Raw genomic sequence first — 57,671 nt, 5'->3', positions numbered from 1 at the left:
AATCTGCCAGCGCAGACGGCGATAGGTCGGATCTATCTGCGCGTCCGGCAACCGCGGCCTATGCGCCGCGGGCTTAAACATGCTTAACATAACTCTCTCCGATGACGGTTATTTATCGTTAGTCTGGTCCTAAAGCCGTTTCCCCAGTGAAATCGGTTAAGGCACTCGCTCATGGGTAAAAAAAAACAAGATATGCGCGTCTAGCGGCAAATTATGCCGCCAGAAGTCATTTTGTTTTCATTTTCGAGCGCAGGATAGGCAATTACGAACAATCAGACTGTGAGAGAGCCCTCATATTGTTACACTTTTATGAAATTGAGCGACAAATTAACCAATGGAGTAAAAAAATAAGGTTATTTGTATGACTTAAACATTTTGCCATGGTGATATTGATCACATTGATGAGCTTTTGTGGTCTTATTATTTTCGTTTTATGCGCGTATTTGCTCCTTATCAAACATTTCTCACCCGTAATATGGCCTACTAGCATCATTACTACTCATTTGGCTTGGGAGCCACTCATGTTACAGAGCCCCGCATCACAGGAAACTGACGTCGTCATTATTGGCGGTGGCGCCACAGGCGCCGGCATCGCCCGTGACTGCGCGCGCCGCGGCCTGCGTTGCATTCTGCTGGAGCGCCACGACATCGCCACTGGCGCGACCGGCCGTAACCATGGTTTGCTGCACAGCGGCGCCCGCTATGCGGTGACCGACGGAGAGTCCGCGCGCGAATGTATTGAAGAGAACCGTATTCTCAAGCGCATCGCCCGCCATTGCGTCGAGCGTACCGACGGGCTGTTTATCACCCTGCCGGAAGACGATCTGGCCTATCAGCCGCGCTTTATTGAGGCCTGCCGCGCCGCGGGTATCGAGGCTGAAGCCATCGATCCGGCCGAGGCGTTGCGCCTGGAGCCTGCCGCCAACCCGAATCTGCTAGGCGCGGTGCGCGTGCCGGACGGCACCGTCGATCCTTTCCGCCTGACGGCGGCCAATATGCTGGATGCGCGTGAACATGGCGGCCAGGCGCTGACCTATCACGAGGTGTGCGGCCTGCTGCGCCAGGGCGATCGGGTAACCGGTGTGCGCGTTCTCGACCATAAGTCGGGCCAGCGCTACGACATACACGCCCAGATCGTGGTGAACGCCGCCGGGATCTGGGGGCAGCACATCGCCGAGTACGCCGATCTGCGCATCAAGATGTTTCCGGCCAAGGGGGCGCTGTTGATCCTCGGCCACCGCATCAACAACATGGTGATCAACCGTTGCCGTAAGCCGGCGGATGCCGACATCTTGGTGCCAGGTGATACGATCTCGCTGATCGGCACCACCTCGACCCATATCGACTACGATCAGATCGACAATATGATCGTCACCCCGCAAGAGGTTGATGTCCTGATCCGTGAAGGCGAAAAGTTGGCGCCGAAGCTGGCGGCAACCCGCATTCTACGTGCCTATGCCGGGGTGCGGCCGTTGGTGGCCAGCGACGATGATCCCAGCGGCCGTAACGTCAGCCGCGGCATCGTACTGCTCGATCACGCCGCGCGCGATGGGATGGAGGGGTTCATCACCATCACCGGCGGTAAGCTGATGACCTACCGGCTGATGGCCGAGTGGGCCACGGATAAAGTGTGTGAGAAGCTGGGCGTCAGTACGCCCTGTACCACGGCCAGCGAGCCATTGCCCGGCTCCGAGCACTCTGCCGAGGAGACGCTACGCAAAGTGATCTCCTTGCCCGCCCCAATCCGCGGTTCGGCGGTGTATCGCCACGGTGATCGCGCCGATCGCCTGCTGAACGGCGATCGCCTCAACAGTAGCCTGGTGTGCGAGTGCGAGGCGGTGACCGCCGGTGAGGTGCGCTATGCGGTGGATTCGCTGACGGTGAATAACCTGGTGGATCTGCGCCGTCGTACCCGCGTGGGAATGGGCACCTGTCAGGGTGAGCTGTGCGCTTGCCGCGCCGCCGGTCTGCTGAATCGCTTTAAGGTCACTACACCGCAACAATCCATCGCGCAGCTCTCCCACTTCCTGAACGAGCGTTGGAAGGGGATCCGCCCGATCGCTTGGGGCGATGCCTTGCGCGAAAGCGAATTTACCAGTTGGGTGTATCAAGGATTATGCGGTATGGACGCCGAGCCGCCGCAGCGTGGGGAGAATGACGATGAAATTTGATACGGTGATGATCGGCGGCGGTCTGGCCGGTTTGGTGTGCGGCATCCGTCTGGCGGAGGCCGGACAGCGTTGTGCCATCGTCAGCGCCGGCCAGAGTGCGCTGCACTTCTCCTCAGGCTCCTTCGATCTGTTGTCGCGCCTGCCGGATGGCACGGCGGTCAGCGAGCCGTGCGCGGCGATCGACGAGCTGCAACGCCAGGCGCCCCAGCATCCTTATAGCCTGTTGGGGCGTGAGCAATTTTCCCGTTATGCGCGGGAGGCGGAGCGTCTGCTGGAGCGAAGCGGGCTGGCGCTGGTCGGCGATCATCGGCGCAACCATCTGCGCGTAACCCCGCTGGGGACCCGTCGTCTGACTTGGCTCAGCCCCAACGAGGTACCGGTCAGCGATATGGACGCCGCGCTGCCCTGGCAGCGCATCTTGGTGGCGGGCATCGAGGGTTTCCTCGACTTTCAGCCACAATTGGTGGCGGGCTCGTTGCAAGAGCAAGGGGTGCAGTGTGAGGTAGTGGAGCTGACGCTACCGGCGTTGGATCGCTTGCGCGCTAACCCGAGTGAATTCCGGGCGGTTAACATCGCCCGAGTGCTCGACGTGGCGGAGAATCGCCGCCTGCTGGCCGAGGAGCTAAATCGTCATGCGGCGCAGGTCGACGCCATTTTCCTGCCGGCCTGCATCGGGGTCGATTGTGACGATGCCTTGGCGCAGTTGCGCGCGGCGGTCTCACGCCCGTTGATGTTGTTGCCGACCCTGCCGCCTTCGGTGTTGGGGATCCATATTCATCAGCAGCTGCGCCGCCGTTTCCAGGCGTTGGGTGGGCTGATCATGCCGGGCGACACGGTGGTGCGTGCCGCGTGTGAGGCTGGGCGCGTGACGCGTCTGTATAGCCGTAACCATGGTGATATTCCCTTGCGTGCGCGCAATGTGGTGTTGGCCAGCGGCAGCTTCTTCAGCAACGGGCTACGCGCCGACTTTACCGGCGTGCGCGAGCCGGTGTTTGGCCTGGAGGTGAGCGCGGCGGCCGAGCGGGGCGCGTGGTGCCAAGCGTCGATGTTCGCCCCGCAACCCTATCTCCAGTTTGGCGTGCGTGCCGATGCTCGCCAGCGTGCCAGCATCGATGGCACCCCCCTGGATAACCTGTATGCCGCCGGCGCTGTGCTGGGCGGTTACGATCCGATCTATCAGGGCTGCGGCGCCGGGGTTTCCCTGCTCACCGCCCTGCACGCCGCGCAACAGATCTTGGCGGAGGAGGCACCATGAGTCTGCCTGCTGACAACAGCTTTGAACAATGCATCAAATGCACCGTGTGCACCACCTACTGCCCGGTGGCCAAGGTGAACCCGGCCTACCCCGGCCCGAAACAGGCCGGCCCGGATGGCGAACGGCTGCGGCTGAAAGATCCGCAGTTGTACGATGAGGCGCTGAAATATTGCACCAACTGTAAGCGTTGCGAGGTGGCTTGCCCGTCCGACGTGAAGATCGGCGATATCATCCTGCGCGCCAAGACCCAGTACGGTAATCACAAGCCGACGCTGCGCGACGCCATCCTCAGCCATACCGATCTGATGGGGACGCTGTCGACGCCGTTCGCGCCGTTAATCAATGCCACCACCGGTCTGAAACCGGTGCGTCAACTGCTGGATAAGGCATTGAAGATCGACCACCGCCGCGAGCTACCGAAGTATTCGCACGGCACTTTCCGCAGTTGGATGCGCAAGCAGGCTGGCGAGCAGGCGCGTTTCGCGGAGCAGGTAGCGTTTTTCCACGGTTGCTACGTCAACTACAACCATCCGCAGTTGGGTAAGGATTTGGTGCGGGTGTTTAACGCCATGGACATCGGGGTACAACTGCTGTCGCGCGAGAAGTGCTGCGGGGTGCCGCTGGTGGCTAACGGTTTCATCGAGCAGGCCAAGAAGCAGGCGCGGGTAAACGCCGATTCCCTGAACGAGGCGGTGCTGGGTAAAGGGATCCCGGTGGTGGCGACCTCGTCGAGCTGTACCTTTATGTTGCGTGACGAGTATCCGCACGTGTTGGATATCGATACCACGCCGGTGCGTGATCGGGTAGAGCTGGCGACCCGCTATCTCTATCGCCTGCTCGATGCCGGCCGCACGCTGCCGTTGAAGCCGTTGAAGCTGAAGATTGCCTACCATACGCCGTGTCATATGGAGCGCATGGGGTGGGCGCCCTATACATTGGCGTTGTTGCAGATGATCCCCGGCGTCGAGCTGATCATCCTCGACTCCCAGTGTTGCGGCATCGCCGGTACTTATGGTTTCAAGAAGGAGAACTACGAGACCGCCCAAGGCATCGGTGCCGGACTGTTCCGCCAGATCGAAGCCAGCGGGGTGGATCTGGTGGTCACCGACTGTGAAACCTGCAAATGGCAGATCGAGATGTCGACCAGCAAGCGCTGCGAACACCCGATCACCCTGCTGGCGCAAGCCCTGGCGTAAGGCGTACTACGTGATTTTCCCCTAACTTGTCATGATAATTTTTGAGTGAGTGTCCCTGTTTGGTCTCGGCGGTTGCCGAGACCTTTTTTCTTTCTGCCCCGCGGCGATAAATGTGGCGGGCGGCGCAGTTAGCGCGCCCACTTCCGGCTAGAATAAAACAGGGTTTTATAAACAAAGGAATGAAAAATCATGTTGACGGGGAATGTGCACTACCTGGCCCAGATGCCCTATCTGCCGGTGGCGATCCGCCAGGCGATCGAGTATGTGATGGCCAACTTCAGCGCGGCGACGCCAGCAGGACGCTACGAGATCGACGCTCAGCGCCAGTTTGTGTTGATCGCCCACGACGAAACCGCCGCCGCCGAGACACGCCGCGCCGAATACCACGCCCGCTATCTGGATGTGCAGATCGTGTTGGAGGGGCAAGAGGGGATGGGCTTTAGCAACCTGACGCCGGGGGTCCCCGGCGAGGATCGGTTGGCGGATAAGGACATCGCCTTCCTGCCGCTGGGCGCCGGTGGCTTACAGGAGAAGTTTCTGACCTTGCAACCGGGTGACTTTGTGGTGTTTTATCCGGGCGAGGTACATAAGCCGTTGTGTGCGCTGGGGGCCCCCGCGCCGGTGTGCAAGGCGGTGATCAAGCTGGATGCGTGCGCGCTCGGCCTGCTGGCCGACTAAGGGCGAGAGGGCGGTACGGCCATGCAGGCCGCGGCCGCCCCGAGAGCGGCGTCAGGCACCGGCCAGGGTCGCCACCATCACCGCTTTGATGGTATGCAGACGGTTTTCCGCCTGATCGAAGACGATGCTGTGCGGCGATTCGAACACCTCATCGGTCACTTCAATGCCACCGTGCAGCCCATACTGTTCGGCCATCTGTTTCCCCACGCCGGTCATCTCGTCATGGAAGGCGGGTAGGCAGTGCAAGAATTTCACCTGGGGATTGCCGCTCAGCTGTAGCGTTTGCCTGTTGACCTGATAGGGCAGCAATTGGGCGATACGCTCTTGCCAGGCTGACTTCGCTTCCCCCATCGAGACCCAGACATCGGTATACAGGAAGTCCACGCCCTGCACGCCTTCGGCGACCTCCTCCGTCAGGATCAGCTTGGCACCAGTCTGCTCTGCCAGCGCTTGGCACTGAGCCACCAGCGCCGCCTCCGGCCAGAAGGCGCGCGGGGCCACCAGACGCAGCTCCATGCCCATCAGTGCCGCGCCCTCCAGCAACGAATTACCCATGTTGTTACGCGCATCGCCGAGGTAGGCCAGCTTGATGGCCGATAGCGGCTTGGCGCAGTGTTCGCGCATGGTAAGCAAGTCCGCCAGGATCTGCGTAGGGTGGAATTCATCCGTCAGCCCGTTCCACACCGGTACCCCGGCGTACTGCGCCAGCGTCTCCACCACCGTCTGACCGAAGCCACGGTACTGGATGGCGTCATACATTCGTCCCAGCACGCGCGCACTGTCCTTGATCGACTCCTTGTGGCCTATCTGGCTACCGCTCGGGCCGAGATAGGTGACGTGGGCCCCCTGATCGTAGGCGGCGACCTCAAAGGCGCAGCGGGTGCGGGTGGAGTCCTTCTCGAAGATCAGGGCGATATTTTTCCCGGTCAGGCGCGCGACCTCCTCCCCCTGTCGCTTGGCCTGTTTTAGCTCGGCGGCAAGATTGATTAGGTATGCAATCTGTTGCGGGGTGAAATCCAGTAAGCGTAGGAAGTGCTGTTGATTAAGCTGATCCATATGACCCATCTCCGTTGTGGGATACGATGCTGTGATGAATTTATATTCACATTATGTGTATTAAAATTCAAATTCAACCCTTGAGTCGGAAATATTGTTTTTTCTTGAGTGGTGAGCCGTCGCTGCCTGTGGGAGAATGCGCGCAAGGCTTAGCGAGTGAGGAATCAGTGAAATGGCAAACCGAGAGCTGCTAGAAGAACAGCGTGAAGAAACCCGCATGATTATCGAGGAGTTGTTGGATGACGGCAGCGATCCGGATGCGCTGTACACCATCGAACACCACCTGTCGGCGGAGCGCTTTGAGGCGTTAGAGCAGGCCGCCGTCGAGGCGTTCAAGCTGGGTTACGAGGTGACCGACGCCGAGGAGTTGGAGGTCGAAGAGGGCCTCTTGCTGATGTGTTGTGACGTGATCAGTGAGGTGGGCTTAAATGCCGACACCATCGACGCCCAGGTCGAGCAATTGGTCGCATTGGCGGAGAAGCACGGCGTCAGCTACGACGGCTGGGGGACCTACTTTGAGGATCCAGACGGCGAAGAGGGTGACGACGAGGGCGAGTATGACGAGGACGAGGTCGATCAAGACGACGACGGCCGTCGCCATTAAGATCGACGCCGCACGAAATCGTCCTGACGGGAGCCAATGGGCTCCCGTTTTTTTTGCCGCGGGTTCGCCGGGATTAGAGGGGACGCAACATGCGCACCTCGCAGTCGACGTGGCGCGTGGCACCCAGCGCCTGGTCGATGCGCTCAAAGCCGAGACGGCGGTATAACGCGATGGCGGCGTGCAGGGTGGCGGTGGTCTCCAGATAGCAATGGGTAAACCCCTGCTCACGGGCGAAGTCCAACGCCTGTAACGCCAGCCGCCGCGCGACGCCCCGGCCGCGCAGTGCCGGCAGAAAATACATCTTTTGTAGCTCACACAGGTGCGCCTCCGCGCCCTCCAGTGGGGCGATGCCGCCGCCGCCCGCCACCTCACCGTTGAGTTCGACTACCCAATAGGCGCTGCGCGCGGCCGCGTAGCTTTGCGCCAGGCGATCCAGATTAGGATCGGAGACGGTGAAGCCCTTGTCGGCGCTGAGGCCGCATTCGGCGGAGACGTGCCGGATCACCGCGGCGATCGCGGCGTTATCGACCTGGGTCAAGGGACGGATGAGAATATCGGCGCTGTGTGGCTCGGTCATGGGACGGTCCATGTGCAAGTAGGCGGATTAGGGAATGGTTTAAATAGCACCCTAACCCGCCTGAATGCAAGTACCCGCCGCACCACCGAGGGTGATTAGAACTCCACATCCTCCAGGCTGAAGGTCTCGGTCTGATCGTTATAGGAGAAGATCTCGGCGTAGCGTCCCCAGTTGATCACGGTATCCAGCGTCTCACGCGCGGCTTGGTCGGAGAGGGCATCCTCCAGTTCCTGCTCGAAGCGTACTCGTGGGGCCCGGTGGCCTGGACGCTCGTCGAGCACGCTCTTGATCAGCATCGCCAGGGGGACATGACGCAGCAGGTGTTCGGCGAACAGCGCCTTGCGCGGCTGGGTATCCATGGCGGCGAACTGCTCGCCGGCCGGGGTGAGAGTGATGTCGCCCTGTTGTACGTTGGCGAAGTCCAGGTGTTGCAACACCTCGGCGACGGGAAACAGCCGGTCGACCTCCATGTGGAGCGCCAGTGCCAGATCCGGCATGTCGGCCCGCCCATGGTAAGGCGCGGCGGAGAGGCTTTCCAGCAACCCGGCGATCAGGTTGGTGGAGACGTGCGGCAACCAGGAGCCGAGACGCAGCTCGTGGCGCAGGGTGTTGTCGCTATTACGCGTCGTCATCTGGGCGTAGACCTGGTCCACCAGATGGCGGAAGGCCGGATCGAGGCGGTTACGCGGGTGGCGGAAAGGGACGGCGATCTCGGCGATGATCTTACCGGGATGGGAGGAGAGCAGCAGGATGCGATCGCACATGAACACCGCCTCCTCGATGTTGTGGGTGACGATCAGCATCGACTTGATGGGCAGTTTACCCTCGCTCCACAGATCGAGCAGATCGGTACGCAGGGTTTCGGCGGTCAGCACATCGAGCGCCGAAAACGGCTCATCCATCAACAGCAGGGTAGGATCGACCACCAAGGCGCGGGCAAAGCCGACGCGTTGGCGCATGCCGCCAGAGAGTTCACGCGGGTAGGCGTTCTCGAAGCCATCCAAGCCGATCAGATCGATGGCCGCCAGTGCGCGGGTACGGCGCTCGGCGGCGGGCATCCCCTGAGCCTCCAACCCGGCCTCCACATTCTGTAGGACCGTCAGCCAGGGAAACAGGGCGAAGGTCTGGAATACCATCGCCACCCCGTCGGCCGGGCCTTGGAGCGGGGCGCCGAGGTACTCGACTTCGCCGGCGCTGGGGGCGATCAGGCCGGAGATGATGCGTAGTAGCGTGGACTTACCGGAGCCGGAGCGGCCGAGTAGGGCGACGATCTCGCCCGAGTGCAGGGTCAGGCTCACCCCCTGGAGGATGGTTTGCCGGCCATGCGCCTGCTCGTAGCCGTGATCGACGGCGCGCACGGCCAAGATCGGCGGCGGGACGGCGGGCGGGAGCGAAAGGCGAGCGTCGGTCATGATGATCCTCCTCGAATGGGGTTAGTGGGCGCGGAAACGTGTTTCGGCATAGGCGTACAGCGGGCGCCACACCAGGCGGTTAAACAGGGTGACGAACAGCGCCATCATGGCGATCCCCAGGATGATGTGGGGGAAGTTGCCGCTGGCGGTGTTCTCGGCGATGTAGGCGCCCAGGCCATGGGCGATCAGCCGGGTGTCGCCCCACTGCACATATTCGGCCACGATGCTGGCGTTCCAGGCACCCCCGGCGGCGGTGATCGCCCCGGTGACGTAGTAGGGGAAGACGGCAGGCAGCATGATTTGGCGCCACCATTGCCAGCCGCGGATGTGGAAGTTGGCGGCGGCTTCGCGGTAATCGTTGGGGAAGCTCATGGTACCGGCCACCACGTTAAATAGGATGTACCACTGGGTACCTAGCACGATCAGCGGCGACAGCCAGATATCGGGATCGAGCTGGAAGTGGACGATGGCGATGACGAACACCGGGAACAGCAGGTTGGCGGGGAAGGCGGCCAGGAACTGGGCCAATGGTTGGATCTTCCCGGCCAGGGCCGGACGCAGGCCGATCAGTACCCCGAGCGGCACCCAGATGAGCGAGGAGAGCAGGATCAGCAGACTGACGCGCAGTAGGGTGATCAAGCCCAACAGGAACACATGGCCCACCTCATGCAGCGAGACCCCGCTCTGCACATAGCGCCCGACCCGTACGCTAAGATAGAGGGTCAGCAGCAGGATCGCCATGCTCCACAGGCGGTCGAGGTTGCGCCCGATGCGGCTAGGCCGGCGTGATGCCTGCGCCGGGCGACGGCGCGGGCAACGTAGCGGCAGGCGCGCCAGCCAGCCCAGCGAGCGGCCCAAGGGGGCGAACAGACGGTGGAACAGGCGGGTACGGCGCAGCAGGTTAAACAACCAGGAGGTCGGCGGATTAGCCGTTCGGGTGGTCTCCATGCGGAACTTATCTGCCCAGGCGACCAGCGGGCGAAACAGCAGCTGATCATAGGCCAAGATCACCGCTACCATGGTCAGCAGTACCCAACCGACGGCGTGCAGGTCACGCTGTAGGATCGCCTCAGCCAGATAGGCGCCGATCCCCGGTAGGACGAAGTGGGTATGGCCGACGGTAATCGCCTCCGAGGCGACGATAAAGAACCAGCCGCCGGACATCGACATCATCATGTTCCAGATCAATCCCGGCATGGCAAAGGGCACATCCAGCTTCCAGAAGCGTTGCCAGCCGGTAACGTGCAAGCCACGCGCCACCTCGTCGAGATCGCGCGGCACGGTGCGCAGGGACTGGTAGAAGCTGAAGGTCATGTTCCACGCCTGGCTGGTGAAGATGGCGAAGATGGCCGCCAACTCGACCCCCAGCACCCGCCCCGGAAACAGGGCGACGAAGAAGGTAACGGTGAAGGAGATGTAGCCGAGTACCGGCACCGATTGCAGGATATCCAGCATCGGTACCAACACCTTGGCGGCGCGCCGGCTCTTGGCCGCCAGGGTGCCGTAAATCAGGGTGAACAGCAGCGAGGCCAGCATGGCCACCAGCATGCGCAGGGTGGTACGCAAGGCATAGTCCGGCAGGGCGGCGGGAGCCAGGGAGATGCTCTGTTTCTCCAGACTGGCCAGGGGTTGCAGCGCCTGATGGAAGCCGATGGCCATCATGGCGATCAGGCTGATGATCAGCGGAAAGGCGACGACATCCCAGCGGTTGGGATGCAGGCTCAGGGGTTCGCGGGATTCGGATCGGCGGCTATCCATCGGGCTCCTCGCACTCGGCGACGCCGTGTGCGGCGTGGCCACGCGGGGGAGAGGCCGAGCGTTAGCTGTCTCTTCTCCGCAGAAAATAGATCATGACAGTGTGCAGAGTATAGCCGCTGCGACGCGGCTGGCCGAGCGTTGGCGCAGAAAGGTTAGGCGTTAAGCGTACAGGAAACACAACGGGGGCCGTCAGGCCCCCGTTGTGTTTAGCACGTGTGATGGTTTACAGCGCGGCGATCACCGCCTGCTGTTCGATCAGCTTGGCTTTCGCCTCGGCATAGCTGGTCAGCTTCTCGCGCTCCTTGGCGACCACCGCCTCCGGGGCGCGCGCCACGAAGCCTTCGTTGGACAGTTTGGCTTCGATGCGGGCGATCTCGCCGTCGATCTTGGCCACTTCCTTGCCCAGACGATCCAGCTCGGCAGCCTTATCGACCAGGCCGGCCATCGGGATCAACAGCTCGGCACCGTCCACCAGCTTGGTGACGGAGACCGGGCCCTTGTCGCCGGCAGAGAGTAGGGTGATGCTCTGTAGGCGGGCCAGCGACTGAATGAAGCTGCTGTTTTGCGCCACGCGACGCTGTGCGTTGCTATCGGCGTCACGCAGCAGCAGCTCCAGCGGCTTGCTCGGGGCGATGTTCATCTCGGCGCGGATGTTACGCACCGCGATGATGGTCTGCTTGATCCACTCCAGATCGGCCAACGCCTGGGCATCGTCCTGCGCCGCGTCGTACTGCGGATAGGGTTGCAGCATGATGGTGTCGGCGTCGATGCCGGCCAGCAACTTGACGCGTTGCCAGATGGTCTCGGTGATGAATGGAATGATCGGGTGCGCCAGGCGTAGCAGCCCTTCCAGCACGGTCACCAGGGTATGGCGGGTACCGCGCAGTTCGGCCTCGCTACCGCCGTTGATCACCGGCTTCGCCAGCTCCAAATACCAGTCACAGAATTGGTTCCAGGTGAACTCGTACAGGATATTGGCGGCGATGTCGAAGCGATAGCTATCCAGCGCCTCACGCATGGCTTTCACCGTGCGGTTAAACTCCGCCAGGATCCAGCGATCGGCCAGCGAGTAGAGCTTCTCGCCATCGTTAAAGCCGCAGTCGTGACCTTCGGTGTTCATCAGCACGAAACGGCTGGCATTCCATAGCTTGTTACAGAAGTTACGGTAGCCTTCCAGGCGCTTCATGTCCCAGTTGATGTCGCGGCCGGTGGAGGCCAGCGCCGACAGGGTAAAGCGCAGGGCGTCGGTGCCGTGCGGCTCGATGCCGTCGGGGAATTGCTTTTCGGTACGCTTGGCGATCTTCTCTGCCAATTGCGGCTGCATCATGTTGCCGGTGCGCTTCTCCAGCAGCGCCGGCAGGCTGATGCCGTCGATCATATCCAGCGGATCGATGACGTTGCCCTTGGACTTGGACATCTTCTGCCCTTCGTCGTCGCGGATCAGACCGGTGATATACACGGTCTTGAACGGCACCTGCGGCTTGCCGTCTTCATCTTTGATAAAGTGCATGGTCATCATGATCATGCGCGCGATCCAGAAGAAGATGATGTCGAAGCCGCTGGTCAGCACGTTGGTCGGGTGGAAGGTCTTCAGCGCCTCGGTGTTCTCCGGCCAGCCCAGGGTAGAGAAGGTCCATAGGGCAGAGGAGAACCAGGTGTCCAGCACATCGTCGTCCTGGGTCAGTGTCACCTCGTCGGCCAGGTTGTGCTCGCGGCGCACCTCTTCTTCGCTGCGACCGACATAGACACGTCCTTCGGCGTCGTACCAGGCCGGGATACGGTGACCCCACCACAGCTGACGGGAGATACACCAATCCTGGATGTCGCGCATCCAAGAGAAGTACATGTTCTCATACTGCTTCGGCACGAACTGAATGTCGCCGTTCTCGACCGCTTCGATGGCTGGCTTGGCCAACGGGGCGGCACGCACGTACCACTGGTCGGTCAGCATCGGTTCGATGACCACGCCGCCGCGGTCGCCGTAAGGCACCGTCAGATCATGCGCCTTGATTTCGACCAGCAGACCGGCCTCGTCACAGGCCTTGACGATGGCCTTACGGGCGGCGAAACGCTCCATACCGCGGAATTGAGCCGGCAGTTCGCTGCTGTAGACATCGCATTCGACGCCGTTGGTGTCCAGCACCTGCGCCTGATCACGAATGTTGGCATCGAAGGTGAGGATGTTGATCATCGGCAGCTGGTGGCGTCGACCCACCTCGTAGTCGTTGAAGTCGTGTGCCGGGGTGATCTTCACGCAGCCGGTGCCTTTCTCCATGTCGGCGTGTTCGTCGCCGACGATCGGGATGCGGCGGTTGACCAGCGGGACGATGACGAACTTACCGATCAGATCTTTGTAGCGCGGATCTTCCGGGTTGACCGCCACACCGGTATCCCCCAGCAGGGTCTCCGGACGGGTGGTGGCGACCACCAGGTGATCCTGGCCGTCAGCGGTCTTGGCGCCGTCGGCCAGCGGGTAGCGCAGGTGCCACATAGAGCCCTTGGTTTCACGGTTTTCCACTTCCAGATCGGAGATGGCGGTACGCAGTTTCGGGTCCCAGTTGACCAGGCGCTTGCCGCGGTAGATCAGATCTTCCTGATACAGACGGACGAAGACTTCCTTCACCGCGTTGGACAGGCCATCGTCCATGGTGAAGCGTTCGCGCTCCCAGTCGACGGAGTTGCCCAGGCGGCGCATCTGGCGGGTGATGGTGCCGCCAGATTCGGCCTTCCACTGCCAAATCTTGTCGATGAAGGCGTCGCGGCCATAGTCGTGGCGGGTCTTGCCCTCTTCGGCCGCAATCTTACGCTCAACCACCATCTGGGTGGCGATACCGGCATGGTCGGTGCCGACCTGCCACAGGGTGTTTTTACCCTGCATGCGCTGGTAGCGGATCATGGTGTCCATGATGGTCTGCTGGAACGCGTGGCCCATATGCAGGCTACCGGTCACGTTCGGCGGCGGGATCATGATGCAGAAGCTTTCTTTGCTGGTGTCGCCGTTCGGCTTAAAGTAGCCCTGCTGTTCCCAGTGCGCGTACAGCGGCTGTTCGATGTCTTGCGGGTTGTATGTTTTTTCCATTCTTCGTCTGTTTCGTCTGATCGGTCAGTGAGTTGGCGGCGTTGCCGTGGTCAAGTGAAAGCCGACGCTGCGATAGGCTTTATAGCGTTCGCGCGCCAACTGCTTTAATGCGTCTTCGTAAGGCACGAAGTCTATCACTTCATGGAAAGCGGTGGCAAAATCCGCGAAGGTCGGCAACAGGCTGATCAACAGCTCGCGCGGCGCGCTGCTGCGCTTGCCCGGCCAGGCGAGCTCCACCGGTGCGCCGAAGCGCGGCCCTTCGCCGGCCAGATTATGCGGCACGAACTGTTGCGGATCGCGCGCCCACAGCGCCTCGTCTAGGCGTTCGGCCTGTTCTTGACTGGCGCAGGCCAACAGCACGCGCTTACCGGCGCGCCAGTGTTGGCACGCCAGATCGCAGGCCAGCGTTTCCACATCGTCCGGCGCATCCGCCGCTTGCGGTTGCTCCAGCAAATAAAAGGTTGCCTGTTTCATCGGGAGTCGGATCTATCCTGCTAGGTGATTGCCGCGCCGTCGGGATAGGCGACACGGCATGGCCGCCCGAGTGTGGGACGGCCCGTCCTTACTATTCTACAGCAAGGGCGGGAATATTCATGCTCCCCCTCCGGTGCGGGAGAGGGAGCGGCGGGATCACTCTTCGCCGTTCAGCCCCGCGCGGTTGAGCAGGAACTGGGAGAGCAGTGCCACCGGACGGCCCGTCGCGCCCTTGGCCTTGCCGGAGCGCCAGGCGGTGCCGGCGATGTCCAGGTGCGCCCAGTTATATTTGCGGGTAAAACGCGCCAGGAAGCAGGCGGCGGTGATCGCCCCGCCCGGACGGCCGCCGATGTTGGCCATGTCGGCGAAGTTGGAGTCCAACTGTTCCTGATACTCATCCCCCAGCGGCAGACGCCAGGCGCGATCGCCCGCCTGTTCGCCGGCGCTCAGTAGCTCGGAGGCCAATGGGTTGTGGTTGGCCATCAGGCCGGTCAGGTGGTGGCCCAGGGCGATGACGCAGGCCCCGGTCAGGGTGGCGACGTCCACCACCAGTTCCGGTTCGAAACGCTCGACATAGCTCAGCACGTCGCACAGCACCAGACGACCTTCGGCGTCGGTGTTGAGCACCTCGACGGTCTGGCCGGACATGGTGGTGAGGATGTCACCCGGACGGTAGGCGCGCCCGCCCGGCATGTTTTCACAGCCGGCCAGCACCCCGACGATGTTGAGCGGCAGTTGCAGCTCGGCGGCCATGCGCATCACGCCATACACCGACGCCGCGCCGCACATGTCGTACTTCATCTCGTCCATGCCTTCCCCCGGCTTGAGCGAAATGCCGCCGGCGTCGAAGGTCAGCCCTTTACCTACCAGCACGATCGGGCGAGCGTCCGGGTTCGGGTTGCCCTTGTATTCGATCACCGACATCAGCGATTCGTTCTGCGAGCCTTGGCCGACGGCCAGGTAGGCATTCATGCCCAGCTCTTTCATCTGCTGCTCGCCGATCACCCGTGTGGCGACGGAGCCCGCGTAGCTGTCGGCCAACTGACGTGCCTGCGATGCCAGGTAACCCGCATTACAGATGTTAGGCGGCATGTTGCCGAGATCCTTGGCGGCCTTCACCCCGGCGGCGATGGCCAGCCCGTGTTGAATGGCGCGCTCGCCGCTGGTCAGTTCGCGCCGGGTCGGCACGTTGAACACCATCTTGCGCAGCGGACGGCGCGGCTCGACCTTGTTGCTCTTCAATTGATCGAAGGTATACAGGGTCTCTTTGGCGGTCTCGACGGCTTGACGCACCTTCCAGTAGGTGTTGCGCCCCTTGACGTGCAGCTCGGTGAGGAAGCACACCGCCTCCATCGAGCCGGTGTCGTTGAGGGTATTGATGGTCTTTTGGATCACCTGCTTATACTGGCGCTCATCCAGTTCACGCTCTTTGCCACAGCCGATCAGCAGGATGCGCTCAGAGAGCACGTTGGGTACATGATGCAGCAACAGCGTCTGCCCCACCTTACCCTCCAGCTCGCCGCGGCGCAGCAGGGCGCTAATGTAACCATCACTGATCTTGTCGAGCTGTTCGGCAATCGGGGACAGGCGGCGAGGTTCGAATACGCCGACGACGATGCAGGCGCTACGCTGCTTTTCCGGGCTACCGCTCTTTACACTGAACTCCATGCACTCTCCTGAATCTTAAAGACAGCGGCCAGAGGGGCGGATAAACTATACTCAAATACGTTACGGCCCCTTGCCGTTGAACTGACTAGAAACAATTATTGCCACCCGTTTTCGGCTGCCTAACGGTAAAATCGTGCCGGCAAAGTTATGACCCGGCCCTCGTTGCGGCTTTTGCTGTTTTTTCGCACGGGCGGCAGTTAAATTTGTCGTTTTCGTGACTAACGATTACGGTACAATCGGTTTGCAGTACAATCAGTTTACCTGACAAGCGGTTGGCGTTTTGGGATCTGGTCACGGTCCCGGCGAGCTGTTTTACGCCACCCAGGCAGCCCAGGCTGTAATCGTGCTACCCATTGTTGCCGCGGCCATGATCATCATAAAAATGGCGCGTTAGCGTAGAAATTATCTATTTTCCTGCAAAAATACAAGTTTTCACAGGCGTAATAAGCGTGATCATCATTAGATATCTAGTACGGGAAACCTTTAAGAGCCAGGTCGCCATCCTGTTTATTCTGCTCTTGATCTTTTTTTGCCAAAAGATGGTGCGGATTTTAGGGGCGGTGGTGAACGGCGATATCCCGACCAACCTGGTGTTCTCCCTGCTTGGCTTGGGGATACCGGAGATGGCCCAGCTCATCTTGCCGCTTAGCCTCTTTTTAGGGCTGCTGATGACCCTTGGCCGGTTGTATACGGAAAGCGAGATCACGGTGATGCACGCCTGTGGGTTGAGTAAGGCGGTGCTGATCAAGGCGGCGATGGTGCTGGCCTTCTTCACCGGGGTGCTGGCGCTGGCCAACGCCTTCTGGCTCAGCCCGTGGTCCTCACTGCATTCCGATGAGGTGATGGCGGAGGCCAAGGCCAACCCCGGCCTGGCGTCGCTGGCCGAAGGGCAATTCCAACCCTCACAAGACGGCAACTATGTGCTGTTCGTCGGTAACGTGAAGGATAAGAAGTTCCACGATGTCTTCCTGGCACAGCTGCGGCCGAGCGGCTCGCAACGCCCCTCGGTGGTAGTGGCGGACAGCGGCCATCTGGTGGAGATGAAAGACGGTGGGCAGAAGGTGGTGCTGGATAGCGGAACGCGCTACGAGGGCACCGCCATGCTGCGCGACTTCCGCATCACCGACTTCGTCGACTACTCCGCCATCATCGGCCACAAGTCGACGATGCTGGATCCGACCAATGCCGATCAGGCGAGTATGTCCGCGTTGTGGCATTCCGATGAACCGAGCTTCCGCGCCGAGTTCCACTGGCGCTTGACGCTGGTGTTCTCGGTGGTGGTGATGGCGTTGATGGTGGTACCGCTCAGCGTGGTCAACCCGCGTCAGGGGCGGGTATTGTCGATGTTGCCGGCGATGCTGCTCTACCTGATCTTCTTCCTGTTGCAGAGCTCGCTGCGCTCCAACGGCGGCAAGGGTAAGCTGGACCCGATGATCTGGATGTGGGCGGTGAACGGCTGCTATCTGTTGTTGGCGCTGGCGCTGAACCTGTGGGATACCGTGCCGATGCGCCGCATTCGTGCGCGCCTGAGCGGAAAAGGAGTGGCCTGATGTTTGGCGTTCTCGATCGTTATATTGGCCGCACCATCTTCAACACCATCATGATGACCCTGTTCATGCTGGTGTCGCTGTCCGGCATCATCAAGTTTGTCGATCAGTTGCGTAAGGTGGGCCAGGGGGATTACTCCGTGGCGGGCGCCGGGCTGTTCACCCTGTTGAGCATTCCTAAAGATATCGAAATCTTCTTCCCGATGGCGGCGCTGCTCGGCGCGCTGCTCGGCCTGGGGATGCTGGCGCAGCGCAGCGAATTGGTGGTGATGCAGGCCGCCGGCTTTACCCGCATGCAGGTGGCATCGGCGGTGATGAAGACCGCCATTCCGCTGGTGCTGCTGACCATGGCCATCGGCGAGTGGGTGGCGCCGCAGGGCGACCAGGCGGCGCGCAATTACCGCGCCCAGCAGATGTACGGCGGCTCGCTGCTGTCGACCCAGGGCGGCCTGTGGGCTAAAGATGGTAACCAGTTTATCTATATCTCGCAGGTGGTGAACGACCGCACCCTGGCCGGGGTGAGTATTTACACACTCAACGACCAGCGTAAGCTGACCTCGCTGCGTTACGCGGCGGCGGCCACCTTCGACGGTAAGCAGTGGAAGCTGACTCAGGTGGAGGAGTCCAACCTGACAAACCCTGAGCAGATCACCGGCTCGCGTACCCTGAGCGGGGTGTGGAAAACCAACCTGACGCCGGATAAGTTGGGGGTGGTGGCGGTCAGCCCCGACTCGCTCTCCATCAGCGGCCTGTATCACTACGTGAAGTACCTGCAACAGAGCGGCCAGGAGTCCAACCGCTACCAGCTCAACCTGTGGAGCAAGATCTTCGCCCCGCTCTCCGTGGCGGTGATGATGCTGATGGCGCTGTCGTTTATCTTCGGCCCGCTGCGCAGTGTGCCGATGGGGGTACGGGTGTTGACCGGCATTTGCTTCGGCTTCGTCTTCTACGTGCTGGATCAGATCTTCGGCCCGATGAGCCTGGTGTACAACGTGCCGCCGGTGATCGGCGCGGTACTGCCCAGCGCGCTGTTCCTGGCGATCAGTATCTACCTGCTGCTGCGCCGCAGCTAACGGCGTGGGGATAGGGGAAAGGATATGCGGGGCGCCTGAGGGCGCCCCGCTGGTATCTGATGAGTAAAACCTCCGGGCGAGGCATGAGTGCGTAAGGGGGCGGCATCCAAAGCGGCCCGCCGGTGTGATGTCAGTGATGACTCACTTTGCCCGCCTCACCCTTGGCCTCGGCCTTAACGCTTTTGCGCCGCCAAGGCGCTGACCAGATCGTTCACCCCATCGCTCATATTCTTGAAGCGCGTCAGGTCGCTACGGGTGACCACCACGAATACCCCGATGTTCTTCTCCGGGATCAGCGCCATATAGGTGATGAAGCCCCCGGCGCCGCCGGTCTTCTGAATGATCCCCGGATGGCCATCCTGCGGCGCCATATATACCCAGCCCAGTCCCAAGGCGGCGGCCTTACCCGGCACATCCATCCCCTTCACCTGATTCAGCTTGGCGCGTGGGTAGTACATCTTCAACAGACGCGCGGCGTAAGGACTGCGCGGCTGCTGGCCGCCGGCCAGAAACTGCTGCATCCAGCGGCGCATGTCGTCCGGGGTGGAGTAGACCCCGCCGCTGCCGATGGCCGCCAGCGAGGAGAGACACGGACTGGCGCTGCGCGCCGGGATCATCAGGCGCGCACACTGCGCCGCCGTCGGGGTGTAGGTGGTATTACTCATGCCCAGCGGACGGGTGATCAGGCGCTGAAACAGCGCCGGATAACTCTGGCGGGTGGCGTGAGCCAGGGCATCGGCCAGCAGATCGTAACCGAGGTTCGAGTAGGCGGCGGCACTACCCGGCGCGACACTCAGCCGGGCGCGTTGCAGCCATTGCCAACGCTGGCTGTAGGTCGGCCAGGTGAACACCGCCCGATTGGCGGCGCCGCCCGGCTGCTCACGCGGCAGGCCGCTGGTGTGCGAGGCCAGATGCATCAGGCGGATCGGCCGTCCCGAGGCGTTAGTGGGCACTCGCTTTCCTGGTGGTGCATAGCGCGACAAGGGATCGGTCAGCTTGACCTTGCCTTCGGCGTCCAGTTTGACCAGGACCTCGCTGGTCATCAGCTTGGTCAGCGAGGCGATGCGGATCAGCGAGTCGGGACGAGGCCGCTGATTGTTGCCGGGACGGGTCTCGCCGTAGCTACGGAACAGCTGCGCTTTCCCGTCGATGGCGACCAGCGCCATGCCGGTGGCACCACTGTTATAGAAGATATGCTCGGCATAACGATCGACGGTGGCGCGGATCTGGGCATCCGGCGTGGCGGCATGGGCGGATACCCCGCTCAGCACACAGCCGATGGCCAGCGCGGCCAGGGAAAAAAAAGGGCGAAAATGAGTATCCATGTCATTCAGAACGCAAGGGAACAAGGGGGGTAAGTATAGTAATGCTTGCCAGCACTGCACAGCAGCGCTTTTGCCGGGAAATTTTGTAAAAAAGCACCGCAGAGTGCTGCGGAGGGTAAAAATGAATGTGACGCGGCGCACATGCGAGGGTAACCTTGCTACGCTTTACATTAGGGACGCGCACGGGCGTGATGGTGGGAAATTTGATACTGTAGTGCAGTTATTTTTTCCTCTTTGTCTTCCGTGAACATATAATGCGCAGCGGTCTGTGATGACTGAAACCGAAACCGAACAACCGCCTGCGCGGCGTTAAGCACCCAACAGGAAAGAGAAACATGAAAATGAGTATCCGTGCGCTTTTCACGGTACTTCTGGCCGCGGCTGCCTGCATGCAGTCTGCGTTTGCCGTGGTATACCCCCTGCCGGCGAACAATAGCCGAGTGGTTGGTGAGAATCTGCACATCCAAGTCCCGGAAGATAGTAAGTACCCACTTGAGCATTTCGCTGCGAAATACCAGATGGGGCTGAGCAACATGCTGGAGGCTAACCCCGGCGTCGACCCCTATCTGCCGCGCGCAGGCCGTAGCCTGACGATTCCGCAGCAGCTGATCCTGCCGAACACGCCCCACGAGGGGATCGTGATCAACAGCGCCGAGATGCGCCTGTATTACTACCCGAAAGGCAGTAAGACGGTGGTGGTGTTGCCGATCGGCATCGGCCAGCTGGGCCGCGACACCCCGATGAACTGGGTGACCTCGGTACAGCGTAAGAAGGCGGGCCCGACCTGGACCCCGACCAAGAAGATGCATGAAGAGTACGCCGCCAACGGCCAGTACCTGCCTGCGGTCTTCCCGGCCGGCCCGGATAACCCAATGGGGCTGTACGCCCTGTATGTTGGCCGCCTGTATGCGGTACACGGCACCAACGCCAACTTCGGCATCGGTCTGCGTGTCAGCCACGGTTGTGTGCGCCTGCGCGACCCGGACATCAAGTGGCTGTTCGAGAACGTCCCGGTCGGTACCCGGGTGCAGTTCATCAACGAGCCGGTGAAGGCCACCGTCGAGCCGGACGGCTCGCGCTATATCGAGGTGCATAACCCGCTCTCTACCACCGAAGCCGAGTGGCAGTCACGCGCGCCGGTGCCGATCAAACTCAACGCCGCGGTGAGCAAGGTGATCGCCGATCCGAGCGTCAACACCCATGCGGTGGACGAGGCGCTGAAGGCCCGCTCCGGCATGCCGGTGAAGATCAACTAAGCCGACGCGTTAACGGTGATACCAGGCGGGCCGGATGGCCCGCTTTTTTTTCGCCCGAATGGAGCGCGCCAAGTGGGCGGAGCGGGGCGCCGCGCCTCTTGGGCTAACCCTCTGAAAAACTTACCTGCCTGCGAGCGCCGTTTTTTTCAGCACTTGAAAAGATCGCGAGTGGATAACTGTTGCAAGGCGACGCCCACTAGGTATAATGCACCTGTTTTCCGCATCCCCTTCTGTGCCGAAGTGGCGAAATCGGTAGACGCAGTTGATTCAAAATCAACCGTAGAAATACGTGCCGGTTCGAGTCCGGCCTTCGGCACCAAGTGATGCGATTAAGCCACCGAAAGGTGGTTTTTTTGTATCTGAAATCTGTGCTATGCACGTCACTGTCTCTCTCGCTTTTTCAGCCAACCGAAGTCGACCTGCTTCAAGCAATATCAACTTACTGATGCGGGTACAATTGCGGGGGATATCGCGGTTTGATCATGTTTATACTCATAAATATCGCCCCATCGACGTATTACCGGCACCAGAATTACTGTTAGTATCCTGAAAAACGCTGTCCGCGTGACCGTCGTGATGATCACCTGAAGCTGGAAATACAGCGCGTGTACGACGGAAACTACCGTGTCTATGGCATACGTAAAGTCTGGAGTCAATTGCAGCGCAAATGCTTCACTGTAGCCAGATGCACGGTGGCGCGGTTAATGAAGGTAATGGGCCTCGCGGGTGTGCTACGAGGTAAAAGGATGCGTACCACTGTCAGTCGTAAGGTAGAGGCCGCACATGACCGGGTAAACCGCTAATCCGTGGCAGAGCGGCCGGATCAGCGGTGGGTGGCTGATTTCACCTTTATTAGCACCTGGCAGGGGGTCCCTATGTGGCGTTCATCATCGACGTGTTCGCATGTGTTATCGTGGGCTGGCGGGTGTCATCATTGACGGAAACCACATTCGTACCGAATGCGCGGGAGCTGGCTCTGTGGGTCCGGCGGCCGTTAGGAACCATTCATCATAGCGTCAAAGGCTCGCAGTATGTGTCGCTGGCGTACCACAGCGGCTACAGGAGGAGGAGCTTCTGGTTTCAACGGGTAGTACGGCTGACGCTTATGATAATGCCATGGCCGAAAGTATCAACGGTCTGTACAAAGCGGAGGTGATACACCGACAGAGTTGGAAAAACTGGCAGGAAGTGGAGCTGGCCACACTGGCGTGGGTGGACTGGTACAGTAATCGTCGGTTGCTTGAGCTGCTGGGTCACATCCTGCCCACTGAAGCAGAAAACGTGTATTACGCTTCCATCGGGAACGATAGCTATGGCAGCCTGAGTTCCCAGACTTAACGCTCTCCCATAAAACCGGTACGGTTCAGATGGTTGTCATGGCAAGGAGTGATTGATACTCCGATATATGCCTTCACTTACTTGATATGTTTTTTTGTGATTGAAGTAGCCAAATTCCCTGAATGCAGTAAAATGCTGTGCGTTATAATTTAACGACGAAGGGGGAGGGAGAAGTCATGAAAGATCAAGATGTTAGAACTGCTGTGCATCATAAGCTTTTGAAAGAATCGCATTTAGATCCTGATTGTCTTGTAATCGATGAATTTTCCATCTCCCTTGGTGCCAGTAGAGCAGACATAGCTGTAGTTAACGGAGTTCTTCACGGCTACGAACTAAAAAGTGAGCATGATTCCCTGGAAAGGTTGCCGTTACAAATCAAGCATTATTCTGCCGTTATGGATAAGGTTACGCTCGTTGTCGCAGATAAGCATCTCGACGGAGCGCTTCAACTAATTCCTAACTGGTGGGGGGTTAAGACCGTATCGGTAGGGCCAAAAGGGGCAATTCGTATCAAACACATGCGTGGTGAAAAGCTCAATAGAAATTATGACTCTTTGATGCTTGCTCAGTTGCTATGGAAAAACGAATGCATTGATATTCTAGAACGTTGGGGCTGCTCTAAAGGTTACAAAAGCAAACCCCGATTTGAATTATGGAATGTCGTTGCCAATCATATCCCGGTTAAAGATCTACGACTTGAAGTCAGAACTGCATTAAAAAAACGGATCGATTGGAAACTTAGGGCCTAGCCGGTAGAGTTTGTGATAACAGAGTTAACTGTCTAACTACTAGAGTGAGATGGTGTGTATGGGCTACCTTGCGCCATTCTTTAGAGCCACCTGATTTATTAGTGCCGTTAGCCCTATTATAAATGTACTGATCCCCCCAACTAAAGTTTGGACCATATGCCTGATATAGAGCTGAATTGGCGAGAGTAGTACATAGAGTTTTCGTTTGCCCCCATCCATTCCCCTTAACGGCAGTGCCCTTTACAAAAATCCATGAATTGTCATTCGAATATCTCACCGCAACATACTGAGACATGAATCGTGGGTCCACGCTCGTAATGGTGGCACTTGCAGTTGGATAATCACTGAAACATGGTGTCCTGCCATTGCCTAAATTCTGTACTACATATAACCAAAGAGCATACTCATGTCGTGGAATAGGATGAATTACATGCTGTGGAATTCCCGTTTGCGAGCTTGGATAAGAGGTTGAAGATAAAATCACCGTTCTCCAGGGGTCTTGTCCTGAAAGCGAGTTGATCGTGGCTAATGCCTGTTGTTTTAAGTTATCGTTGGCGTTTTGGATATCGCCATAATCAATGATGATATCAATCAAACTTGGTTGAAGATTTAACAGATTCAACAGTTGTGGAAACGCGTGCCACGTCGTTGGACTAAGTGAAATGGCTACGCCATTAGATACGTTTCTCTGAACAGCATGTATGTAGTTTGCCGAGGATGTTGGGGAAACGACAGGGACAATCTCCTTTCCATGAGATCTGGCATCATTAATGCACATATCTAAGGGATGAGAACGACTCGAACCATGTTTATCTAAATACTTTAAATCTAACAATACTGGACGATTCGGTGTCCAGGACGTTGCAAGATTAGTACCGAAGTCAGATAAATAGCCGCTCAACGATTTTTTATAACAGTCATTTTCGTAGTCCCAGTCAATATCAAGAATGGTAATGATGGGAGTAATTCCTGAGATTGTTGTCTGATTTAGCTGCATCAGAGACTCATACTCAGCAGGTTTCCATCGTATCTGTGGATAGTAATGGTGATAACTCATTAAAATTCCTTAATTTTCATATCAAATTATGAGACACGTGCAAGGATTTTATACCTCTGAATTTAAAAGAAATAATTGAGCTAAATCTAAAAATCCCACATTAAAGAAATGAAGTGTCATTTCAGTTTTGCATGGTAATGTACCGCAGGTTCGATAGCGTCACCCATGTAAACCAGCAACTGGAGCAGTGGATGGCTGAATTTGCTGATAAACGGGAGCTTCGTCAGTTCAGACAAACACCAGAGCAGCGCCTCGCGCTGGAACAGGAGCATCTGCAGCCGTTGCCAGATACGGACTTCGATACCAACTACTTCGACATCCGCCACGTGCCCTGGGACAGCTATATCGAAGTTGGCGGCAATCGTTGCAGCGTTTGACCTGCCCCCAGGATTAGATACAACCTTCAGTTAGTAATGTCGGTTGGTTTTTCTTCATATTTCCTGTTTTGCCAGTCCGTTGCGAATTCAGCTGGTGTCTGGTAATCCAGCGATGAATGGGGACGGCACTCGTTATAATCCTGCCGCCAGTCATTAATCGTTTTCCGGGCATGAAGAATATCGCTGAACCAGTGTTCATTCAGATACTCATCGCGAAAGCGTCCGTTAAAACTCTCAATAAATCCGTTCTGCGTTGGCTTACCTGGCTGGATAAGCCGTAGTTCCACACCATGCTCAAAGGCCCATTGATCGAACTCGCGGCAGGTAAATTTGTAAGTATCCCTGCAAAACGTACCATTCACTTTTAGAGATCTTCCGACGTACTGATTATGTCCTCTGAGGAGATCACCATGCGTAAAGCCCGATTCACAGTCCACACAACCATTGAACGTGCTATTAGGCTCATAGAGATTAGCCAATAAAATGCGCTAACGTGGAGTTAACGCTCTTTACCTTTTCCCAAAGGCAGTGGATGCCTGCAATACGATCAATTTCCGCCTTTAAGGTAAGGGTTTCTGGTGCAAGAACCAATGGGCTCTTGTTAACTACGCGATCCTTATCGCGTTTGACATACAGATACTGTCCATTCCCGAGCGGATGTTCGGAGGCATAGCTTGGCTCGAATTTCCCAGCCTCAAGCCGGTAACCCAATTCATTTAACGCTTGGTATATCTCGAGAGAATTCAGCATGTCCTACACCACTCCTTGATGAAAAAGCGTTAAGCGCCTTTCAACATATCAAACACCACCCGGGCAAAGCCTTTCGCCAGTTCAGGATTAGAGAGGTACTGCATCATCATCTCCTGCTGGGCCTCATTGCTGTCCATCACGGCATCATCAATGGCTTGCGGGAAATCGCCTAACATCGCCTGTTCGCGTGTGTTGTTAGCGATCTGGGTCATCACCGCCTGGTTTTCTGACAGCTTATCGCGCACCGTAAAAGCATAATTGATCATGTCCTTATCGGTGAGATTATCGGTGACAAAAAGCTCATTCAGACGAGCCAGGATATTCGACAGAAACTCCGCTTTCTTGTCCTTCGGCTTCGCCGTACCGACGTCATTACCCGGCTTGATTTTATATTCCTCTGCATCCTCTTTCAGCTTCAGATGCTGTTCGCGGAGTTTCGACAGGCGATAATGACTCATCTCGATGCTGCTTAAATCAATCTCGTCTTCTTCGATACGCTGTTCATGCAGCAACGGACGCAGATGGCGGGCAAACAGGCTCAGCTTTTCCAGGTTCTTGTCATCGTAATCGACGATTTGCGACATAAACTCGTAAAAGCGGACAAAGCTGCCGAGATCTTTCTTGAAGATATCCAGCTTACTTTTTTCTTTCTCGCACTCTTTGAAGGTGTTTTCCGCGTTGGTGATCAGCACAACATCGCCGGTCTTCTTAGTGCGTTCAAACATCTCTTTGGCCAGCAGATAGGCATCAATCGCCGAGGTGTAGCGGTTTTTCCAGCGCTCCACCGCCGGTTTGCAGATATTACTAATAGCCGCGTTGGATTTGTTTTTGCTGAAGAACGCCGTGCAGAATTGCTCCACTTCGCTCCACAGGAAAATGCCGCTGGTACGCAGCTTTTCATAAAGTTCAAAGACCAACTGCGGATCGCTGACATCCGTCAGTTCTGCGGTCTGGTAGTAGGGCTGGAAAGCGGCCAAAATATCTTCAGGCTCGTTGTAGAAATCGAGTACAAAGGTGCCCGACTGCGCCTTCCCAGGATAGGTACGGTTCAGGCGCGACAGCGTCTGTACACACTCCACGCCGCCCAGCTTCTTATCCACATACATGGCACACAGCTTGGGCTGGTCGAAACCGGTCTGGAATTTGTTGGCCACCAGCATCACCTGGTAGTCATCGGTATCAAACGCTTTACGCATATCCCGGCCTTTTAGGCCCGGGTTCATATTGATCTCGGTGAACTTCTGATGAAGCAGCGCAAGGCTGGTGTGGTCATCTTCGTGGAACTCCACTTCCCCGGAGAATGCCACCATCGCGCTGATCTTGTCGTACTTTTGCTCGGCGATGTATTTATCGAACGCCAGCTTGTAACGCACCGCCGCCTTACGCGAGCTGGTCACCACCATCGCTTTCGCCTGGCCAGCCAGCAAGTGCATCACATGCTTGCGGAAGTGTTCAACGATCACCCTCACTTTCTGCGACACGTTATAATCGTGCAGCGAGACCCACTGGTTCAGTTTGATCTTGGCTTTCTTGCTGTCCACTTCCCGGTCAGGATCGCCCAGCTTTTGCAGTAGCTTATACGCCACCTTGTAGTTGGTGTAGTTCTTCAGTACATCAAGAATAAAGCCCTCTTCGATGGCCTGACGCATGGAATAGACGTGGAACGCTTCCGGTTTGTTGGTTTTCGATGCCGGCTCCAGCGGATTAGGACGACGGCCAAACAGCTCCAGGGTTTTGGCTTTTGGCGTGGCGGTAAAGGCATAATAGTTGAGGTTGCTGCTGCCTCGACGCGCGGCGACGGTAGCATCCAGAATATCCTCTGAGGACATCTCCACATCGTCATCCGTTGCTTCGGTCATCAGCACTTCTTTCAGCTGTCGCGCCGTTGAACCGCTCTGCGAGGAGTGCGCTTCATCGGCAATCACCGCATATTTACGCTGCTTGAGACTGACGCTGTTTTCAATCGCCTTCAGGACAAACGGAAAGGTCTGGATGGTGACGATGATAATCGGCTGCGAGTTTTCCAGCGCGCTGGCCAGCTTCTCCGATTTTGAACCGTCGCCTTCCTTGTTATTGATCCGCCCGACCACGCCATCCTGATGCTCAAACTGATAGATGGTGTCTTGCAGCTGATCGTCCAGCACGGTACGGTCCGTCACCACAATCACCGAGTGGAACTGCTTCTCACCATTCTCATCGTACAGGCGGGAAAGCTGATGGGCCGTCCAGGCGATAGAGTTCGATTTGCCTGACCCCGCACTGTGCTGAATCAGGTATTTATTGCCGGTGCCTTCCCGGGTGGCGGCGGTGATCAGTTTGTTCACCACATCCCACTGGTGATAGCGTGGGAAAATCAGGCTCTCGCTTTTGTACTTCAGGCCAAGGGCATTTTCTTTTTCGACGATTTGCAGATGCACAAAACTGGCGAGAATTTTCAGCAGATTATCCGGCAGCAGCACCTCATTCCACAGGTAGCTGGTCGCATAGTCGTTGGCGTCTTCCGGGATGTCGTTCCCCGCACCGCCGTCATGGGTGCCTTTATTAAACGGCAGGAAGAAGGTTTTATCGCCATCGAGCCTGGTTGCCATAAACACTTCGTACTGGCTGACGGCAAAGTGCACCAGCGCCCCACGTTTAAAGGTCAGCAGCGGCTCAGGCTTATTGGTGCCGGGATCCTTGGGCAAACGCGTTTTCTTATATTGCGTAATGGCGTTTTGCACCGTCTGCTTAAATTCAGACTTCAGTTCCAGGGTCGCTATCGGCAGGCCATTGACGAATAGCACCAGGTCGATACGCCACTTCTTGGCCTTAACGCCGGTTTCTTCAAAGGCGGCGTTCGAGGCATGCGGGCTATAAACCAGCTCCGGCACCAGGCGGCAGATATTCTGCTGGTAGCGCGTCAGGGTTTCCGGATTGAGATTATGTTCCGGCTTAAACTGGCACAGGGAGAAGCGCGCATTGTGGCTCTTGATGCCATGACGCAGCACGCCGAGGGTACCGTAGGTACGCGACAGCATATCGGTGGCATTGATATCCGCTTTTTTCAGCTGCGCCACCAGCGCATCGAGGAAATGGCGCTCGGTATCGCTGGGATAAATTTTGGTAAACTTCTCCCACTCCTGCGGCTGGGTGGTCTGCACAAAGCTCAGCGCATCCTGCGAGTACAGCGCACGTTCGCGATCGTAACCGTCAGTTTTACCACGAACCCAGCCTCGATCGATCATCTGCGCGATCATTTCATCCTGGAAAATCCGCTCTTTGGTGCTGTCCATGCTCATGCGGTGGTCTCCTCTGGCTCCTCAATATCCTTTGTATCAGGGGCAACCCAGTCGCGGACGTCGATTTTTCCGGTGACGGCGGCGGAGATCAGGGCATTACGGCGTTCCTGGAGCAATACAAGTGAACATTCAGCATCATCGATCAGTCTTGAATATTGAGCTTTCATAACCCCAACCATTTCATCAATATTTTTTTGCTCTGAATTTGGAGGGATAACAATTGGAATATTATATACTTGCTCAACCCTTAAATGACTAACCGTGCTTCCAGCGGCCTCACTTTCAATATATCTTTTAAGACAGTCTGAAGTTAGATAGTCGAATAAAAAATTAGTATAGTTACTCTGATGACAAATAAAATTCATCATCCGCTGCCCCATACATAATTTTGTAAAAGCAGGAACGATACAAATTTCACCAGCAGGAGCCTCACGTGTAAATAATATTGAACCAACAGGTGGAACACCTCGCTCAGTCCAAATTTTAAAATCTCGTTCATTAGTATAAAGGGCATCATCAAGTACTAAGCTTTGTTTTTTTACATTCGTAGTACGTACAACCAAATACTCACCATCATCAAAATATTCAGGGGTCCTATTCTTACAGTCAATTATATGAGCCACATGTTTTAATTTCTTAACTTCCCAATGTTCTGGCACTTCCCCCAACCATTCAACACCAGAATCTTTCATCGGCACATCAGGGTTTAGCCCTTTGGTGACGGCATGACTAATCACTGCCTGACGTTTTTCTTTCAGCAGTTCAATCAGTTGCTGTTGCTTTTCGATCAGGTTATCGATTTTTGCGGTTTCGTGATCTAAAAACTCAGTTATTTTCTTCCGTTCTGATTCAGCCTTTGGTACGGAAAATTTATAATTACTCAAGTGCTCCTGGGTCATACTTGGTAGGGCTGTATTTGTAGAATAACGAGAAAACTGTATCGTGAGTGCAAGATAATAAAGATATTTTGCCTCAAAACCTTCATTTAATTCCGTGTAATACATTGTATCAACAGTCCAGAATGGCTCATTTATATATAATGGCTTGTCGATAGTTCCCTTGCGTCCAAGTAATACAGATGGCTTGTCATACATAAATTTAGATGCGAATGTAAATTGCCCACCTGACCCCATAACTGGATAGCCATCATCAGTTTGAACAGATTTATAATCCTGGCCATTTTTTATTGTCGCCAAGTTTTTCAATCTACAAATAGTCCAAGACTTAGGCACTAGCCCTAGCCACTCAACCCCAGAATCCTTATACTCCGGATACGCCTTATAGTTAGCCATCAGGAATGTACCTCCTGTAGCAGCTTCATAATCTCGGTGCTGACTGCATCCAGATCGGCATCGATCTCGGATAGTGGGCGCGGCGGCTGGTAGACATAGAAATGGCGGTTAAACGGAATCTCATAACCGACAATCCCCACCTCACCATCTTTGGCATCGCGCTTATCGGCGTTGATCCAGGCGTCATTCACGTGCGGCAGCACTTCCGCTTGGACGTAGTTCTCAATCAGATTACTGGTAGACTGCGCCGGATTCAGCGGCACGTTTTCGTTATCACGCAACTCGCCGTCCTGTTCAAATTCCACCACCTTGCCCTTGTATTCAAACGCCCCGTACAGCGGCTGAGCGGCTTCTTTCAGCACCTTCTTCACCACCGGCTCGGCATCCGGGTTTTTGCTGGTGATAGCGTCGATAAACTGCTTGTTCTCTTTCGCATCCAGCTTCACTCCCGCCGTCTTGATGGCCTCCTTCAGGATCAGCTTGAACTGGTTGAAGTCATTGCTCACCCGCGTTTTTCCGCCCGCCTGCGTCGCCAGAGCCGTCTGAATCTGCTGTGCTTTTTCCATCAAGGCGCGCTGTGCCAGCCACAGCTTGCGGTCGAGCAGGTCTTTAATCTGCTTCTCTTTCAGCTCGGTAAATTCGGCTTTGATGATGGCACGCGCTTCGGCTTCCAACCCGGAGAAATCACCGTAGGTCTCCGCCTGCCACTGGGCCGCGAACTCGTCATACAGGCGTTCCATCGGCGCATTAAACGGCTTCGGCGCAAAGCGCAGTGTCGCAATCGCCTCATCCGTCACCTGAGCGGATAACCGCAACGGGCGCTCAATGGTCAGGCGGCGATAGCCAAAGTCGGTGCTGTTAAAGATTTTGCTGGCGAAGGTTTTCGGCGCTTCGGTTTTGGCGGTGGCAGGCTGACGACCACGAGTGGATTTTTGCTCGGCGGCTTTTTCCAGCCCCAGTTCCTCTAGGGTGGTGGTCTCCACCACCTTAAAATCCCCGAAGGTCTGGGTGATCAGCTTGATATCGTCTTCGCCCATCAGGTTGCGCTTGGAACCCAGCGATTTACGCATCTTGCCGCACAGGTTGCTGCCATCAATCAGCTGGACTTTGCCTTTACGCTCCGCTGCCTTCTGGTTGGAGAGGATCCAGACGTAGGTAGCAATGCCGGTGTTGTAGAACATGTCTGTTGGCAGCGCGACGATGCCTTCCAGCAAATCGGCTTCCAGAATGTAGCGACGGATTTCGCTCTCACCGCTGCCCGCACCACCGGTAAACAGTGGGGAACCGTTAAGGATAATCCCGATGCGCCCGCCGTTGCTCACGCTGCCATCCACATTGTGGCTGTCGCGCATTTTGCTGATCAGGTGCATCAGGAACAGCAGCGAACCGTCGGAAACACGCGGCAGGCCCGGACCAAAGCGACCGTTAAAGCCCTTCTGCATATGTTCGTCGTTAATCTCGCCCTCAATCTTCTTCCAGTCCACGCCAAACGGCGGGTTAGAGAGCATGTAGTCGAACTGGTCCTGCGGTAACTGGTCGTTAGAGAGGGTGTTACCCAGCTTAATACGGCTGACGTCCTGACCTTTGATCAGCATGTCGGCTTTACAGATAGCGTAGGATTCTGGGTTCAGCTCCTGACCAAAGGCACGCATCACCGCGTTTGGGTTCAGCTCATGCACATACTCCATACCCGAAGAGAGGAAGCCACCGGTCCCCGCCGTCGGATCATAAATGGTGCGGATGATGCCGGGCTGCGTCAGGGCTTCATCATCTTCCATAAACACCAACGAAGTGGTCAGACGCACGATATCGCGTGGGGTGAAGTGCTCACCGGCGGTCTCGTTAGAGCTTTCCGCGAAACGACGGATTAGCTCTTCAAACACCAGGCCCATCTCATAGTTGGAAATCGCTTTCGGGCTGAGATCGGTGGTGGCGAATTTCTTCACCACTTTGAACAGCAAGTTGGCATCTTCCAGCAGGCCGACAAACTCGCTGAATTTGAAATGTTCGAAGATCTCTCGCGCATCGGGCGAGAACGCCTGGATGTAATTCTCCAGGTTGGCTTTGATGTCGTTCTGCCCCATCTTGCCCAGATCCATCTTCGAGGTATTGAAGAAGGAAAGCCCGCTGGCGCGCAGCAGGAACTTCTCTTTGGCCTCTTCCGGCAGTGGACTGGTTTTTAACTCATCATATTTCGCCACCACCGCATCTTTGGTTTCCGCCAGCACACACTCAAGACGGCGCAGCAGCGTAAAGGGCAGGATCACGCGCCCATACTGAGACTGTTTGAAGTCACCGCGCAGTAGATCAGCCACCGACCAGATAAACGCAGCCGTTTGAGAAAAGTTAGTGTTAGTCATGAAACCCTCAGAAGAGATCGCCGCCGTGTAGCACATGCCCCGGCAAAAAATTGTTTTGGAAAATTGTGCGTAAAATAATACCCGCTACAGAGGCCATCGCAACCGATATGGGCTGATCCCACCCCAGTAGACGATCTGAACCGTAGCGTGGACTGCCCCCTAACCAATAGATGATCCTGCCCTAGAGTTTGCGCATAGGAGCGCGTATGGACACACCACGATTTATGCCTGAATTTGAGGAAGAAGCCGCCCATCAAATTACCGAGCGCGGCGACTCCGTGACTGAAGTCTCTGCGCATGTCTGCGCACAGCCTCTATAAATGGTTATGGGCCATCAAACTCGATCATAGTGAGCAGCATGCCCGTGATCTGCTTATGGTATCGACACGTTCTGGCTATGTGTCGATAAAATGTACCTTTTAAAACATGTTTCCGGGATAGGTTTACCGCATCGACACGTTCCAGCCATATGTCGATAAAACGTGATTTTTTAAACATGGTGACGTGACATGTCTATGGCATCGACATAGTATGGTTATATGTCGATTAAAACGGTTTTTATAACCATATGAACTGGAATGCAGAAACCCCTTACAACGCGTTGCCGCTACTGCCGCCTGACCTGGAGTGCATTGAAACGCGCAGCGTACTTAAAGCATGCATAAGGGCGCGCGCAGCAATCGCTGAGTTGAAAACGGCCGTTGAGTTGATCCCCGATCAGGGGTTGCTGATCAACATCCTTCCGATGCTGGAAGCGAAGGACTCATCGCGCATAGAGAACATTGTCACTACCAGCGATCAACTCTTTCAGTATGCTGACCGCGCAGATGGCGCAGATCCGGCGACTAAAGAAGCGCTGCGCTATCGTACCGCGCTTTATGATGGCTATAGCCATCTTGAGGACTATCCACTCTGTACCAACACAGCGGTAGCTATCTGCACCAAATTACGCGCAGTTCAAACCGACATCAGGAAAACGCCGGGCACGGTATTACGTGCTCAGAATAACAAAGTGGTATATACGCCGCCGGTTGGTGAAGATGCCATTCGTAATTTACTGGCGAATTGGGAGCGGTTTATACACGGTGATGATGATTTAGATCCATTAGTAAAAATGGCTATTGCGCACTACCAGTTTGAGTGCATTCACCCGTTTCCGGATGGTAACGGAAGAACAGGCCGCATCCTGAATATTCTGTATCTGATCCAGAGTAAATTACTTTCGCTGCCTATCCTGTATCTGTCCCGCTTTATCCTGGAGAGACGCGATGATTACTACACGCTCCTTCGTAGGGTGACAGAAGAGGGTGATTGGGAGTCGTGGCTATTATTTATGCTGGAGGCGGTGGAGAGTACGTCCCGATGGACCACGGATAAGATATCGATTGTGCGGGCATTACTAGCTGAAACCACAGAGTATGTGCGCGAGAAGCTACCGAAAATCTACACCCATGAACTTGTCCAGGCGCTTTTTGCACAACCGTATTGTCGGATCGATAACCTTGTTAAACGTGGTGTAGCCAAGCGCCAGACGGCATCGACATACCTTAAGCAGTTGGTCGAAATTGGTGTGTTGGAGGAAATGAGCGTTGGCCGTGAAAAGCTGTATATCAACACCAGGCTGCTACAGGAGTTGAATCAGTAGCGAATGTTTGGAGTGTCCCACCCGGGTAGACGATCCTGCCCTATAGTTTTTTGGGTCAGCCCAAACGTGGCCTCACAGGCTTCGCTGGATATTTACCATTTTCTGACGCGTGAGGTGGGGCGGAATTTCTCCCGTTTATTCCGGTGGTGGAGTATGACGCTCGGGGGGGATGTCGGGCGGGTATTCGTTCAGCTCTTTGATCGCGCGCTGGCGGTGTGGCTGGGTGAATGCTCGGCGTTGTGCGTGATGCAGCCCACCTGTGGATGTGGGCGGGTGGTTGAGCAGAGCGGTGATGTTTACAGTTGCGATCACTATGTAGAGGCGGCGCACCGGCCTAAGGGGAGCGGGACGGGGTGTCCCGCCCCGCAGGCGCCCGGGAGAATAGGGCGATGCGCGCCGACGGTGGATCAGGCCCCGATTACGCCGCCATCGTCACGGGTGATCATCATAATGGTGGAGCGGGGTATGCTGTCGCCGCCGTCGGGGAAGTGGGACGGCGCGCCGTTTTCGCCGGGGTGTTGTACCCCCACGAACAGGGTTTTGTTGTCGGGGGAAAAGGCTAATCCGGTTATTTCGCAGGCGATGGGGCCGGTCAGGAAGCGTTTGACCTCTCCGCTCATCGGGTCGCCGCACAGCATTTGGTTATTGCCTTGTCCGGCGAAATCCCCTGAATTGGAGTAGTTGCCATCGGTCTGGATCCACAGGCGGCCCGCCTTATCAAAGCCGATGCCGTCGGGGCTGTTGAACATGTTTTCGGCCACGATGTTGCTGCTGCCGGCATAGGGGGTGCCTGGATGCACCGTCGGGTTGCCGGCGAGCAGGTAGAGATCCCAACTGAATCGCTCACTGGTGTGATCGCCGTCGGCGGGCATCCAGCGGACTATCTGACCGTAGTGGTTGTTGGCGCGTGGGTTAGGGCCGCCGACCGGCTGCCCCGCTTTGCCCCGGTTTTTGTTATTGGTCAGCGTGCAGAAGACGTGTTGGTTGTTGGGGTGTATGGCTACCCACTCTGGGCGATCCAGGGTGGTCGCGCCGACCTGTGTGGCGGCGCGGCGGGCGAAGATCAGGATTTCGCCTTGATCGTTAAAGCCGTTTTCCGGAGTCAGCCCATTCTGGCCGAAAGTGAGTGCAATCCAGCGTCCGCTGCCTTTGAGTTCGTTTTCCGCCATCTCGAATTGGGCGACAGACAGCGTGCCGTGATCCAGTAGGTTACGGTTGGCGGCGTCGTTGCCCGGCTGGTAGCGACCGTGCGAGACAAATCGGTACAGGTGCTCGCCGCGTTCGTCGTCGCCAAGGTAGATAACGACATGGCCGTCTTTATTAAGGGTGAGCGCGGCGTTTTCATGTTTGAAGCGTCCCAGGGCGGTGCGCTTTTGCGGGATAGCGTCCGGATTGTGCGGGTCGATCTCCACCACCCAACCAAAGCGGTTGGGTTCCTGGGGATGTTGGCTGACGTCAAAGCGAGCGTCGTGTTGATGCCACTGATAGACGCTAGGCGTCGCGCTAATGCCGTAACGGCGATGGTCGGCGCTGAGGTTAGCCGGTGTCTCGGCACCGAAGAAATCATTGAAGTTTTCTTCGCAGGTCAGGTAGGTGCCCCAAGGGGTTTGGCCGTTGGCGCAGTTATTACATGTTCCCAAGACATAAAGACCGCTGGGGTCGTCTTGGGTCTTGAGCAACTCATGTCCTGCCGCCGGGCCAGTCATCATCATTTTGGTGTATGCCGTGATCCGGCGGTTGCGTTGCCCTTGGCGGTCAATGCGCCACTGGCCGTTGTGGCGGACGATCTCAACCAGAGTGACGCCGATAGCCGCCTGCGCTTTACGCACATCGTCTGCGCTCAGGGCTTTACCCTGATGGGGGAACAGATATTCGTAGTTGGGGTATTCGTTGTTGATCGCCAGTAGCGCGCGATCATCGCTGATGGGGAAGAAGCTCATTCCGTCGGTGTTGTCGCCGAACTGGCGTTCTTGTGCTGCGGCGTCCTGTGTGCCCGATTGGGAGAACGCCGGCGCGTCGGCAAAAATCGGATCGCCCCATGAGAGCAGCGGCGTGGCTCGGTAACCGGGCGGAACGAGGATGCTATCTGCAACGGAGGCTGCGATCGGTGTAAAATTCACCAGGGAGGTCGGCGTGAGCGCCGCGACGGCCTGGGTAACCGGGTTGAGGGCTAAAAAGGCGCTGGCGCTGGCGGCGGCGCTGCTCGCCAGAAAGCGGCGGCGTGAGAGCCGGACGGTGATCATTTGGCTGAGCTGCGAGTCTTGCTGGTCATCGTTATACATTGACGTGCCCCTTTGGTCGTTTCCATCGCTTTCCTGCGAGGTTGTTAGCTAAGGAAAAAGCGGTGCAAGGATAGCCAGCCAAGATGACGCTGAAATGAATGTTATGTTTCCGGTTTGTTTCTTACCTGTTGCTTTTAGGACGGCGATATCTGTATGGCGGAGAGGGGAGGACGGGTATACGCCCCGTCACGCGGGGTGACGGGGCGTCTGTGGGGCAGGGGACGCTATCAGCGCACGATGATCCCCAGCAGGATGCCGATGTCGGCATCATAAGCAGCTTTTCTTCAGTTCTGCTTTATTGAGTACCCTGCAACGATATGCAAGAATGATTCAGCCAGAAATTGACAATTCGATGACTCAGCTTATATGGTACTGTTTTATTTTTCGATACGATTTCATTTTTTTGGTAAATAGATTATGGATAAAATATTCGATATCGTAAATGGATTGCTCATCGCAGCAGTTTCAAGTGGGAAATTGCAGGAAACGCAAATTCTACTATTTATTCTTATTGTTGCTCCACTGGCTCTTGTTGTGTGGAAAATACGAGGAGTTGTCGCGTTTATTAATGAAGTCAGAAACTCTAAATTAAATGAATTGCAACACATGTTGGATGGTCATGAACTTCCTGATGAAGTTAATGCTTGCATAAAGAATGAGATTAAGAGAATTATAGGATATCGCATGACGGGTATCGCTGATGTCGCTAAGCAACAAATTATATGGCAATTGTTGGAGAGAAATAGTCATTTGGTTTCGGCTGATTTTTTCAAGAAATTTAGATCGTTTTTGTTAATAAAAGACAAAGTGTTGGTATTTAAGAAGGGGGGGCTTACTGGTTTGAAAACGGCATGTATGGTTGGCTCTCGTGCCAATTTCTGCTGTCCGCTGTTTTATTCATGGTATTATCAATTTACAGATATGAACAGATTCCTGCTTGGGGACATTTAGTTCTATATTCAGTTTCTATAATCATGTTCCTACTCTTTATAGCTTTTGCGAATTTGATACCACGATCTAAAGAATGCAGTTTACTAAATGAAATATTACAAACTCAATCAGATAATCAATCTGAATGATTAAGCGTTGATAGGGCTATCAAATATATTTTTTGAAAGCCCTATCGGTCACTGATACGGCTAATTCAACCTATATAGCTCCTGGCATCCATATAGACTTCGGCTTAATAACAACCAGCGCTGCCAGCCACACTAGCTCCATTGTCACTAGGCTGGAGCCGATCATTCGGCTAGTGAGGTGTTAAACCACCCCGGCCTCATGGCTTTCGTCAACGCGCCGCAGGTGCTGGTAACCCCGATCACCTGTGAGGCCAATAGCAAGCCTATGTTAAGTTCTGGAAGATCGGGGAGAGATGGCTTTGCTAGTTTATAAAAAATGACATAGTTTCACTATTGGTGTAACTAGATTACATTTAATAAACTAGCTTAGCCATTCTGCCAGGATCTGTTCCAGTTTCTCCAGCGACTGCGCGTGCTTTTCTTCCGACATCCGTCCAATATTGCACAGCTTCCATTGAACGGCAGGCAAATTCTGAATGTGGGGCTCTGGTGCTAAATTCCAGTCAGGCTCCCCGCGTTTAAATGACATCAGGAAGTCGAAATCCTGTTGCGTAAAATGCGCTTTCAACGCGCTGAGCATTCTTTCCGGGACCTCTCTTAGCTCTTCCAGTGATACTTCCTCAAAGGTCATGCCGCTGAATTCATTTTGAAAGGGTTCAGTAATATCCTTCCAGCGTGGGCTAAGCACTTCGGACAAGGGGCGATTATGGCTGAGCAAGTAAGCGATAAATCCATTGAATATCGTGCGATCGATCCCTTGTGTATCAAGGAGCATTTTGACGTCGTAAAAATCTCTGGGGTGCTGGCGATCTAACGCAGCGCATAGCTTGCCGCCGTACAAATCAGGTAGTGAGACCACCGGGATCGCGGCAAAACCAAATTCTTCCTCCACAGCTTCCACGACGTCGCGTTCTTGTGGTGGATATAAGGTTCCCCGGGCAACTGGCGAGACTTCTATTTTAATTTGCGCGTCGTCCGTGGTGGCTATGATGCGCATCTCATCGGGATGATTGGTTTGCAGCACTGCGCTGAGCCCGGCTTGTGTTTCCAGTTCTGTTGCGATGCGGGTGAGCGCTTCCCGCACGTTGGGCAAGGCGACCGCTCTGCTTTCCAGCGGGATGTAGGCCAGATCGATATCAACGGACAATCGGGGAAAATCACGGATGAATAAGTTGATCGCCGTTCCCCCTTTTAGCGCAAAACAGGCCTCGTTAGCGACATAGGGTAATGTGCGCACCAGCAGGGCGACCTGGCGGTAGTAGGGGGAGGTTTTATCCATGATTTATGCTCTGCTGAGTAAAATTTTCGGGCACAGTAATCTGGTATTGCGTGTTCAGTCTGCCATTAACCACGACTTGTCGCTTGCCTGTGCCTAGGTCGATTCTGCTGGTGTCCACGCGTTTGAACCATGCATGTTCATAGAAACTGGCGAAAAACAGATACAGGCGCTTGATTTGTACGGACTGGCTGAGCGTAAGCAGCTTTTCCACTTTACGTGGGTTGAGATTGACCAACCCCTGAAAAAGCTCGGCAGCGTGCTCAAATGAGATTTCCTGAGGGACTGCGCTTAACAGCTCATAGGCAGCCAGTTCTGGTACGCTGGCGGTTATTTTTTTCCCTTTAACCTCAAGCTCGGTTCGGAACTTCTCATCCAGTTGAGGAAGCTTCAGAGCTGATACTATCAGCCACTCAACGCCAGGAAATTCTTTAAACCATTTGGGTAATATCATTTTGTTTTCAACACTAAGCCAGCATTGACTCTGCTTAAGCTGTAGGTAATGGGAACGGCCCTGCCAGGAGAGACTACTCAGTCCGGCCAGATGCACCGGCGCTTCAAGCTGGTTTTGCAGACACCATAGCGCATCGCTCCAGTCCGGTTCCCGTCCTGCGCGCGCATAAACACCAGCCCGCCGTTTTATCAACCAGCCATTTTGCGCGTATTTAAAGGCCAGAGAAGGTGATATGCCGTTCCGGGTCAGCCAGGATTGCAAAACCAGGCTTCCCGGAGCGGTATTTTGCAACAGCCAGTTTATTTTTGACGACATAGATTCACTCAGGGTGTAACTATAATAAAAAAAGTAAACTATTTGGTGAGTGAAAAGTCAATGTACGGTGTCCGTCGCAGCATAAAAATTGCCAGCGAGAGTGGTAGGTCGCATACGGGTAAACCCTGAACGGCTTGTTTTGGTTGGGTTGTAACTGATTGCATCAGTGGTATTTTTTGCAAATTCCGCCTACCAGCTCATGCCGCCGTTGCTATCACCACATACGCGGGTTCAAGAAAAACCGGCCTCACCCGGCCACTCCAGCGCTATCACCAGCATCCATGCGCCGAGGCAACAGCCAATCCGCATGCCGGGAGGTCATGCGATCCAACCGAGCCGCCCGGGACGGCGCATGGGGAGTGGTGCAGGGGTGGGCATCAGTGCAGCGGCAGCGTAACGTAGCGGCAGAGGAAGCGCGCCTCGTGCGCCTCATCCAGCCGTATCTGAAAAATGTCGTGTTCATCCTGTGGCGATGTCGCTTCGCGCCATGCCTGAAAGCCCTGTAAATTCATCCGGGTGATAATTTGATCGGGCGTTTCTCCCTGCGTCAGCGCTTCCACCACCTGTTGCAGGGGGAGAGGCAGCGTTTGTGCAGGCCACGTCACTTCAACGCTGACGAGTTGGCGGTGTGTCCGGGGTATCATCGGTCAGTTTCTCCGTGGTTTCGCTGTCGTTCAGCCATAAAAATAGGGTCATTTTTTGCCGTTACAACGTTCTCCGGACGGTTCCACCATACGGGCGTGCTGCCGTACTGTTTTCCCATATAGTGGGATCGTGGGCGATGTGCGCGCTGTTTTCCGCCATCAGCGGATGCGTTGATGGCCCACGTTGCCACGTCGGCGTGAGTGAGGGGCGCGAGGGCAGGCTGGCACCATAAAAAACGCCCCGTCACGCGGGGTGACGGGGCGTCTGTGGGGCAGGGACGCTATCAGCGCACGATGATCCCCAGCAGGATGCCGATGACGCCGAAGTCGGCGTCACTGAAGGTGGTGTTGGCGATGCCGATCTGGCCGAGTACCGGCAGCAGGAACACCGGCAGGAAGGTGATCAACAGCCCCTGGGCGAAGGCACCCAGGATGGCGCCGCGCCGTCCACCGGTGGCGTTGCCGAACACCCCCGCCGCCGCGCCGACGAAGAAGTGCGGCACCACGCCCGGGATGATCACCGTCATGTGCAGCGCGTACAGCACGAACATGCCGATGACCCCGGCGGCAAAGCTGCTTAAGAAACCGACCAGCACCGCGTTGGGGGCGTAAGGGAACACCACCGGGCAGTCCAGCGCCGGCTTGGCGTTGGGTACCAGCTTGTCGGAGATGCCCTTAAAGGCTGGGACGATCTCGGCGATCACCATCCGCACGCCTTGCAGGATGATGTACACCCCGGCGGCGAAGGTGATGGATTGCATCAGCGAGAACATAAACCAGTTCTTGCCGCCGCTCACCTCACGCACATAGTCACTGCCGGCGAATAGGCAGGTGATGATAAAGATGATGAACATGGTGAAGGAGATCGCCACCGGCGTATCGCGCAGGAACAGCAGGCTCTTCGGTACATTCATGTCTTCGGTTGAATGCTCTTTGTTACCGAACTTGCTGCCGATAAAGCCGGCCAGTACATAGGATACCGTCGAGAAATGGCCGATGGCCACGTCGTCCGAGCCGGTGATCTTCTTCATGTAGGGATGGGCGATGGCCGGGAAGAACACCATGCAGCAACCGACGATCAGCGAACCGACCAGCACCAGCATCGTGCCCTGCATCCCGGCGGTCGCCAGGATCACCGCCACCATCATCGACATAAACAGCGTGTGATGACCAGTGAGGAAGATAAACTTCCACGGCGTCAGGCGGGCGATGACGATGTTGATCAGCATGGCGAAGAACATGATCATCGCCATCTCACGCCCGAAACTCTTCTGGGCGATGGAGACGATGGCCTCGTTGTTCGGCACCACGCCGTTAATACCGAAGGCGTGCTGGAAAATAGCGGAGAAATCGCCCAGCGAACTGACCACCAGACCGGCGCCGGCACCCAGAATGACAAAACCCATGATGGTCTTGATGGTGCCTTTAATGCATTCGGTGACCGGTTTTTTCTGCGCGATTAGGCCGATGAGCGCGATCAGACCGACCAATATCGCCGGCTCGGACAGCACATCCTGCATCAGAAAACGGAAGAATGACATGCTGCCTCCACTAGAGTGCGCCGAGTTTACGTAGGGCGACGCTCAGACGCTCTTTCATCGCCACTTTATCGATCATGTTATCCAGCGCGACGATCTCGCCGCCGACCTGTTGCGCTACCAGCTGCTCGGCGATATCGGCGGTACCGACGAAAATATCGCTGGCGGTACCTTTGGCGGAGCCTAAGTCAACGTGGTTAACCTCGGCGTTGACCTGAAGATCTTTTAGGATGGTCTTGATGCTCATTTCCATCATCAGACTGGTGCCTAAACCGTTACCGCATACTACGGTGATATTCATAATTATTCCCTCGGTGTAATCAGTGATTAATAACGCGCGATGACTTGCAGAATCTCATCGACGCTTTCTGCCTGTTGCAGCCTATCGATATCGTCTTGGTTATCGAACAGTTCGGCGAGTTTGGCGATGATGCCGATGTGGCTATTACTGTCGGTGGCGGCCAATACGATCAGTAATTTAATCGGATCGTTACCGGCAGAGCCGAATTCGACGCCGTGTTTAATCACGGTCAGGCCTAATGCCAATTGATTAACGCCATCTTCCGGACGGGCATGCGGCATCGCCATGCCGGGGCCCAGCACATAATAGGGGCCGATCTTGTTATGCGACTGAATAATGGCCTCGACATAGCCAGGGGTAATCGCATTATTTTCTATCAGTGGGGCACAGGCGGTTTGAATCGCCTCACGCCAGTCCGTTACCTGCTCGATAACCTGAATGACGTTGGGGGTAAGCAGCGTCGTCAACATTCAATCGGCTCCTGGTCATGTCGGCTGTTTTTTTAAATGATTCTCTTGTGAAAGGCATAGTAGAGAGCAATGGTAGCGCTATCTAGTTCGCCGATGTGATTTCGTGATAGCGCTATCATTTTGGCGTGCAATTAGATCGCCGATTGGCAAAGCGCAGCGCTGCGCTGATCATTGGCGGCAAGCTGTGCTACCGTAAGGCGGTCAGTGATCAATGTGAATACCCCCTACTTCATGGAAAAAATACGCAAGAGAAAAGGCACCGGGCGCGTCACTCTGCAAGAGGTTGCACAACGGGCCGGTGTCGGATCGATGACGGTGTCGCGCGCGCTACGCACCCCCGATCTCGTCTCCGCCAAGCTGCGCGCCAAGATCGAGCAGGCGATCGCCGAATTAGGCTATATCCCGAACTCGGCGGCGGGGATACTGGCATCGGGACAGAGCCGTACGGTGGCGGTGGTTGTCCCTTCGCTGCGTGATTACGCCAGCTCGGTGTTCCTGCAATCGTTGCAGGCGGCGTTGAACGACAACGGCTATCAGGTGGTCATCGGCTGTCACGATTACCAGGCGAAGAAGGAGGCCGAGGTGCTCTCTACGCTGTTGCAGAGTAGCCCGGCGGCCCTGGTGGTGTTCGGCGCGCTGAATGCGGAGCAGGCCGTCGAGCTGCTCGCCAATAGCGCGTTGCCGGTGATCTGCGCCGCCGGCGAGGACGCATACCCCTTCGCCCTGAACCTACAGAGCAATATCGGCGACGCGGCTTACTTCCTCACCGAGTACCTGCTACGGCAGGGGCACCAGCGCATCGGCTATATCGGCGCCCAGATGGGACGCAAGATGCAAGGGCAACAGCTGAGCGGCTGGAGCCGGGCGATGCTGCACCATAACTACAGCGCCGAACAGAGCATTACCACGCCCTATGTGGCGACGATGGAGTTTGGCCGCCAGGCCATCAGCGACATGTTGACCCGCCAGCCGGAGCTGGAGGCGGTGGTATGCAGTCACGAGGCCATCGCGCTGGGGGTGCTGTTCGAATGCCAGCGGCGGCTGATCAAGCTGCCCGGCATGTTGGCGCTGGCCTGCGTCGAAGGCTCCGCCAATTGCGACCAGATCCACCCCTCGTTAACCTCGCTGCGTATCGACTACGCCAAGATGGCGCATGAGGCGGCGAAGCGTCTACAGCGTTGGCTAGCGGAGCCGGACGCCGAACGTCCCGGCACGCCGCAGACGGTGAGCTTCCCCTATAAATTCGTCGCCCGGCAAAGCGCCTAGGCACGCTGCGACCTCTGGCCCACGACGGCCTACCCGTTAAATCCCAGCTCGGCGGAGATGGCCTCGGCGGTGGCGCGCAGAGGGGGGAGCAGGGTCTCCAGCCCAATCTGCGCCAGACGGGCGCTGGAGAGAGAGACGGAGACCGAGTAGCTGACGCGCTGGCGGATATCGAACACCGGCACGGCGATGCAGGAAACCCCTAGCTCATTCTCCTCCCGATCCAGCGCGACCCCCTCTGCGCGCACTTGCGCCAACTCGCGCTGCATGGCCGAAAGCCGAGTAATGGTGTTGCAGGTTAGCGCCACACGAAGTCTAACAAAAAAACGGTTATCGAAATAAAATGGTGATAACTGTTACCCGTGACTTTGATTACTGTCACAAATGATATGCCGTACTCAATGGTGAGATAGCCGCCTTATTTTTAAGGAGTCGCTATGACCAGACGGCGTTATTTGATTATATTGCTGATGTTTATAGTCATCGCAATTAATTATATGGACCGGGTGAACTTTTCCGTGTCTATTCCAGATATTCAGCGAGATTTGCATTTTAGCCTGGCCGAGATCGGTGATATTTCTTTTGTCTGGGGGATGGCCTATGCCTTGTTTAATTTCCCTGGGGGATGGTTGGCGGATAAATTAGGACTACGTTGGGGGATCTTTGCCGCCTTTGGCTGGTGGTCACTCTTTACCATCGCTTCGCCCTTCGCCAGTACCCTCACCGGCTGGTTTATTATCCGTGGCTTGATGGGCGTCGGGGAGGCGCCGATCTGGCCCTTTAATGCCAAGGCGGCGAATAGTTGGGCGGCGCCGTCCGAGCGCTCTACGGCTTATACCTTAGCCGGATCGGGGCAATATCTTGGCCCCGCTATCGGCAGTATTTTGGTGGGCTGGATTGTCGTTTCGTTGGGGTGGCGCTGGGCGTTTGTCCTCTTTGGTGGCGCCGGTCTGTTGTTGTTGCCGCTCTGGCTGTGGGTAGTGCGTGATAGTCCGGCGGATGATCCGCGCGTCAATCGGCAGGAGCTGACCTGGATTGGCAATATGGTCGACGCGCGTCAGGAGAAAATTGACTGGCCGGGGATCCGCCGGGTATTTACTTCGCGTACCGGGATCGGCATGCTGCTGATCTACCTAACCTTCGGTTATATTTTATTTACCTTTCTTAACTGGGTTCCCAGTTATATGTATTACACCTTCCACATGGATATTCTGAAAAGCGCCCTGTGGTCGAGCCTCGGCGCCTTTATGGGTTTTATCGGTTTTCTGTTATCCGGCCCATTTAATGATCGGTTGGTGCGACGTTATAACCGGTTGACGGCGCGCCGGATTGGCACGGCATTGCCGATGTTTTTGGCGGTATTGTGCGTCGTGGCGTCGTTGATGACCGCTCAAAGCGGACTGGGGCGGTTGACCGCCATCTTGATCGGCCTGGTGCAGCTGTTTATGAACCTGACTGTCGGTGCCTGGGCGGTGAATATTATCGATATCTCCCCCAATCAGGCGTCGACCGGGATGGTGTATGGCATTTTTAATGGGGTGTTGAACATCATGGGGGCGTTGAACTCGCTGATCCTGACCGCTATCGCCTCGGCCTATGGCTTTCCGCTGGCGTTTGGCAGCGCGGTGATCTTCATGGTGATCTTTCTGTTCAGCATCTTGTTCATTGTCGATCGGCGCAGTTATGAGGCGCTTACCCACTATGCCCTGGCGGCGCGCCGTCAGGGAACGGCGCAGAGCTAACCGGATGTGTAGCCACCGCGCCGTTAGGCGCGAGGGGCGGTACACGACTGAGCCTGTGGTGCAGGAGGGAAACGTTAACTATAACGGCTTATGTTGTTTGTTTCTGGTTGTATCGACAGGCGTTTTCTTGAGTGTGATCGCATTTTTACCGGCGCTGGCCGCGGATGATAGCGAGCTTATGCTGGCCGAGTCATGCGTTGAGCGCATCATGGTCAAGTAACGAGACGAACGACGAGGAGGCGACATGAGACAGGGGGTAGCCGGTTGCGCGCTGCTGTGTTTACTGGCAGGGAGCGCTTGGGGAGCGGCGCCGGGTAAAAGCTATGATGTGTTCATCATCCCGAGCGCCGGGGTCAATACCCTGATCACGCAGACCAGCGAACAGCTGGCAGAGTGTGGCCTCACCAGCCTGGCGCGCCAGGGGTTTATGCCCCATGTCACGCTCTATCTGGCCGATTATGGTCCCGATGCCTTGCCCCGCTTACAGCGTGAGGTGGCGGCGTTGAGTCGCCAATGGCAGCCCTTCCCGTTGCAGCTAACCCATCTGACCCAGACGCGTGGCGACTGGCTGATGATCGCGGTGCAAAACAGCCCGTCGTTGCAGCGCCTGTCGGACAGCCTGGTGCAGCGCCTCTCGCCCTATCGTGATAAGTCGGCGGCGATGCCGGCCTGGGTCAATGCCTATCCGGAGAAGAAGGCGGCGTTTGCCCAGTATGGCAGCCCGAACGTCTTTACACACTTCGATCCCCATATCACCCTGCTGGCGCAGAGTGACCATGCCGCCTTGAGCCAGTTTATGCAACGCTACGGCCAACACTTTAGCGCCCAGCGCGTCGAGGCGATCGGCTTGGGGATCAGCGAGACGGATAGTCATGGTCAGAGCCGCACGCTGTTGGCACGTTACGACTTTAGTGCGCCGACGGCGCCACAGGCCGCAGCTAAACCGTAACATGGGGCTAATAAGGCGCCGCGCCACGGCGCCGCGCGGGCGTTAGCGGCGGATGATGCGCCCGTCGCCATGCTCGGCGTTGGCCTGTTTCAGTTTTTCCGCCCCGGTGGCCTGGATCAGCCACAGCGAGGTGAAGCCGCGCAGGTTGCCGTAGCTGTATTTGGGATTGTTCGGCTCCAGCGGTTGGGTGATGGTCAGCAGGCGTTCGCCGTCGCGGCGGCGCGTCTTGTGGAACGAGACGTAGATATCTTCATCCCTGAGTAGAAACAGCGCCTCTTGGGCGACGATGTCGGCATTGAGGTCGTTATCCGCCACACTCCACAGAAACATGACGATCTTGACCGGGCCAAAGGAGCTGTCTTCGACCAGTTGTACATTGATCTCGCTGGTCTGTGGTCGGTTGCCTTTCAGCGCATCCTTGATGCGCTCGACCAGAAGCGTGGCCCGTGAGTTGGACATGGTCTTTTCCTTTAACGTATGAAAATGGCTGTCTCCGAGCGCCGCCGAGTGAGGCGCCACGCAGGTGACGTCGTTGCATTATTATTGTTCGTTGGCCGTCTCCGCCCCGCGAAGTGAGGGGGCGCGCGCGGAGCGCGGCAGGGTAGTTTAACGCACAGACCGTTGCAGTGGTATCGCTCCGGCGGCAAGAGGGGGGCTTTAGCGCGAGCATAAAAACGCCTAATATATTTCCTCCGCGTAAGCGGGTGGCATGACGAAGGACGACGAGAGGGTCGTCTTTTTTATGTCCCGGACGCGACGATGGGGCGGTCAGAGGCAAGGGGCCGCCCACCCTATAAATAATTAAGGTGATAATGATGGGTATTTCTCGCAAGATCAAAGGAATTGCGGCGGCCGCGTTGTTGGCATTGGGCTGCGTTGGGGCGAACACGGCGTCGGCCGAACCGTCGGGTAAGGGGATGAGCATCTGGTTCGACGTGGGCGGCCCGGTCGGCGAGTCCTACGTGACGGTGGTGCAGAACGGCGCCAAGCAGGCGGCGGAAGATCTGGGCGTCGATCTGCGTCTGGTCTACTCCGACTGGCAGCCGCAGAAGATGATCGAAAACTTTAAGCAGGCGCTGGCGGCCAAGCCGACCGGCATCGTGGTGATCGGTCTGCCGGGCGATACCGCCTATCAGCCGTTGATCAAGGAGGCGATCGATAAGGGCATCCTGGTGACCTCCATCGATACCGAACTGCCGGGCACCATGGAGGCCGAGCAGAGCAAGGGCTTCGGTTACGTCGGCGATAACAACGCGGTGCGTGGCCTCCGTCTGGCGAAAGAGGCGGTGCGTCGCAGCGGCCTGAAGGCCGGCGATCGCGCGTTGGTCTGGGGGCTGAAGGATCGGGCCGCGCGCAGCGAATCGACCCTGGGGCTGATCAAGGGGTTGGAGCAGGCCGGCGTGAAAGTCGACTTCCTGCAAATCTCACCGGAGGTGGATAAAGATCCCTCACTGGGCGCCCCGGCCTTTACCGCCTACATGGCGACCCACCCGGACGTGAAAATGGTGCTGGTCGATCACGGTGCCTTGACCGCGCAGATGGGCAACCTGATGCGTAATGCCGGTATCAAGCCGGGCGACGTCTATGTGGCCGGTTTCAGCCTGTCGCCGGCGACCGCCGAGGCGATCAAGTCCGGTTATGTACAGCTGGTGGCCGATGCCCAGCCCTACCTGATGGGCTACCTCTCCGTGGTACAGATCGTCCTGACCAAGCGTTATGGCTTCTCTGGCCTGGACATCAACACTGGCGCGGGCTTCGTCTCTAAAGAGAACATCGGGCTGATCGCGCCGCTGGCGAGCAAAGGTCTGCGTTGATGATGCAACCTGCGCTGGAACTGATCGGGCTGAACAAATGGTTCGGCCCGGTTCATGCCCTGCGCGATATTCACTTTCAGCTGTTCCCCGGTGAGGTGGTAGCCTTGCTGGGGGATAACGGCGCCGGTAAATCGACCCTGATCCGGGCGATCGCCGGCGCCGAGCGCTTCGATAGCGGCACGCTGAAGGTGGCGGGGCAGGCGGTCGACGGGCGACGTTACGATGTGCTGGGCGCGCGCCGCCAGGGGATCGAGACCGTCTACCAGAATGGCGCGCTGGGACTGGGCCAATCGCTATGGCGTAACCTGTTCCTGGGCCGCCATCTGCGTAATCGCTGGGGCTTTATCGACGAGCGCGAGGAGCGGCGCCGGGCACAGGCGCTGCTACAACAGCTCAACTTTCGCGGCGTCGGCGCTAACGTCGATGCGCTGGTCGGCCAGCTCTCCGGTGGTGAACGCCAAGGGTTAGCCATCGGTCGGGCGATGTTGTTTGATGCGCGTCTGGTGATCCTGGATGAGCCGACCACCGCCCTCTCCCTCGGTGAAGTCGAGAAGGTGCTGCGCTTTATCGAACAGCTGCGCAGCCAAGGGCGTGCCTGCCTACTGATCACCCATAACATGGCCGATGCTTACCGGGTGGCGGACCGTTTTGTGGTGATGGATCGCGGGGCGATCGTCGCCAGCTATCACAAGGCGCAATTGACGCTGGCCAGCCTACAGCAGGCCCTATTGGATGCCGTGAGGTCATGAGTCGATGAAACTGTTTTTTTCCCGTCACCGGGCGCCGTTGCTGACCGGCCTGATCCTGCTGCTGCTGTGGCTGCTGTTCACCGTCATCAGCCCGGTGACTTTTCTGCATGCGCGGATCTATACCTCGCTGCTCTCTACCATTCCGTTGACGGTGCTGTTAGCGCTGGGGATGACGCTGTTGATCATCGCTCGCGAGATCGACCTCAGTTTTCCCTCGGTGGTGGCGTTGGGCGGCTTCGTCTTCGCCTGGCTGTATCAGCATACCGGCTCCGGCCTGTTGGCGTTGGGCGGCGCGCTGCTCAGCGGCCTGCTGTGCGGGCTGTTGAACGGCCTGTTGGTGGTGCGCCTTAACATTCCCTCGATTATTGCCACCATCGGCACTCAGTTCTTTCTCGGCGGGCTGTCGACGGTGTTGGCGAACGGGCTGGCGATCAGCCTGCCGACGCTGCGTGATGATGGCTTGGCCACCCTGCTGGTGGGTCGTCTGGGCGATTGGTTGCCGGCACAGAGCCTGTGGGGGCTACTGGCAACCCTGGTGATGTGGCTCTACCTGGCGCGTCACCGCTTCGGCGATCAGATCAACTTCATTGGCGATAATCCCGAGTCGGCGCGTCTGATGGGGGTGCCGGTCAACGCTACCCGCTTCTGGCTGTTTATGGTGATGGGCATTCTCTCCGCCTTGGTCGGGGTGTTGCTCAGCGTCGAGATGAGCAGCTGGTGGCCGAATCAGGGGCAGGGCTACATGTTGCTGGTGTTCGCTTCGGTGTTTATCGGCGGCACCTCGGTGCTGGGCGGACGCGGCTCGCTGATCGGTAGCCTGTTCGGCGCCTGCATCATCGGCATGCTGGAGGCGGGGATCATCAGCGCCGGTCTCGACGGCTTCTGGACCCGGCTGGTGTATGGGGTGATCATCCTGTTAGCGCTGGTGACACACGGCGCCCTGTTGCAGCGTCGCCCGCGGCGGCGTTAAGGCTGCGCCGTGGCGCAGCGTATTGAGTAAGGCAATTCCATGAGCAAAATTACACTGATCGGCGCGGGCAGCATCATGTTTTCGCGTCAGATCATCTCCGCCCTGTTGGCCAGCCCAGTGCTGGAGGGCAGCGAGATCATCCTGATGGATCTGGATGAGCAGGTCCTGGCGCGTAGCCAGCGGTTGATCAGCATGATGGTGGCCCAGTCCGGGGTGAGGGTGACGGTGCGTCACACCACCGATCGCCGCAGCGCGTTGCGCGGCGCCGACTTCGTCATTAACGCCATCCAGGTGGGCGGTCTGGCGCCTTGGCGGCTGGATATGGCGATCCCGGCCCGCTATGGGGTGATCCAGGAGGTCGGAGACACCCTGGGGCCGGGCGGCATCTTCCGCGCCCTGCGCCATATCCCGCCGATGCTGGCTATCTTGCGTGACATGGAGGCGCTGTGTCCGCAGGCGCTGTTCATCAACTACGCTAACCCGCTGGCACCCTTGACGTGGGCGGCGAAAGAGGCCAGCGCGGTGCGTAGCATCGGCCTGTGCTACGGGGTGCGCTATACCGTGGCGCAGCTGGCTGGTTACCTGGGACTGGGGCCGTGGGTCGACCATCCCTCCACGCCGCAGCGTTGGCAACGTCTGATGTACCATGAGGTTCCGGCAGACATCGAGTACGGCTTCGCCGGTATCAACCACATGACCTGGATCACCCAGTTGTCACGCCAGGGGGAGGATTTGCTGCCGCGGGTTCGCGCCCTGGCGGATGACCCACGGGTGCGCCAGGCGGACGGGGTGCGTTGCGAGGTGCTGCGCTTCTTCGGCCTGTGGTGTACCGAGAACCACTGGCACTGTAGCGACTACTTGCCCTATTTCCGTAAGAACCCGGCGATGATCGACCGTTTCCTGCCGCAGCGCTGGAATCTGTTGGCCCTAGAGGAGCAGGTGCACGCCGCCGGCAAGGCGGAGATCGATGCCCAACTGGCGGGCGAACGCCCCTTCGTCATCGCGCCGAACATGCTTAACGCGCCGAAGCTGATCAGCGCGCAGCTCAGCGGGGAGCGGACGCGTATCAACGGCAATATGGCCAACCGTCAGCCGCAGGGACTGCTGGTGGAGAACCTGCCGGCGGAGTGTGTGGTCGAGGTGCCGATCTGGGTGGATGGCGACGGCCTGCATCCGCAGGCGATGGGGCGCTTGCCGACCCAGTGCGCCAGCCTGTGTAAGAGCAATATCGCCGTGCAAGAGCTGGTGGTACAGGCGGCGCTGAACGGCGATCTGGAGGCGGCGCGTTATGCCCTCTCCCTCGATCCGCTGACCGCCGCGGTCTGTACCTTGGATCAGATCCAACAGATGTTCGACGAGCTGTACGCCGCCCAACGCCAGTGGCTGCCGCAGTTTCACGCCGCAGGGATGCCGGCCTAAGTGACCGGAGTCGCGCGGGGGAAACCCGGCGCGCTCCCGGTAAAGGTTCCTTCTGGCCGTGCGCGGCCACACTACCCGGTGAGGTAGCGACGTGATCAGTGATTTCCTACGGCTGCTGGCCGTGTTCGAGCGGGCGGCATTGATGCTGATGATGCTGTTCTTTCTGACCCGCATTCGCCCCTTTCAATCGTTATTGCAAAAACAAAACCATTCGGCCCTGGAACTGGCTACCGTGTCGGTGCTGTTCTGCGCCTTCGCGGTGTTTAGCACCTATACCGGTCTGCGGGTCGAGGGGGCGCTGATCAATGTGCGTATCATCGCCATCATCGCCGGCGGCATCCTGTTCGGCCCCTGGGTCGGCATCCCCGCCGGCATCGTCTCCGGCGTCCACCGCTATCTGATCGATGTGGACGGGTATACCTCGTTGCCTTGCCTGCTGAGCAGTGTGGTAGCCGGGCTGCTGGCGACGCTGATCTACTACCGTGCGCGCCGCTCGCGCCTCTGGCTGTATGGCATCTTGGCCGGGATGGCGTGCGAGGGGTTGACCATGCTGTTGATCCTGTTGCTGACCCAACCCCATGCCGTGGGGATCGCCATCGTCAGTAAGATCGGACTGCCGATGATTGTCGGGGCGATCTGCATCGGCCTGATCATCCGTCTGGTGCAGGATCTCAACGATGAGAAGGCGTTGATCGCCGCGCGTCAGGCCAAGTTGGCGATGGATGTCGCCAACCAGACTTTGCCCTATTTTCGCCAGATCACCCGTAGCGCCTTCGAGTCGGTGTGCGAGATCATTCGCCGCGAGATCGGCGCCGATGCGGTGGCGATCACCGATACCCAGGATGTGCTGGCCTATGCCGGTGCCGGGCGCGAATGCTACGCGCTGGAGGGGCATCACGCCATCAGCCAACTGACGCGCGAGGCGGTGGAGAGCGGGCAGATCCTGCTGAACAATAACCTGAGTAGCTATAATCTGTCGGACTTCCATTCGGTGATCATCATTCCGCTGCGTGAGCAGCAGGCGGCGGTGACCGGGACGTTGAAGATCTACTATCGCCGCCGTTATCGCATCACCGACGCACTGCGCGAGTTGGCGGTGGGGCTGTCGCAACTGATGTCGACCCAGATGGCGGTGGCGCGCATGGAGCAGCTGCGCGAGGGGGCACGTAAGGCCGAGTTCAGCGCGTTGCAGAGCAAGATCAATCCTCACTTCCTGTTTAATGCCCTGAATGCCATCTCGTCGTTGATCCGTCTCGACCCGCAGAAGGCGCGCCAACTGATCGCCTCGCTGGCCGACTACCTGCGTTACAATCTGGCGCGTGGCGATCGGTTGATCGATCTGGCGGAGGAGCTGATGCAGGTGCGTAACTACGTCGCCATCGAGCAGGCCCGCTTCGGCGATCGGTTACAGGTGATCTTCGCCGTGGATGCGGTATCGATCGCCTTGCCCAGCCTGCTGCTGCAACCGCTGGTGGAGAACGCCATCCTGCACGGCATTCAGCCGCGCAGCGGGCCGGGGCAGGTGACTATCGAGGTGCGTGATGAGCCGGATCGGGTGCGCATTGCGGTGCGCGATACCGGGTATGGCATCAGCCAGGCGGTGATCGATCAGGTGGCGCGCGGCGAGTCGAGCGGCGACAGTATCGGCCTGAGTAATGTGCAGCAGCGCCTGTTGCTGCTCTATGGTGAGGGGCTGGAGATCCGCCGCTTAGAGCCGGGAACCGAAGTCTGTTTCTCTTTGCCGAAATCGGGAGGGGCCCATGCTGACGGCGATCATTGTTGAAGACGAGTATCTGGCACGCGAAGAGTTGGCCTACCTGATCGGGCGTCACAGTCAGATCCGGGTACTGGCGCAGTTTGAGGATGGCCTGGAGGCATTCAAATACTTGCAGGCGCACCGGGTGGATGTGGTGTTCCTCGACATCCAGATCCCCGCCATCGACGGGATGATGCTGGCGCGCAACCTGCTAAGCCAGCCGCGCGGCGAGGAGGGGCCGGCGGTGGTCTTCGTGACCGCCTACAAGGAGTTTGCCGCCGAGGCCTTCGAGCTGGCGGTGTTTAATTACATTCTCAAACCGTATAACGAGGCACGTATCATCCAGGTGTTGCAACAGCTGGAACAACAGGCATGTCGCCCGCGCCTCAACGCGCCGGAGAGTGGCGGCGCGGCGGCGACGGTCAACCTCACCAAGGGCGAGCGCATCATCGTTACCCCCTGTGAGCAGATCTACTATGCCGAGGCCGACGAGAAGCTGACCTACGTATATACCCGAGACGATCGCTTCGTCTTGTCGATGAGCCTCAGCGAATTCATTAGCCGGCTGCCGACGGAGCGCTTCTTTCGCTGTCACCGCTCCTATTGCGTCAACATCGACAAGATCAGTGAGATCGTGCCCTGGTTCAATAGCACTTACCTGATCCATCTGCATGATCTCGATTTCGAGGTGCCGGTCAGCCGCAGCAACATCAAGGCATTTCGCCAATTGATGCGTTTATAGCCTGCATTCCATTCCCCATGGGCTGCATTTCATTCCCCTCATCGTGCATCTCATGCCTTTTTCGCCCGCCTTGCGCGGGCGTGCGCCTATAGTGCCGAGTATTCGGCAGCCATGTCGCTGCCGCCATCCGACATTCACGAGGTAACTATGGAACCGCATTCCCGCCAACGTACCCGCGTACTGACGCTGATCGGTACGGTCATTACCCAGTTTGCCCTCGGCTCGGTGTATACCTGGAGCCTGTTCAACGCCCAACTGTCGCAGCGCCTCGACGAGCCGGTGAGCCAGGTCGCCTTTACCTTTGGCCTGCTCAGTCTGTCGCTGGCTCTGGCGTCGTCATTGGCCGGAAAGTTACAGGAGCGTTTCGGGGTGCGGCGCGTGACACAGGGGGCGGGGATCGCCTTGGGGGTCGGCTTCTTCCTGACCGCTCACGCCCATAACCTGCTGATGCTCTATTTGTGTGCCGGGGTGATGGTCGGCCTGGCCGACGGCGCCGGTTACCTGATGACGCTCTCTAACTGTGTGAAATGGTTCCCGCAGCGCAAGGGGCTGGTCTCCGCCTGCGCCATCGGCGCCTATGGTCTGGGTAGTCTGGGCTTCAAGTTTATCAACGGCGTGCTGTTGAGCCAGGTCGGCCTGGCGCAGGCCTTCGTCTATTGGGGCATCATCGCCATGGTGATGGTGTTGTGTGGCAGCCTGCTGATGCGCGATGCGCCGCAGCGTCAGGTGACCCACGCCCAGGGCACCGAGGCGGACAGCCGGGTCGACTTCACGCTGGCCCAGGCGATGCGTCTGCCGCAGTACTGGATCTTGGCGCTGATCTTCCTCTCCGCCTGCATGAGTGGCTTGTATGTCATCGGGGTAGCTAAGGATATCGGTGAGCATATGGCGCACCTCGCCAGCGGCATCGCCGCCGGGGCGGTCGCGGTGATCGCCGTCGCCAACCTGGCTGGGCGTCTGGTGCTGGGGGTGTTGTCGGATAAGATGGCGCGCATTCGGGTGATCGCGTTAGCGCAAGTGGTGACGCTGCTGGGGATGGCGCTGTTGCTGTTCGTACCGCTGAATGAGACGCTATTTTACCTGGCGGTCGCCTGCATCGCCTTCAGCTTCGGCGGCACCATCACCGTCTATCCTTCGCTGGTCAGCGACTTCTTCGGCCTGAATAACCTGACCAAAAACTACGGTGTGATCTACCTGGGCTTCGGCGTCGGCAGTATCATCGGTTCGCTGGTCGCGGCGTTGTTCGGCGGCTTTATGGCGACCTTCTATCTGATCTTCGCCCTATTGCTGGTCACCCTGTGCTGTTCGCTGCGGGTTTCCCGTCCGCAGCCGATGGCCGCGCCGGCCGGCCGCCTGGCGTTGGAGTCGTAATGTCCCGTGGCTTGCGCCGCAATGACAACGCCGCCCAATGGGCGGCGTTGGGCTATTGGCGTATCGGCTTAGGCGGCCAACAGGCTACGCACGAAGTCGAGGATCGCCGCGTCCTGGCCCTGTTCGAACAGACATTGCTGGAAGTGCTCGCCGCCGACGGCGGTCTTCAGCAGCTCGCCATCGATGGCACGCAGGGTATCTAAATAATCATCCTTGATCACCGCCGCCTTGACCTGGTTGAGGATGGCGGCGTTGCGAACCTGCGGCTCGCGGCGCTCTTGCGGATACCCTTGGCCGCGCTCACCGGCGAAGGCCTTCTCGAAGATGTAGCGCAGGTTCAGCTCGGCACCCCAGCCGAAGCCCTTGGCAAACGGCAGGGAGAGGGCGTTACCGTTGTTGATCTGGGCGAACAGGAAGGCGTCGGCCGGATCGATACAGTAGCCGCATACCACGCCCGGATGGGCGTTGAGAGAGAGTAGCGCGCCCTGGCCGGTGCCGCAGCCGGTGACCACGAAATCGACCGCCTTGGCGTTGAGCAGGAGGCTGGCCATGATCCCCAGGTGAATGTAGGTCAGATGGTGATCCTGTTCGTCGCGCATGCCAACGTTATAGACCTGATGTCCGCCGGCCTGTGCGACGGCATTAAGCTCCTGCAACACCACGGCGTTCTTGGCGGCCTGGCTGTTTTCCATCATTAGTGCAATTTTCACAACATATCCTTACATCGTAACCCAAGAGAAGGGCGGCGATCTCCGCCGCGGGGTCGCCCGCGGGGGCGGAAATCCATCCGCGTGTCTGGTGTAGTCTACTGTCAGCGGTCTACCAATTCAATTAAATTGAAATCACGTTTTATTATTGGTAAGGCGACGCGCTGTCGCGGCGGGGCGAGGTGAAGAACGCGCCAAGGCATCCCTGGCGCGCGGAGTCCGGGGCGAGGGGAGCAGTACGGAGATGCTAGCCGCCGGCGCTGTCGGGCGGCGTGTCGGGAGCGAAGACGGGTGCGGCGTAAGTATGCCGCGCCGATAACCCGTTCTTGCTCTCGGGGCCCGCGTGGGCCGACGCGTCTCCCCCGGAGAGACGCATCGGCCTGGTATCAGGGCGCGTGGCTGTTCTCGCCGTGTTATACCTGCTGCGGGCAGGTGTTGCTGTCGCGCACGAACAAGCCGTAGAAGCTCCAGCCGGCGAAGGTGACCAGCGACCCCATCAGCATGGCGTCGGAGCCGGAGGAGTAGAGGGCGTAGAAGCTGTAGAGCGTGCCGACGAGGGTGGTGAACAGGATCATCACATGGGTCTTATTGGCCATCTTGTAGAGCCGGTGCATCGGGATCAGCGCCGCCATCGACAGGATGTAGGGGATCAGGTTGGTGACCACCGCCAGGTTGACCAGCGAGTTGAACTGATTATTCAGCGATGGACTGATGGTCATCAGCGACAGAATGCTTTGCGCCACCCCGAGGAGGATCATCCCGGCGATCGGCGCATCCTTGGCGGTTACCTTGGCGAAGATCTGCGGGAAGTAGCCGATGTCGGCGGAAGACTTGAATACCTGTGCGACGGTAAACTGCCAGCCGAGCAGCGAGCCGATGCAGGCAATGACCATCAGCGCCATGATGACCTTGCCCACCGTCGGGTCGAACATATAGGAGAAGGCCAGACCAAATGGGGCGGTAGAGCTGGCCAGATCCATATTGGGGACAAAGCCGGCCATCACGTTGGTGGAAAGAATATAGACGATGGCGCAGATCAGCGTGCCGCCGAACACGGCCACCGGGATATTCTTCTCTGGGTTCTCGACGGCGTCAGCGTTGGCGCAGGCGGACTCCAGTCCCAAGAAGGCCCACAGGGTCATGGCGATGGAGGCCCCCAGACCGGAGGTGAAGGGCAGGTGATGCGGATTCCAGGCCTGGATATACATCGTGGGGTTGAACCAGAACCAGCCGATGAGGGAGATGCCGACCACCGGGATGATCACCCCCCAGACGGTGATGGCACCGATGCGGCCGGTGATGCGCGCCCCGCCAAAGTTCGCCACGGTGGTGAGCCAGATGATGGCGATGGTGGCGATGCAGGTCATGATCGGACTGGGATGCCAGTCAAACAGCACCGCGCCGTAGCCGACGGCGGAGATGGCGATGGCGATGTTGGCGATCACCAGGCTGATGGCGTAGGTGAAGTTGGCCATGAAGTTGCCCGATTTACCGAACGCGTATTCGGCGTAACCGCCCATTCCGCCAGACTTGCGGCTGAACATACCGCACTTGGCGAAGCCATAGGCCAGGCACAGACTGCCGAAGGCGGTGACCAGCCAGGAGAGGATCGACAGGGTGCCGACGGAGGCGAGCTTGGTCGGCAGCATGATAATCCCGGAGCCCATCATGTTCACTGCGGTCAGAATGGTGAGCTGTACCACGCCCATTTTGTTGCCACTAGACGTACTCATAGTTTTTCTCTCATCACAGGCGGGGAAGCGAACTGGCCGTTGCGACTCAGCGCGCGGTTTCCCCCGCGAACCTTATCCAATTAATGATTTAATCTATTGATTTAAATTAATTATTTTTAATT

General features: G+C 57.5%; 45 protein-coding genes, 1 tRNA gene and 7 pseudogenes (1 of these 53 running past the window's edge). 26 read left to right on the top strand and 27 right to left on the bottom strand.

The genetic code is table 11. The features are described 5' to 3' along the window. Positions 1–90, bottom strand: the start of a protein-coding gene (glpT, locus tag EHO01S_RS10650; RefSeq protein WP_024523929.1) for a glycerol-3-phosphate transporter. Its footprint begins 1,266 nt before the window's first position; the window shows 90 of its 1,356 coding nt (coding positions 1–90); the start codon lies at positions 88–90; its stop codon lies beyond the left edge, outside the window. 431 nt (positions 91–521) lie between these two features. Here glpT and glpA point away from each other — a divergent pair, with 431 nt between their 5' ends. From glpA to EHO01S_RS10630, 4 genes are all read left to right on the top strand, one after another. Next, entirely contained in the window at positions 522–2,171 is a 1,650-nt protein-coding gene (glpA, locus tag EHO01S_RS10645) for an anaerobic glycerol-3-phosphate dehydrogenase subunit A (protein WP_024523928.1), read from the top strand. After that, positions 2,161–3,426: a glycerol-3-phosphate dehydrogenase subunit GlpB gene (gene glpB, locus EHO01S_RS10640; protein ID WP_024523927.1), complete on the top strand. Its 1,266-nt coding sequence runs from the start codon at positions 2,161–2,163 to the stop codon at positions 3,424–3,426. The genes glpA and glpB overlap by 11 nt, the downstream gene beginning before the upstream one ends. Continuing rightward, positions 3,423–4,622 (top strand): anaerobic glycerol-3-phosphate dehydrogenase subunit GlpC, encoded by a 1,200-nt coding sequence (gene glpC / locus EHO01S_RS10635; protein ID WP_024523926.1) that lies wholly within the window; start codon positions 3,423–3,425, stop codon positions 4,620–4,622. The genes glpB and glpC overlap by 4 nt, the downstream gene beginning before the upstream one ends. A gap of 189 nt (positions 4,623–4,811) precedes the next feature. Continuing rightward, positions 4,812–5,300 (top strand): NanQ anomerase/TabA/YiaL family protein, encoded by a 489-nt coding sequence (locus EHO01S_RS10630; RefSeq protein ID WP_024523925.1) that lies wholly within the window; start codon positions 4,812–4,814, stop codon positions 5,298–5,300. A gap of 51 nt (positions 5,301–5,351) precedes the next feature. Here the strand turns inward: EHO01S_RS10630 and argF are convergent, their stop codons facing one another. Beyond that, positions 5,352–6,356 carry an ornithine carbamoyltransferase gene (argF, locus tag EHO01S_RS10625; RefSeq protein WP_024523924.1) on the bottom strand — a complete coding sequence of 335 codons (1,005 nt, stop codon included), beginning with the start codon at positions 6,354–6,356 and terminating at the stop codon, positions 5,352–5,354. Positions 6,357–6,528: 172 nt separating this feature from the next. On the opposite strand from argF, the gene rraB reads away from it, so the two are divergent. Continuing rightward, positions 6,529–6,960: a ribonuclease E inhibitor RraB gene (rraB, locus tag EHO01S_RS10620; protein WP_024523923.1), complete on the top strand. Its 432-nt coding sequence runs from the start codon at positions 6,529–6,531 to the stop codon at positions 6,958–6,960. A gap of 73 nt (positions 6,961–7,033) precedes the next feature. Here the strand turns inward: rraB and EHO01S_RS10615 are convergent, their stop codons facing one another. From EHO01S_RS10615 to pepA, 6 genes are all read right to left on the bottom strand, one after another. Next, positions 7,034–7,537: a GNAT family N-acetyltransferase gene (locus EHO01S_RS10615; protein ID WP_035370493.1), complete on the bottom strand. Its 504-nt coding sequence runs from the start codon at positions 7,535–7,537 to the stop codon at positions 7,034–7,036. Between the two features lie 95 nt (positions 7,538–7,632). Beyond that, a complete protein-coding gene (locus EHO01S_RS10610) occupies positions 7,633–8,949 on the bottom strand; it encodes an ABC transporter ATP-binding protein (RefSeq protein ID WP_024523921.1) in 1,317 nt (438 codons plus the stop codon). Positions 8,950–8,970: 21 nt separating this feature from the next. Beyond that, the gene (locus EHO01S_RS10605; protein ID WP_024523920.1) at positions 8,971–10,707 is read right to left on the bottom strand and encodes an ABC transporter permease; all 1,737 of its coding nucleotides are present in this window, start codon (positions 10,705–10,707) and stop codon (positions 8,971–8,973) included. 223 nt (positions 10,708–10,930) lie between these two features. Next, positions 10,931–13,786, bottom strand: a complete 2,856-nt coding sequence (locus EHO01S_RS10600) for a valine--tRNA ligase (RefSeq protein ID WP_024523919.1) — start codon at positions 13,784–13,786, stop codon at positions 10,931–10,933. A 24-nt stretch (positions 13,787–13,810) separates the two neighbouring features. After that, positions 13,811–14,260, bottom strand: coding sequence for a DNA polymerase III subunit chi (locus EHO01S_RS10595; RefSeq protein ID WP_024523918.1), 450 nt, complete (start codon positions 14,258–14,260; stop codon positions 13,811–13,813). A 156-nt stretch (positions 14,261–14,416) separates the two neighbouring features. Further along, on the bottom strand, positions 14,417–15,928 hold the full coding sequence (pepA, locus tag EHO01S_RS10590) for a leucyl aminopeptidase (protein ID WP_024523917.1): 1,512 nt from the start codon (positions 15,926–15,928) through the stop codon (positions 14,417–14,419). A gap of 449 nt (positions 15,929–16,377) precedes the next feature. On the opposite strand from pepA, the gene lptF reads away from it, so the two are divergent. Together lptF and lptG are read left to right on the top strand one after the other, a co-directional pair. Then, positions 16,378–17,478, top strand: a complete 1,101-nt coding sequence (gene lptF, locus EHO01S_RS10585; RefSeq protein WP_024523916.1) for an LPS export ABC transporter permease LptF — start codon at positions 16,378–16,380, stop codon at positions 17,476–17,478. Further along, on the top strand, positions 17,478–18,548 hold the full coding sequence (gene lptG / locus EHO01S_RS10580; protein WP_024523915.1) for an LPS export ABC transporter permease LptG: 1,071 nt from the start codon (positions 17,478–17,480) through the stop codon (positions 18,546–18,548). The genes lptF and lptG overlap by 1 nt, the downstream gene beginning before the upstream one ends. Before the next feature lie 173 nt (positions 18,549–18,721). Here the strand turns inward: lptG and ampH are convergent, their stop codons facing one another. Further along, positions 18,722–19,873 carry a D-alanyl-D-alanine-carboxypeptidase/endopeptidase AmpH gene (ampH, locus tag EHO01S_RS10575; RefSeq protein ID WP_024523914.1) on the bottom strand — a complete coding sequence of 384 codons (1,152 nt, stop codon included), beginning with the start codon at positions 19,871–19,873 and terminating at the stop codon, positions 18,722–18,724. A gap of 335 nt (positions 19,874–20,208) precedes the next feature. On the opposite strand from ampH, the gene EHO01S_RS10570 reads away from it, so the two are divergent. From EHO01S_RS10570 to EHO01S_RS10555, 4 genes and pseudogenes are all read left to right on the top strand, one after another. Next, positions 20,209–21,129, top strand: coding sequence for a L,D-transpeptidase family protein (locus EHO01S_RS10570; protein WP_024523913.1), 921 nt, complete (start codon positions 20,209–20,211; stop codon positions 21,127–21,129). Between the two features lie 234 nt (positions 21,130–21,363). Continuing rightward, positions 21,364–21,448 (top strand) — tRNA-Leu (locus EHO01S_RS10565). Between the two features lie 181 nt (positions 21,449–21,629). Next, a pseudogene (locus EHO01S_RS18875) lies at positions 21,630–22,467 on the top strand (IS3 family transposase); the annotation flags it as partial. Between the two features lie 176 nt (positions 22,468–22,643). After that, a complete protein-coding gene (locus tag EHO01S_RS10555) occupies positions 22,644–23,216 on the top strand; it encodes a sce7726 family protein (RefSeq protein WP_024523912.1) in 573 nt (190 codons plus the stop codon). On the opposite strand, the gene EHO01S_RS18360 is transcribed toward EHO01S_RS10555, so the two are convergent. After that, positions 23,206–24,273, bottom strand: coding sequence for a beta family protein (locus tag EHO01S_RS18360; protein WP_071991014.1), 1,068 nt, complete (start codon positions 24,271–24,273; stop codon positions 23,206–23,208). The genes EHO01S_RS10555 and EHO01S_RS18360 overlap by 11 nt on opposite strands. A 134-nt stretch (positions 24,274–24,407) precedes the next feature. Between EHO01S_RS18360 and EHO01S_RS18355 the strand changes: the two are divergent. Beyond that, a pseudogene (locus tag EHO01S_RS18355) lies at positions 24,408–24,647 on the top strand (IS21 family transposase); the annotation flags it as partial. 29 nt (positions 24,648–24,676) lie between these two features. On the opposite strand, the pseudogene EHO01S_RS18350 reads toward EHO01S_RS18355, so the two are convergent. From EHO01S_RS18350 to EHO01S_RS10530, 5 genes and pseudogenes are all read right to left on the bottom strand, one after another. Further along, a pseudogene (locus tag EHO01S_RS18350) lies at positions 24,677–24,982 on the bottom strand (integrase core domain-containing protein); the annotation flags it as partial. A gap of 139 nt (positions 24,983–25,121) precedes the next feature. Then, the gene (locus tag EHO01S_RS17580) at positions 25,122–25,400 is read right to left on the bottom strand and encodes a hypothetical protein (RefSeq protein ID WP_035370492.1); all 279 of its coding nucleotides are present in this window, start codon (positions 25,398–25,400) and stop codon (positions 25,122–25,124) included. A 29-nt stretch (positions 25,401–25,429) separates the two neighbouring features. Continuing rightward, entirely contained in the window at positions 25,430–28,678 is a 3,249-nt protein-coding gene (locus EHO01S_RS10540) for a type I restriction endonuclease subunit R (protein ID WP_024523910.1), read from the bottom strand. Then, a complete protein-coding gene (locus tag EHO01S_RS10535) occupies positions 28,675–29,970 on the bottom strand; it encodes a restriction endonuclease subunit S (RefSeq protein ID WP_024523909.1) in 1,296 nt (431 codons plus the stop codon). The genes EHO01S_RS10540 and EHO01S_RS10535 overlap by 4 nt, the downstream gene beginning before the upstream one ends. Further along, a complete protein-coding gene (locus EHO01S_RS10530) occupies positions 29,970–32,330 on the bottom strand; it encodes a type I restriction-modification system subunit M (protein WP_024523908.1) in 2,361 nt (786 codons plus the stop codon). The genes EHO01S_RS10535 and EHO01S_RS10530 overlap by 1 nt, the downstream gene beginning before the upstream one ends. 206 nt (positions 32,331–32,536) lie before the next feature. Here EHO01S_RS10530 and EHO01S_RS18870 point away from each other — a divergent pair. From EHO01S_RS18870 to EHO01S_RS19305, 3 genes and pseudogenes are all read left to right on the top strand, one after another. After that, positions 32,537–32,705: pseudogene (locus tag EHO01S_RS18870) on the top strand (IS3 family transposase); the annotation flags it as partial. 193 nt (positions 32,706–32,898) lie between these two features. Continuing rightward, on the top strand, positions 32,899–33,975 hold the full coding sequence (gene fic, locus EHO01S_RS10525) for a protein adenylyltransferase Fic (RefSeq protein WP_024523907.1): 1,077 nt from the start codon (positions 32,899–32,901) through the stop codon (positions 33,973–33,975). Positions 33,976–34,020: 45 nt separating this feature from the next. Then, positions 34,021–34,308 (top strand): annotated as a pseudogene (locus EHO01S_RS19305) (anaerobic sulfatase maturase); the annotation flags it as partial. Positions 34,309–34,382: 74 nt separating this feature from the next. Here EHO01S_RS19305 and EHO01S_RS10520 read toward each other — a convergent pair. Then, positions 34,383–36,257, bottom strand: a complete 1,875-nt coding sequence (locus tag EHO01S_RS10520; protein WP_024523906.1) for a PhoX family protein — start codon at positions 36,255–36,257, stop codon at positions 34,383–34,385. Between the two features lie 417 nt (positions 36,258–36,674). Between EHO01S_RS10520 and EHO01S_RS17575 the strand changes: the two genes are divergently transcribed. Next, a complete protein-coding gene (locus EHO01S_RS17575) occupies positions 36,675–37,208 on the top strand; it encodes a hypothetical protein (RefSeq protein WP_232238249.1) in 534 nt (177 codons plus the stop codon). A gap of 489 nt (positions 37,209–37,697) precedes the next feature. On the opposite strand, the gene EHO01S_RS10510 is transcribed toward EHO01S_RS17575, so the two are convergent. From EHO01S_RS10510 to EHO01S_RS10485, 7 genes and pseudogenes are all read right to left on the bottom strand, one after another. Next, positions 37,698–38,615: a nucleotidyl transferase AbiEii/AbiGii toxin family protein gene (locus EHO01S_RS10510; protein ID WP_024523905.1), complete on the bottom strand. Its 918-nt coding sequence runs from the start codon at positions 38,613–38,615 to the stop codon at positions 37,698–37,700. Then, positions 38,608–39,381 carry a type IV toxin-antitoxin system AbiEi family antitoxin gene (locus EHO01S_RS10505; RefSeq protein WP_024523904.1) on the bottom strand — a complete coding sequence of 258 codons (774 nt, stop codon included), beginning with the start codon at positions 39,379–39,381 and terminating at the stop codon, positions 38,608–38,610. Before EHO01S_RS10505 ends, EHO01S_RS10510 begins: the two co-directional genes overlap by 8 nt. A gap of 237 nt (positions 39,382–39,618) precedes the next feature. Continuing rightward, positions 39,619–39,759: pseudogene (locus tag EHO01S_RS19300) on the bottom strand (integrating conjugative element membrane protein); the annotation flags it as partial. After that, a complete protein-coding gene (locus EHO01S_RS10500) occupies positions 39,759–40,025 on the bottom strand; it encodes a hypothetical protein (RefSeq protein WP_035370491.1) in 267 nt (88 codons plus the stop codon). The pseudogene EHO01S_RS19300 and the gene EHO01S_RS10500, both read right to left, overlap by 1 nt. 284 nt (positions 40,026–40,309) lie before the next feature. Then, positions 40,310–41,566: a PTS ascorbate transporter subunit IIC gene (ulaA, locus tag EHO01S_RS10495; protein WP_024523902.1), complete on the bottom strand. Its 1,257-nt coding sequence runs from the start codon at positions 41,564–41,566 to the stop codon at positions 40,310–40,312. A gap of 10 nt (positions 41,567–41,576) precedes the next feature. Further along, positions 41,577–41,864, bottom strand: coding sequence for a PTS sugar transporter subunit IIB (locus tag EHO01S_RS10490; RefSeq protein WP_005289977.1), 288 nt, complete (start codon positions 41,862–41,864; stop codon positions 41,577–41,579). 26 nt (positions 41,865–41,890) lie between these two features. Next, the gene (locus tag EHO01S_RS10485) at positions 41,891–42,334 is read right to left on the bottom strand and encodes a PTS sugar transporter subunit IIA (RefSeq protein ID WP_024523901.1); all 444 of its coding nucleotides are present in this window, start codon (positions 42,332–42,334) and stop codon (positions 41,891–41,893) included. 231 nt (positions 42,335–42,565) lie between these two features. Here EHO01S_RS10485 and EHO01S_RS10480 point away from each other — a divergent pair, with 231 nt between their 5' ends. Continuing rightward, a complete protein-coding gene (locus EHO01S_RS10480; RefSeq protein WP_024523900.1) occupies positions 42,566–43,600 on the top strand; it encodes a LacI family DNA-binding transcriptional regulator in 1,035 nt (344 codons plus the stop codon). Between the two features lie 29 nt (positions 43,601–43,629). Here EHO01S_RS10480 and EHO01S_RS10475 read toward each other — a convergent pair. Then, a pseudogene (locus EHO01S_RS10475) lies at positions 43,630–43,899 on the bottom strand (IclR family transcriptional regulator C-terminal domain-containing protein); the annotation flags it as partial. Between the two features lie 135 nt (positions 43,900–44,034). Here EHO01S_RS10475 and EHO01S_RS10470 point away from each other — a divergent pair. After that, positions 44,035–45,339, top strand: coding sequence for an MFS transporter (locus tag EHO01S_RS10470; protein ID WP_024523898.1), 1,305 nt, complete (start codon positions 44,035–44,037; stop codon positions 45,337–45,339). A gap of 244 nt (positions 45,340–45,583) precedes the next feature. Beyond that, positions 45,584–46,288, top strand: coding sequence for a 2'-5' RNA ligase family protein (locus EHO01S_RS10460; protein ID WP_024523897.1), 705 nt, complete (start codon positions 45,584–45,586; stop codon positions 46,286–46,288). A 42-nt stretch (positions 46,289–46,330) separates the two neighbouring features. Here EHO01S_RS10460 and EHO01S_RS10455 read toward each other — a convergent pair whose 3' ends face one another. Continuing rightward, complete coding sequence (locus EHO01S_RS10455) at positions 46,331–46,747, bottom strand: hypothetical protein (protein ID WP_024523896.1); 417 nt, start codon at positions 46,745–46,747, stop codon at positions 46,331–46,333. Positions 46,748–47,100: 353 nt separating this feature from the next. Between EHO01S_RS10455 and EHO01S_RS10450 the strand changes: the two genes are divergently transcribed. The 7 genes from EHO01S_RS10450 to EHO01S_RS10420 all read left to right on the top strand — a co-directional run bounded on the left by EHO01S_RS10450 (position 47,101) and on the right by EHO01S_RS10420 (position 55,109). Beyond that, positions 47,101–48,102: a sugar ABC transporter substrate-binding protein gene (locus EHO01S_RS10450; RefSeq protein WP_440588199.1), complete on the top strand. Its 1,002-nt coding sequence runs from the start codon at positions 47,101–47,103 to the stop codon at positions 48,100–48,102. Then, positions 48,102–48,851 carry an ATP-binding cassette domain-containing protein gene (locus EHO01S_RS10445; RefSeq protein ID WP_024523894.1) on the top strand — a complete coding sequence of 250 codons (750 nt, stop codon included), beginning with the start codon at positions 48,102–48,104 and terminating at the stop codon, positions 48,849–48,851. Before EHO01S_RS10450 ends, EHO01S_RS10445 begins: the two co-directional genes overlap by 1 nt. Before the next feature lie 4 nt (positions 48,852–48,855). Beyond that, entirely contained in the window at positions 48,856–49,821 is a 966-nt protein-coding gene (locus tag EHO01S_RS10440; RefSeq protein ID WP_024523893.1) for an ABC transporter permease, read from the top strand. A gap of 39 nt (positions 49,822–49,860) precedes the next feature. Next, on the top strand, positions 49,861–51,240 hold the full coding sequence (locus EHO01S_RS10435; protein WP_024523892.1) for an alpha-glucosidase/alpha-galactosidase: 1,380 nt from the start codon (positions 49,861–49,863) through the stop codon (positions 51,238–51,240). Between the two features lie 91 nt (positions 51,241–51,331). After that, a complete protein-coding gene (locus EHO01S_RS10430) occupies positions 51,332–53,023 on the top strand; it encodes a LytS/YhcK type 5TM receptor domain-containing protein (RefSeq protein ID WP_024523891.1) in 1,692 nt (563 codons plus the stop codon). After that, entirely contained in the window at positions 53,004–53,738 is a 735-nt protein-coding gene (locus tag EHO01S_RS10425) for a LytR/AlgR family response regulator transcription factor (RefSeq protein ID WP_197923103.1), read from the top strand. The genes EHO01S_RS10430 and EHO01S_RS10425 overlap by 20 nt, the downstream gene beginning before the upstream one ends. Positions 53,739–53,885: 147 nt before the next feature. Beyond that, positions 53,886–55,109 (top strand): L-lactate MFS transporter, encoded by a 1,224-nt coding sequence (locus EHO01S_RS10420; protein WP_024523889.1) that lies wholly within the window; start codon positions 53,886–53,888, stop codon positions 55,107–55,109. A 68-nt stretch (positions 55,110–55,177) separates the two neighbouring features. Here the strand turns inward: EHO01S_RS10420 and EHO01S_RS10415 are convergent, their stop codons facing one another. Continuing rightward, positions 55,178–55,819, bottom strand: coding sequence for an RpiB/LacA/LacB family sugar-phosphate isomerase (locus tag EHO01S_RS10415; RefSeq protein ID WP_024523888.1), 642 nt, complete (start codon positions 55,817–55,819; stop codon positions 55,178–55,180). Positions 55,820–56,229: 410 nt separating this feature from the next. Then, positions 56,230–57,549 (bottom strand): putrescine-ornithine antiporter, encoded by a 1,320-nt coding sequence (potE, locus tag EHO01S_RS10410; protein WP_024523887.1) that lies wholly within the window; start codon positions 57,547–57,549, stop codon positions 56,230–56,232. Positions 57,550–57,671 lie beyond the last annotated feature (122 nt).

It is taken from the genome of Edwardsiella hoshinae NBRC 105699 = ATCC 33379, assembly GCF_000474215.1.
GTDB classification, from domain to species: domain Bacteria; phylum Pseudomonadota; class Gammaproteobacteria; order Enterobacterales; family Enterobacteriaceae; genus Edwardsiella; species Edwardsiella hoshinae.
The sequence above is the reverse complement of the archived record's forward strand: the minus strand, read 5'-3'. Positions and strand labels throughout refer to the sequence as shown.

Bases quoted from the DNA above. Each gene is read 5' to 3' on its own strand.
- EHO01S_RS10440 (WP_024523893.1), top strand. From the start codon at position 48,856: ATGAAACTGTTTTTTTCCCGTCACCGGGCGCCGTTGCTGACCGGCCTG.
- EHO01S_RS17575 (WP_232238249.1), top strand. From the start codon at position 36,675: ATGGATAAAATATTCGATATCGTAAATGGATTGCTCATCGCAGCAGTT.
- EHO01S_RS10490 (WP_005289977.1), bottom strand. From the start codon at position 41,864: ATGAATATCACCGTAGTATGCGGTAACGGTTTAGGCACCAGTCTGATG.
- pepA (WP_024523917.1), bottom strand. From the start codon at position 15,928: ATGGAGTTCAGTGTAAAGAGCGGTAGCCCGGAAAAGCAGCGTAGCGCC.
- EHO01S_RS10460 (WP_024523897.1), top strand. From the start codon at position 45,584: ATGAGACAGGGGGTAGCCGGTTGCGCGCTGCTGTGTTTACTGGCAGGG.
- EHO01S_RS10500 (WP_035370491.1), bottom strand. From the start codon at position 40,025: ATGATACCCCGGACACACCGCCAACTCGTCAGCGTTGAAGTGACGTGG.
- EHO01S_RS10420 (WP_024523889.1), top strand. From the start codon at position 53,886: ATGGAACCGCATTCCCGCCAACGTACCCGCGTACTGACGCTGATCGGT.
- EHO01S_RS10610 (WP_024523921.1), bottom strand. From the start codon at position 8,949: ATGACCGACGCTCGCCTTTCGCTCCCGCCCGCCGTCCCGCCGCCGATC.
- EHO01S_RS10510 (WP_024523905.1), bottom strand. From the start codon at position 38,615: ATGGATAAAACCTCCCCCTACTACCGCCAGGTCGCCCTGCTGGTGCGC.
- EHO01S_RS10505 (WP_024523904.1), bottom strand. From the start codon at position 39,381: ATGTCGTCAAAAATAAACTGGCTGTTGCAAAATACCGCTCCGGGAAGC.
- EHO01S_RS10555 (WP_024523912.1), top strand. From the start codon at position 22,644: ATGAAAGATCAAGATGTTAGAACTGCTGTGCATCATAAGCTTTTGAAA.
- glpA (WP_024523928.1), top strand. From the start codon at position 522: ATGTTACAGAGCCCCGCATCACAGGAAACTGACGTCGTCATTATTGGC.
- potE (WP_024523887.1), bottom strand. From the start codon at position 57,549: ATGAGTACGTCTAGTGGCAACAAAATGGGCGTGGTACAGCTCACCATT.
- glpC (WP_024523926.1), top strand. From the start codon at position 3,423: ATGAGTCTGCCTGCTGACAACAGCTTTGAACAATGCATCAAATGCACC.
- EHO01S_RS10485 (WP_024523901.1), bottom strand. From the start codon at position 42,334: ATGTTGACGACGCTGCTTACCCCCAACGTCATTCAGGTTATCGAGCAG.
- ampH (WP_024523914.1), bottom strand. From the start codon at position 19,873: ATGGATACTCATTTTCGCCCTTTTTTTTCCCTGGCCGCGCTGGCCATC.
- EHO01S_RS10535 (WP_024523909.1), bottom strand. From the start codon at position 29,970: ATGGCTAACTATAAGGCGTATCCGGAGTATAAGGATTCTGGGGTTGAG.
- EHO01S_RS10520 (WP_024523906.1), bottom strand. From the start codon at position 36,257: ATGTATAACGATGACCAGCAAGACTCGCAGCTCAGCCAAATGATCACC.
- EHO01S_RS10455 (WP_024523896.1), bottom strand. From the start codon at position 46,747: ATGTCCAACTCACGGGCCACGCTTCTGGTCGAGCGCATCAAGGATGCG.
- EHO01S_RS10615 (WP_035370493.1), bottom strand. From the start codon at position 7,537: ATGACCGAGCCACACAGCGCCGATATTCTCATCCGTCCCTTGACCCAG.
- EHO01S_RS17580 (WP_035370492.1), bottom strand. From the start codon at position 25,400: ATGCTGAATTCTCTCGAGATATACCAAGCGTTAAATGAATTGGGTTAC.
- EHO01S_RS10480 (WP_024523900.1), top strand. From the start codon at position 42,566: ATGGAAAAAATACGCAAGAGAAAAGGCACCGGGCGCGTCACTCTGCAA.
- EHO01S_RS10445 (WP_024523894.1), top strand. From the start codon at position 48,102: ATGATGCAACCTGCGCTGGAACTGATCGGGCTGAACAAATGGTTCGGC.
- EHO01S_RS10435 (WP_024523892.1), top strand. From the start codon at position 49,861: ATGAGCAAAATTACACTGATCGGCGCGGGCAGCATCATGTTTTCGCGT.
- EHO01S_RS10540 (WP_024523910.1), bottom strand. From the start codon at position 28,678: ATGAGCATGGACAGCACCAAAGAGCGGATTTTCCAGGATGAAATGATC.
- EHO01S_RS10450 (WP_440588199.1), top strand. From the start codon at position 47,101: ATGATGGGTATTTCTCGCAAGATCAAAGGAATTGCGGCGGCCGCGTTG.
- EHO01S_RS10470 (WP_024523898.1), top strand. From the start codon at position 44,035: ATGACCAGACGGCGTTATTTGATTATATTGCTGATGTTTATAGTCATC.
- glpB (WP_024523927.1), top strand. From the start codon at position 2,161: ATGAAATTTGATACGGTGATGATCGGCGGCGGTCTGGCCGGTTTGGTG.
- lptG (WP_024523915.1), top strand. From the start codon at position 17,478: ATGTTTGGCGTTCTCGATCGTTATATTGGCCGCACCATCTTCAACACC.
- EHO01S_RS10600 (WP_024523919.1), bottom strand. From the start codon at position 13,786: ATGGAAAAAACATACAACCCGCAAGACATCGAACAGCCGCTGTACGCG.
- EHO01S_RS10570 (WP_024523913.1), top strand. From the start codon at position 20,209: ATGAAAATGAGTATCCGTGCGCTTTTCACGGTACTTCTGGCCGCGGCT.
- EHO01S_RS10605 (WP_024523920.1), bottom strand. From the start codon at position 10,707: ATGGATAGCCGCCGATCCGAATCCCGCGAACCCCTGAGCCTGCATCCC.
- ulaA (WP_024523902.1), bottom strand. From the start codon at position 41,566: ATGTCATTCTTCCGTTTTCTGATGCAGGATGTGCTGTCCGAGCCGGCG.
- EHO01S_RS18360 (WP_071991014.1), bottom strand. From the start codon at position 24,273: ATGAGTTATCACCATTACTATCCACAGATACGATGGAAACCTGCTGAG.
- EHO01S_RS10630 (WP_024523925.1), top strand. From the start codon at position 4,812: ATGTTGACGGGGAATGTGCACTACCTGGCCCAGATGCCCTATCTGCCG.
- EHO01S_RS10595 (WP_024523918.1), bottom strand. From the start codon at position 14,260: ATGAAACAGGCAACCTTTTATTTGCTGGAGCAACCGCAAGCGGCGGAT.
- fic (WP_024523907.1), top strand. From the start codon at position 32,899: ATGAACTGGAATGCAGAAACCCCTTACAACGCGTTGCCGCTACTGCCG.
- rraB (WP_024523923.1), top strand. From the start codon at position 6,529: ATGGCAAACCGAGAGCTGCTAGAAGAACAGCGTGAAGAAACCCGCATG.
- argF (WP_024523924.1), bottom strand. From the start codon at position 6,356: ATGGATCAGCTTAATCAACAGCACTTCCTACGCTTACTGGATTTCACC.
- EHO01S_RS10530 (WP_024523908.1), bottom strand. From the start codon at position 32,330: ATGACTAACACTAACTTTTCTCAAACGGCTGCGTTTATCTGGTCGGTG.